This is a genomic window from Nocardioides turkmenicus (assembly GCF_011045035.1).
GTDB lineage: Bacteria > Actinomycetota > Actinomycetes > Propionibacteriales > Nocardioidaceae > Nocardioides > Nocardioides turkmenicus.
This window is the reverse complement of sequence record NZ_JAALAA010000015.1, coordinates 1-56,819: the sequence shown is the minus strand read 5'-3', so window position 1 is coordinate 56,819 and position 56,819 is coordinate 1. Positions and strand designations below refer to the sequence as shown.

The following is a 56,819-nucleotide window of genomic DNA, read 5'->3' as shown; positions in this document are numbered from 1 at the left end:
CGATCTCGAGCTCGGCGCTGAGGAAGAACTCCTCGGTCGGGTCGGTCGTCTCGGCGTGGTTGAGGGTGACGTTCGCGGTCACCTCGATGCTGTCGAAGCGGATCCGCTCCTCGGCGGCCGCCCGGCGGAACGCGCCCATGAAGCAGGCGGACCAGCCGGCGGCGAAGAGCTGCTCGGGGTTGGTGGCGCCGCCGGCGCCGCCGAGCTCCTTCGGGATGGCCAGGCCCAGGTCGATGAGGCCGTCGGTGGACGTGAGGTGGCCGCCGTTGCGGCCCTCGCCGGTCGCGGTCACGGTGCCGGTGTAGTTCGCCATGTCACTTCTCCTGGTGTGTCGATGGGGTGTTGCTCGGTGATGTGATGACCTTCGCCGGGGACACACGGGTCCGGCGCCAGGGATACCCACTGGTCGACTCCCTGGGCGACCCGGGAGAATGAAGAGGCTCCACTGGTGATGACCGACTTCGAGGTGTCGATTGAAGATGGGGATGCCCGCCCTCAGGGGGCGGCAGGCCGAGCAGGAGGCCTTGGATCGGCTGATCCGCGATGTTCGGGCAGGCAAGAGCCGCGTGCTCGTCCTGCGTGGTGAGGCCGGCAGCGGCAAGACCGCACTGCTCGACTACGTCGCCGACCGGGCCGGGGGCCGGGTGATCCGGGCCGCGGGCGTCGAGCCCGAGTCGGAGATCGCGTACGCGGGCCTGCAGCAGGTCTGCGCTCCTCTGCTGGACCACCTCGACCGGCTCGCCGACCCACAGCGCCAGGCGCTCTCGACCGCCTTCGGGCTCAGCGCGGGCGATCCCCCGGAGGCGCTGGTGCTCGGCCTCGCCGTGCTGGGGCTGCTGGCGGAGGCCGCGGCCGACCAGCCGCTGGTGTGCGTCGTGGACGACGCCCAGTGGCTCGACCGGATGTCGGAGGTGATCCTCACGTTCGTCGCCCGCAGGCTCGACGCCGAGTCGGTCGGGCTCGTCTTCGGCGTCCGCAGTCCCGATGACGAGCAGCTGCTGCCGGACCTCCCGGAGCTGCGGATCGAAGGCCTGTCCGATGCCGACGCCCGGCTGCTGCTCGAGTCCGTGCTGCCCGGTCCCGTCGACGCCCGGGTCCGTGACCAGATCGTCTCGGAGACCCGCGGCAACCCGCTCGCGCTCCTCGAGCTGCCCCGTGGGCTCACCCCCGCGGAGCTGGCGTTCGGGTTCGACGGCCAGAGCGCCAAGCCACTGGCAAGCCGCGTCGAGCAGGGGTTCCAGCGACGCATCGCCACGCTCCCCGACCAGACCCGTACGCTGCTGCTCGCCGCCGCGGTCGAGCCGGTCGGCGACGTCACCCTGCTGTGGCGGGCGGCCGAGCGACTCGGGCTCGACATGGACGCCGCCGCGCCGGCCGAGGACGCCGACCTGATCTCGATCGGGAGCCGGGTCCGGTTCCGCCACCCGCTGGTCCGCTCGGCCAGCCGCCGCTCGGCTGGACCCGCCGCCCTCCGAGCGGTGCACCACGCTCTCGCGCAGGTGACCGACCCGGCGCAGGATCCCGACCGCCGGGCCTGGCACCGCGCCCATGCCGCGATCGGCCCGGACGAGACCGTCGCCGCGGAGCTGGAGGAGTCCGCCGACCGGGCGCTGGCCCGCGGCGGCCGTTCTGCGGCGGCTGCGTTCCTCGAGCGGGCGGTTGAGCTCACCACCGACCCGGCGAGGCGAGCCGGGCGCGCCCTGGCCGCGGCCGAGGCCCGGTTCGCCGCCGGGGCGATCGCGGAGGCCGCGCAGCTTCTCGACACAGCCGAGATCGGACCGCTCGACCCGGCCCAGCTCGCCCAGGTGCAGCGTCTGCGCGCCCGACTGGCGTTCGCGCGCAACTCCGGACGATCCGTCGTGCCACCGCTGCTCGAAGCGGCCGGCCGGCTCGAGGAGCTCGACGAGGCGCTCTCCCGCGAGACCTACCTGGCCGCGATCGCCGCCGCGATCAACGCCGGAAGGCTAGGCGGCGACGACCTGCACCGCGCAGCGTCGGCGGGCCGCGACGCCCCTCGTGGCGAGGATGTGACCGGCCGCCTGCTGACCGGGCTGAGCACCTGGGTGCTCGACGGTCACGCCGCCTCCGTGGCCCTGCTCGCCGGCATCGTCGAGGAGATCGCGATCGAGGACGATCTCGACCTGGCGTGGCTGTCCAGTGCGGTGACCCACGAGGTCTGGGACGCCGAGGCCTACTTCGCGCGCTCCGCCGATCTGCTGGGACATGCCCGCACCAGCGGCCGCCTGTCGTTGCTGGGGGCCGCGCTGAGCTTCCGCGCCACCGCCCTCATCCACGCCGGACGCTTCGAGGAGGCCGCCGCGATCCTCGACGAGGCCGACGCCCTGGGTGCGATGGTCGGCACTCCACCCCATCCCGCGAGCGCGGTGATCCTGGCCGCCTACCGCGGACGCGAGGAGGAGGCGACGGCTGCCATCGATGCCGCCGTGGGCTACGCGCGAGCGTCCGGCGTCGGCTGGAACCTGGGGGTGGCTGCGTACAGCCGGGCGGTGCTGTGCAACGGACTCGGTCGCTACGGCGAGGCGCTCGCGGCGGCTCAGGAGGCCGTCGAGTTCGAGGACCTGGCGGTGCTGCAGTGGGCGCTCGCGGAGGTCGTCGAGGCGGCGGCACGCAGCGGCGCGGACGACGTCGCCTCGGCCGCGCGCGACCGGCTCGTCGCCCGCACCTCCGTCGTCGACTCGTCGTGGGCGCGCGGCACGGCGGCCTACGCCGAAGGGCTGACCGACACCTCCGGTGAGGCCGAGAAGCACTACCGCACGGCCATCGACGAGCTCACCTCGGCAGGCATGACCCTCCACGCCGCACGGGCCCAGCTCCTGCTGGGCGAGTGGCTGCGCCGGGAGAACCGTCGCTCGGAGGGGCGTCAGCAGCTCCAGGCAGCGCACGAGCTGTTCGCAAGCATCGGTGCCGAGGCGTTCGCCGGGCGTGCGGCCCGTGAGCTCGCGGCGACGGGTGGCGTCGCCCGGACACGTACGCGGGGCGCCGAGGTCGACCTCACCGCGCAGGAGGCCCAGATCGCGCGTCTGGCCGCCGCGGGTCAGACCAACCCGGAGATCGGAGCGGTGCTGTTCCTCAGCCCCCGCACGGTCGAGTGGCACCTGCGCAAGATCTTCACCAAGCTCGGCATCTCCTCGCGACGGGAGATGGCCGCGGCCCTGCGCGACCAGTGATCCGGCCACGGGCCAGGGTGCACCCCAGGGCATCACCCTGGCGCCGGCCGGGCCTAGGTTCCGGAAGTCTCCTCGTGTGCCCGAACCGAGCGGGCCCATGACGAGGAGAGACGATGAAGAGACTGCTGCTGGTGGTCGCCGGACTACCGCTGGCCGCCGCGCTGACGGCGGTGCACCCCGGCGCCGCCGCCGAGACGGCCCCGGCCGTGTCCGAGGCTGCCACGCCCCGGAGTGCCGACGCCTGCGAGAAACCCCGCCTGATGGCGCCGCCCGATGCGCGGATCGTGTCGGTCAGTGCCACCGCGAAGCCCGGCGGCACCTTGACCTATCCGCCCCAGCCCGGAGCGTCCGAGCCGCCTCCACCGGTCACCGACGTCCCGCCCTACTGCCAGGTGGACGTGACCCTCACCCACGGGTCGGCAGGTGACAAGGAGCTGATCCAGGTCTGGCTCCCGGCGACCGGCTGGAACGGCCGGTTCCAGGCGCTCGGGGGCAGCGGCTACCTCGGCGGCGACTTCGGCCCGAGCCTGCCCAACGCGGTCAAGGCCGGGTACGCCGTCGGCACCACCGACGCCGGCGCGACCCCGACCACCGGGTTCACCGCCGACTGGGCCCTCACCGACGACGGACGCGTCAACTGGACGGTGCTGAAGAACTTCGCCGAGCGCGGACCGCACGAGCTGGCCGTCCTCGGCAAGGCGATCACCAAGGACCACTACGGCCGGGCAGCGCACCACTCGTACTGGAACGGCTGCTCCGCCGGCGGACGCCAGGGCTACATGGAGGCCCAGCGGCACCCGGGCGACTTCGACGGGATCCTTGCCGCCGCGCCGGCGATCTCCTGGGACCGCTTCGCGGTCGGCGACCTGTGGCCGTACGTCGTGATGAACGAGGAGGACAACCACCTCTCTCTGTGCGAGCTCAACGCGTTCACCGCCGCTGCCAGGACGGCCTGCGACGGCGACGACGGCGTGACCGACGGGATCGTCGGCGACCCCATCGCCTGTGACTTCGACACCACCTCGCTGATCGGCGAGAAGGTCCTGTGCGACGGCGAGGAGCTGACCATCTCGGCTCGGGACGCGGCCGTGGTCGAGAAGATCTGGGACGGCCCGCGGGCGGCCGACGGGAAGCGGCTGTGGTTCGGCCTCACCCCCAGCGCCGACCTCGGCTACCTGGCCGGCCCGGCACCGTTCCCGGTGGCGTCGTCGTGGGTGCAGAACCTGCTCGTGAAGGACCCGTCCTTCGACGTCTCCACGATCACCTACGCCGACTACGAGGAGCTGTTCGCGCAGTCGGTCGACGAGTACCACCAGATCATCGGCAGCGACGACACCGACCTGTCGGGCCTACGTCGTGCCGGGGCCAAGCTGCTGACCTGGCACGGCGGCGACGACCAGCTCGTCCCGCTGGCGGACACGCTGAGCTACCACGCCAAGGTCGCGAAGCGCTTCGACGACATCGACGACTTCTACCGCGTCTTCGTCGCCCCCGGCGCCGCGCATTGCCAGTCCGGCGTCGGGCCCGCGCCGACCGACCCGCTGGGTGCCCTGGTCGACTGGGTCGAGAACGATCGCGCTCCGCGCACCCTGTGAACCCCGAACCCGCCTGCGGACGGAGCACGCTGCTCCGTCCGCAGGCGGTCGGCGTATGACCGTCAGCGGACATACTCGTCGAAGGTCCGCTGGCCGAGGAACGGGGCGACGTGCTGGGCGAGGATCCCGACCGGGACGGTCTCGCGCTTGAGGACCCCGTACTCCTCGGGCCAGCTGCCGTCGCGAGGCAGCTTGAAGGAGCCCATCAGCATGTCGATCAACGGCAGGTGGATGGCGTAGTTCCGGTCCCAGTAGTCGACGTGCCGGGCGTGGTGCCAGTGGTGGTAGCGCGGCAGCACGATCAGGTATTCGAGGAAGCCGAACCGGATGCCGAGGTTGGCGTGGGCGACGACGGCCTGGATGCCCACCAGGACCGCGTACGCGTTGACGACCGAGGTCGAGAAGCCGAGGAACAGCAGCGGCAGCAGCACGATGCTGCGAGTCAGCACGGTCTCGACGAAGTGCACCCGGGAGCCGGCCAGCCAGTCGAGCTCGGGGCTGGAGTGGTGCACCGCGTGGAAGCGCCACAGCACCATGATCCGGTGGTAGCAGCGGTGCAGCACCGCCTGGGCGAGATCGGCCAGGAAGACCGCCAGCAGGAAGGCCACCACGAACGGCAGGTCCAGGATCCACACCTGGACACCGGGCACCTTGACCGTCGAGACCACCAGCGACGTCGAGGTGGTGACCAGGATCAGGATCAGCTGGACGAGCACGTGGCTCATGAAGAAGTAGCAGGCGTCGGTGCGCCAGCCGGGCCGGAAGACCGGCACCGGGCGGCGGGCGAAGGCGTGCTCGAGCGGGATGAAGACCAGCGCGGAGAAGAACAGCGCGAGCACGAACCAGTCCAGGCCGAGCGAGAACGGCGTGTCCTTCACCGGCCCGTCGAACGGCACCTCGGTGCCGCCGAGCAGCACCGCCACCGTCGCCGTGCCGACACCGGTGAACGCCAGTCGCTTGTGCTGGTCGCGCAGCACCGCGACCGTGCCGGCGAAGAAGGCCGCCGCGAGACCGATCAGGAGGAGCGTACGCGCGAAGTCCTCGGTGTAGACCGCCCGGAGCTCGCGGCTGGTCAGCAGCTCCGGGAAGTGGAAGCAGAGCACCGTCGCCAGGCTCAGGACGCCCAGGAAGCACGAGGCGGCGGGCGCGAACAGGTGGTGGCGCAACAGGGTCGTGGACATGCCAGAAATTCTGGTCGTGGGCCCACCAGCCGCGCCTGAGCCGGCGTACTCAATTCGAGCCTTGTGACTGGCCGACCCTCAGCCGACGGGTACGGCCTCGATGCGGTCGATGCCTGCGTAGACGTTCATCGACGAGCCGCGCAGGAAGCCGACCAGGGTCAGACCGTTGTCGTCGGCGAGGTCGACGGCGAGGGAGGACGGGGCGGAGACCGCGGCGAGCAGCGGGATCCCGGCCATCACCGCCTTCTGCACCAGCTCGAAGGAGGCCCGGCCGCTCACCATCAGCATGCTGTTGCGCAGCGGCACCATGCCCTCGCGCAGCGCGTGGCCGATCACCTTGTCGACGGCGTTGTGACGGCCGACGTCCTCGCGAATGCAGAGCAGGTTGCCCTCGGCGTCGAACAGGCCCGCGGCGTGCAGGCCGCCGGTGCTGTCGAAGACGCGCTGCGCCTCCCGCAGGCGCTCCGGCAGGATCGTCAGCAGCTCGGGTGTGACCCGCAGGGTGTCGTCGGCGACGGACCAGGCCGAGGACGTACGCACCGCCTCGAGCGACGCCTTCCCGCACAGGCCGCACGAGGAGGTCGTGTAGAAGCTGCGCTCCAGGGAGGCGTCGGGCGGCGGGACGTGCGCGGCCAGGCCGACGTCGACCACGTTGTAGGTGTTGCCGCCGTCGGCGGTCGCGCCGGCGCAGTAGCGGACGCTCGCGACATCGTCGGCGGAGTGCACGACGCCCTCGCTGACCAGGAAGCCGACGGCCAGGTCGAAGTCGCCGCCCGGGGTGCGCATCGTGACCGTCAGCGGCCGGCCGTTGACCCGGATCTCCATCGGCTCCTCGGCGGCCAGCTTGTCCGGCCGTCGCGCGACGACGCCGTCGCGGATCCGCAGCACGGGCCGTCCGACTGTCACTCGTCCCATCTCAGCTCCTGTCGTGTGGGGGGTCGGGGTTGCTCATCGGGCCAGGGCTCTCGCCCGGACCCCGGCGTCGCTGCAGAAGCCTCGGCCGCTGCGTTTGAGACAGAGAAGTCCGACACAGCGGCCGTCCTCGATCACCGCCATCCGTCGGCGCCCGTTGGAGGTCATCCACCGCCAGATCGTCCAGAGGTCGGCGTACGGCGCGACCGTACGGCCCAGCAGCGTACCCATCGCCCGCGCCGGGCCGTCCTCACCCGCCTCGAGGTCGTCAGACTCGAGGTCGTCCGGCTCGATGACCGCGAGCAGCCGGTCGCCGTCGACGACGAGCGCCGCATGGACGTGGTCGTCGCGGAAGAAGTCGCGTACGTCGAGAACGGTGGCCGTCGACGGGAGGAGCTTCGGCCGCTGGACCATCGCGTCGGCCACGGTCGCCTCCCCCGGCGCACGCGCCAGCCGCCCGCCGCCGAACTCGACCGCGTCGCCGTGGGTGGTCGACTCGTCGATCTGAATAGGGGGCACCTGTCCTCTTCTCGCTCCGCCTGCAGGTCCTGTGCACACCACGGTACGCCGCTGCCATCGACCGCGGTGTCCATCTCAGCAGCCACCAGTTGAGCCGTCGACTCGGCACGGGATCGCCGGGCCACGTACGATCTGCCTACCTACGACTGGTGCCGGAGGTTCCGTGAACGAAATCCAGCTCAGCGACCTGAGTCTGGGACGCCATATCGCCCAGGGCTCGCAGGGCCGCATCATCGAGCTGGCCGACCATCCCGGGACGGTCGCGAAGCTCTACCGCACGCGAGAGCTGGGTCTCGTGGACGGTCGTGCCCTCGCGGAGCTGGTGCGCATTCGCGGCCTCATCGAGAGCGAGGGGCTCCAGGTGGACCACTTCGCCGCCTGGCCGCACACGGTCGTGCTCGACGGGCTGCGTACGGCGGGCTTCCTCATGCAGCGGATCCACGAGCCGTTCCTGGCCGGGTTCGGCCCGAACACCGCTCTGGCTGAGCTGGGCCTGCTGGTGGACGCGGGCGATGTGCGGAGTCCCGGTGTCTACGAGCGGGTGCTGCTGATGCGGGCGCTGGCCGCGGTGATGGACGCGCTCCACCGTCAGGGCCTCGTCCTCGGCGACCTCTCGCCGCGCAACATCGCCTGGTCGGTGTCGCCGGTGCCCCGGGTGATGCTGCTGGACTGCGACGGGATCCGGCCGGCCGGCGAGGACGGCGTGCTGCCGCCGGCCGACACCCGCGGCTGGGAGGACCCGAGCAACGTCGGCCGGCCGCCGACCGCCGACAGCGACCGGTTCAAGCTGGCGCTCACCATCGCCCGCGTCCTGACCGGTGACCGCAACGCCGCGCCCGGCCTCCGGCCCGACCTGACCTTCGCCGGCGAGGCCGGCATCCTGGTCGGCCCGCTCACCCGCCTGATGGACCAGGCCGCCGGCCCTCCCGGGCTCCGCCCCACCGCGTCGCAGTGGGCCACCGTCCTGGACGTACGCGGTCCCTGGGCCGGCGCCGCCCCGCCGATGCCTCCTCCCCCGATGCACGCGCCGATGCAGCCACCGGTTCCCCCGGCGATGCGCTCGCGCGGCCCCTCGGCCAGCGGCGAGATCCTGCGTCCCTTCCGTCGCCAGTCGCGCTGATCGGCTCGGCCTCAGCCGGCGGACCAGCCGGACCACCGAGTCACCTCGACGACGATGACCGGCCCGGCGGGCGGCTGCTCGCGGTAATCGGCGTACTTCGCCACCAGCGGGGCCAGGTCGTGGCTGTCGTGCACACGCGCGACACCGTCGGCGCGAGCCCACCACAGCTGCGACCAGTCGTCGTCATAGGCATCGACCAGCAACGACACCTGCGGGTTGGCCGTGATGTCGTCGAGCCGGCGCAGCCGGGTGGTCGACTTGGGCTTGTGGTCGACGGCGGTGAGGATCGCGTCGTCCGCGAGGGCGAAGACGATCGGCACGATCCGCGGCGCGCCGTCTGCCGACGCCGTCGCAAGCCGCGCCACCCGCGCCTCGGCGAACCGCTCCCGGGCCCACTGCTCGTCGTGTCGCACCGCTCGAGCCTAGGCCGTGTCTCCCAAAGACACGGCGGCGGCGAGCGGCGTTTCGGGCCGATCTGGCAAGGCGTCCGCCGCGAAGGCATCCTGGAGGCTGTCGAGTGGCGGCAACGCAGCCAGATCGGATGCGAAACGTCGCGTAGCGGGCGTGGATTTGGGAGAGACGGCCTAGTGGCTACGGTGTCCCGCATGGCTCTCGATCTCCTCCCCCGTGCTGCCGGCTGAGGCCGAGCGGCTGCTCACCGTCGACCTGGTCGAGTGGCTCGCCGACCTGGTCGATCCCGCGCTGCTGCGCCGGGAGTCGCCGAAGGCGCAGCTGCAAGGGCTGCGCAGCGCGGTCGTCCATCGGGTCGGGGTCAATGAGGCGTCCGCGCTGCTCCACTTCCGAGACGAGCTGGAGCACAACCCGCTGCCCCTGCGCGACCACGACGGCCTGCGGGTGGTCCTCGTCACCAGCCGGGGCGAGGACCTGGCCGTCGATGACGTCGAGTTCGCCGACTGGAGCCGCGACGACGACTGCCAGCGCTGCCGGACGGCGCTGGAGAGCTGGGTGCCGCCCGCCTTCGACCCGGCCGCCCGGATCACCGCGGTCGGCGGTCTCCACATCGCCTACGACCACGCCGACCGCGCCGGCATGGAGCCCAAGCAGATCCTGACCCGGCTCCGGCCTGCGGTCGCCGAGGCCAACGCCTCCCTCGGCTCCTGGGACGCGTCGACGGTCGGCGCCTACTGGTATCCCGGCACCGATACCTGGGCACACGTGATCCCGCTTGCCCTGGATCCGGAGGGCGAGCCGGTGGCGGGCGTGCTCACCCGCCACCCGGACGGCTATCACCTCGTCACGATCCTGACGCGGCGTACGGCCTTCTGGAACGTGGTCAGCGTCGGTCAGGTCCCGCCGGCCTGGCTGGACAACCCGGCAGATCAGTCCTCGGGGTCGTAGCCCAGGTTCGGCGACAGCCAGCGCTCGGCCTCGGCCATCGTCCAGCCCTTGCGCCGGGCGTAGTCGGCGACCTGGTCCTGGCCGAGGCGGCCCACGACGAAGTACTGCGAGTCGGGGTGGCCGTAGTAGATCCCGGAGACCGACGCGCCCGGCCACATCGCCATCGACTCGGTGAGCTCGATGCCGGTGTTCTTCTCGACGTCGAGCAGCGACCAGATGGTCTGCTTCTCGGTGTGGTCGGGACAGGCCGGGTAGCCCGGAGCGGGCCGGATGCCGGCGTACTTCTCCGCGATCAGGTCCTCGTTGGACAGCTGGCCGTCGCCCCGCTCGTCGGCGGCGTAACCCCAGAACTCGGTGCGTACGCGCTGGTGGAGTCGCTCCGCGAACGCCTCGGCGAGGCGGTCGGCCAAGGCCTCCAGCATGATCGCGGAGTAGTCGTCGAGGTCGTCCTTGAACGCCATGACCCGCTCCGGCAGGCCGATGCCGGCGGTCACCGCGAACGCGCCGACGTGGTCCGCGCCGGCGCCGACGGGAGCGACGTAGTCGGCCAGTGACTTGTTGGCGACACCCTCGCGGTGCTGACCCTGCTGCCGCAGCTGGAACAGCGTCGCCCGCTCCTCGGTGCGCGAGTCGTCGGTGTAGACGACCACGTCCTCACCGGTCGAGTTGGCCGGGAAGAGGCCGTAGACGCCGCGCGCCTCGAGCCACTTCTCCTCGATGATCTTGTCGAGCATCTCCTGCGCGTCGTCGAAGAGCTTGCGCGCCGCCTCCCCGGTGGCCGGGTTGTTGAGGATGTCGGGGAAGCGGCCCTTCATCTCCCAGGCGTTGAAGAACGGCTGCCAGTCGATGTAGTCGCGCAGCTCCGCGATCGAGTAGTCGAGGAGCGTGTGCACGCCCGGCTGCGACGGCGCCGCCGGCAGCGTCGAGAAGTCGACCTCCGGCTTCTTGGCCTTCGCCTGGACGTACGTCAGCGACGCCCGCTCGCTCCGCTCGGCATGCCGCGCGCGCAGCGAGTCGTAGTCCTCCTTGACCTCGGCCATCAGCTTCTCGCGCCGGCCGGCGTCGAGGAGGGCCGCGGCGGTCGGCACCGAGCGGGAGGCGTCCTTGACCCAGACGACGGGGCCGTCGTAGGCCTTGTCGATCTTCACCGCGGTGTGGGCCCGCGAGGTGGTGGCCCCGCCGATGAGGAGCGGCAGGTCGAGCCCGACGCGCTGCATCTCGGTGGCGAAACCGACCATCTCGTCGAGCGACGGCGTGATCAGGCCGGAGAGGCCGATGATGTCGGCATCGTGCTCCTTGGCGGCGTCGAGGATCTTCTGCGCCGGCACCATCACGCCGAGGTCGATCACCTCGTAGTTGTTGCACTGCAGCACCACGCCCACGATGTTCTTGCCGATGTCGTGGACGTCGCCCTTGACCGTGGCCATCACGATGGTGCCGTTCTTGGTCTCGGCATCACCGGGCTGCTTCTCGGCCTCGATGAACGGGATCAGGTAGGCGACCGCCTTCTTCATCACCCGGGCGCTCTTGACCACCTGCGGGAGGAACATCTTGCCGGCGCCGAACAGGTCGCCGACGACGTTCATGCCGTCCATGAGCGGCCCCTCGATGACCTCGATCGGACGGCCGCCACGAGCCGCGATCTCGGCGCGGAGCTCCTCCGTGTCGGCCTCGACGTAGGCGTCCAGGCCCTTGACCAGCGCGTGCGTGATCCGCTCGCCGACCGGCAGCTCGCGCCAGGCCTCGGCCTTCGCCTCCGCCTCGGGTGAGTCCTTGTTGTATTTCGAGGCGATCTCCAGCAGCCGCTCGGCGGCGTCAGGGCGCCGGTTGAGCACGACGTCCTCGATCCGGTCGCGCAGCTCGGGGTCGACCTCGGAGTAGGGCACCAGCGCGCCGGCGTTGACGATGCCCATGTCCAGGCCCGCCTCGATCGCGTGGTAGAGGAAGACCGCGTGGATCGCCTCGCGCACGGGGTTGTTGCCGCGGAAGGAGAAGCTCACGTTCGAGATGCCGCCGGAGACCTTGGCGCCCGGGAGGTTCTGCTTGATCCAGCGGACCGCCTCGATGAAGTCGACGCCGTAGGTCGCGTGCTCCTCGATCCCGGTCGCGACCGCGAACACGTTGGGGTCGAAGATGATGTCCTCGGGGTCGAATCCGACCTCGTCGACGAGGATCCGGTAGGCCCGCTCGCAGACCGCGATCCGGCGCTCGTAGGAGTCGGCCTGGCCGTCCTCGTCGAAGGCCATCACGACGGCGGCGGCGCCGTAGCGCTTGCACAGCTCGGCGTGCTCGACGAAGGCCTCGACGCCCTCCTTGAGGGAGATCGAGTTCACGATCGGCTTGCCCTGGACGAGCTTCAGGCCGGCTTCGATGACCTCCCACTTGGAGGAGTCGATCATGATCGGGACCCGGCTGATGTCGGGCTCGGAGGCGATCAGCGTCAAGAAGCGGGTCATCGCGGCGACGCCGTCGATCATGCCCTCGTCCATGTTGACGTCGATGACCTGGGCGCCGTTCTCGACCTGCTGCGCGGCCACCGACAGCGCGGTGTCGTAGTCGCCGGCCTTGATCAGGTTGCGGAACTTCGCCGAGCCGGTGATGTTGGTCCGCTCGCCCACGTTGACGAAGAGGCTCTCCTCGGTCACGGTGAACGGCTCCAGACCGGAGAGCCGCAGGGCGGGTTCGACCTCCGGCACGTCGCGGGGCGCGACTCCCTCGACCTGCTTGGCGATCTCGGCGATGTGGGCCGGGGTGGTGCCGCAGCAGCCGCCGACCAGGTTCACGAACCCGGCGGTGGCGAACTCGTGGACGTGGCCCGCGGTGTCGCTCGGACCCTCGTCGTACTCGCCGAAGGCGTTCGGCAGGCCGGCGTTCGGGTAGCAGGAGACGAACGCGTCCGCGACCCGGGAGAGCTCGGCGATGTAGGGGCGCATCTCCTGGGCGCCGAGCGCACAGTTGAGGCCGACGAGGAGCGGGTCGGCGTGGCGTACGGAATCCCAGAACGCCTCGGTGACCTGCCCGGACAGGGTGCGGCCGCTGGCGTCGGTGATCGTGCCGGAGATGACGACGGGCCAGCGGCGGCCGTACTCCTCGAAGACCTGCTGGACGCCGTAGATCGCGGCCTTGGCGTTGAGGGTGTCGAAGATGGTCTCGATGAAGATCAGGTCGGAGCCGCCCTCGAGGAGCGCGCGGGTCGCCTCGGCGTAGGCGTCGCGCAGCTGCTCGTAGGTGATGTTGCGGGCGCCGGGGTCGTTCACGTCGGGGCTGATCGAGGCCGTACGCGACGTCGGGCCGAGCGCGCCGGCGACGTAGCGCGGCTTCTCGGGGGTCGAGTAGGCGTCGGCGGCCGCGCGGGCGAGGCGGGCGGCCTCGAAGTTGAGCTCGTAGGCGAGGTCGACCATGTCGTAGTCGATCAGCGAGACCGCGTTGGCGTTGAACGTGTTGGTCTCGATGATGTCCGCGCCGGCCTCGAGGTATTCGCGGTGGATGCCCTCGATGATCTGCGGCTGCGTCAGGTTGAGCAGGTCGTTGTTGCCGATCAGGTCGGTGTGCCAGTCCTTGAACCGCTCGCCGCGATAGCCCGCCTCGTCGGGACGGTCGCGTTGGATCGCAGTGCCCATCGCACCGTCGAGCACCATGATCCGCTCCTTGAGGGTGGCGGTCAGGGTCTCGGTGACATCAGGGCGCAGACTCACTCTGGTTTCCTCTCCCGGCGGGGCAGGCTGGTGTGTGCTCGGACTTTGCCTGAAACACGCTACGGCGTAGGTGTGCGGGCAACGCCATCTCATTCCGAATCCTGACACCCGTGGTCCACCAGGTGGGAATTCATAAGGTGTACGCAGGGTGAACGACGTCGTCGGGCTGGTGCTCATGACTAGGGTGGAGACGTGATCGAGATCGAAGAGACCCGCGACCTGGTCGATCCTGTGGTGATCGCCGCGTTCGAGGGATGGAACGACGCGGCCGACGCCGCCTCCGGCACGGTTGACCACCTGATGGACGTCTGGCACGCGCGCGTCGTGGCCGAGATCGACCCCGAAGACTTCTACGACTACCAGGTCAACCGGCCGACCACCGGCGTCGACGAGAACGGGTTCCGTACGATCACCTGGCCCACCACCCAGATCGCCGTCTGCTCGCCGCCCGACCTCGACCGCGACATCATCCTGATCCGCGGCATCGAGCCCAACATGCGCTGGAAGCAGTTCGTCAGCGAGATCCTGGAGTGCGTCGACGACCTCGGCGGTCAGCTCGTGGTCACTCTCGGCGCGCTCCTCGCCGACGCGCCGCACACCCGCCCGATCCCGGTCTCCGGCACCGCCACCGAGCCCGATCTCGTCGACCGGCTCAAGCTCGACTCGCCCTCCTACGAGGGACCGACCGGCATCGTCGGCGTGATCCAGGAGGCCTGCGTCCAGAGCGACATCCCCGCGGTCTCCTACTGGGCCGCGGTCCCCCACTACGTCGCCGCCCCGCCCTGCCCCAAGGCCACCCTCGCGATCGTCAACAAGCTCGAGGACCTGCTGCAGTGCTCCATCCCCCTCGGCGACCTCCCCGAAGACTCCCGAGCCTGGGAGCGCGGCGTCAACGACCTCGCCGAGGAGGACGAGGACGTCTCCGACTACGTACGCTCCCTGGAGGAGGCCCGCGACACCGCCGACCTCCCCGAGGCCTCCGGCGACGCGATCGCCCGGGAGTTCGAGCGGTATCTCAAGCGGCGCTCGGACGACTCCTAGCCGCCGAAGCGTCGCCTACGTCGGCCGAGCCGTCACCACCGTGACGTCTCGGCCGACGTACCTGACGTCTCGGCTAGAGCTTGATGCCCAGCGCCGCGTCGACGAGCTCGGCGATGGTCTCGCCGGCGAGAGCGTCGGAGGTCTCGGCGAGACCGTCCTTACCGAGGGTGGCGGCGACCCAGGCGTCGACGGCCTCGACGGCGCGCGGGGCGTCCAGGTCGTCGGCCAGGGCGCCCAGCACCGTCTCGACCACCGGCGCCGCGGGGGCGCCGCGGCCGAGGGCGACGGCCTTGCGCCACTCGGCGATCTGGTCGACGGCGTCGAAGAGCTTGGCGTCGGTCCACTCCCAGTCGTCGCGGTAGTGGTGGCCCAGGAGCACCAGCCGGATAGCCATCGGGTCGATCTCGGAGTTGCGCAGGGCGGAGACGAAGACCAGGTTGCCGCGCGACTTGGACATCTTGTGGCCGTCGTAAGCCACCATCCCGCCGTGGGTGTAGATCTCGGCGAACTCCTTGCCCGCGGAGCGGGCGTGGGAGCCGGACATCTCGTGGTGCGGGAAGACCAGGTCGGAGCCGCCGGCCTGGACGGTGAACCCGGCCCCGAGGTGCTCGAGCGCGATGGCGGTGCACTCGATGTGCCAGCCGGGACGGCCCGGACCGTACGGCGAGGGCCAAGACGGCTCGCCGGGACGCTTGGCGCGCCACAGGAGCGGGTCGAGCGGGTCCTTCTTGCCGGCCCGCTCGGGGTCGCCGCCGCGCTCGCCGAAGAGCGCGAGCATCTCCTCGCGAGACATCCGCGACTCGTCACCGAAGGCGTCGTCGACGGCGACCGAGGCGTAGACGTCGTCGTCGACCTTGTAGATGGCGCCGGCCTCCTCGAGCTCGCCGATCAGCGAGAGCACCAGCGGGATCGACTCGACGGCGCCGATGTAGTGCTGCGGCGGGACGACCCGCAACGCCTCCATGTCCTGCCGGAACAGCTCGGTCTCCCGCTCGGCGAGCGCCTCCCACTCGATCCCGACCTTGTCGGCACGCTCGAGCAGCGGGTCGTCGACGTCGGTGACGTTCTGGGTGTAGCCGACCTCGTAGCCGGCGTTCAGCCACGCCCGGTGGAGCAGATCGAAGGCGACGTAGGTGTTGGCGTGGCCCATGTGGGTCGCGTCGTAGGGGGTGATGCCACAGACGTACAGCGAGCGGCGGCCCTGACCCTGCGTCGGGACCACCGCGTCCCGCTGATGGTCATAGAGCTGCACCTCGGGCCCTTTGACGGACAGTTCTGGGACATCGGGTGCAGACCATGCGCGCATGGGTGCAGCCTACTTGGCAGACCTCAGCTGTCTCAGAAAGGCGGCCACGGGATGACATGGCGGTCGTATCCCGGCCGCGGGAAGGCACCCTCGGAGAGCAGCCGCTCGCAGCGGAGACCGAGCGCCTCGACCTCCCCACCCGAGAGGTACGCAGCCAGCGCCCGCCCCAGCGGGCCCGACAGCCCCGCGTGGACCGTCCGGATACCGGAGATCTCCTCCTCGGAGAAGCCCAGCCCCTGCCATCCCCACAGCACCGTGCGGAGTTTCGGCTCGTCGTGGAAGGTCAGCCCGTGGTCGCAGCCGTAGCGGCGGCCACCGGCGACCGGCAGGACGTGACCGCCCTTGCGGTCGGCGTTGTTGGTGATCGCGTCGAAGACCGCCATCCGGCGCAGCTCGGGCGTGTCCTCGTGCACCAGGGAGACGACCCGGTCGTGCTCGTCGAAGCCGTCGGAGACCCTCAGGTAGCCGGAGGGGATCTCTCCCTCGGGCACGATCGTGACCGGCTCGACGCTCTCGTCGGCATGGACCCAGCGCTGGATCATGCCGGGGCCGTGCGGTCCGTCCCCGAGCCAGGTCTTCGGGACGACCGACCAGCCCAGCGCCTCGGAGACCAGGTAGGAGGCGACCTCGCGGTGGGCGAGGTTGCCGTCGGGGAAGTCCCACAGCGGCCGCTCCCCCGCGATCGGCTTGTAGACCACCTCGGTCTCGCCGAGCGTGGCCAGGAACGTCGCGTTGGAAGCCGTCGTCAGTCGCCCGACGAGCTCCATGGCGCCGTCGCATCGCGACGCACCGTGCTCGATCTCCGGGGCCGGGTCCACAGGATCAGACCGGGTCGCGCCGCTTGAACCCGTTCGCCCGGACGCACAGGTGGCCGTCGGGGTCGATCGGGTTGCCGCAGAACGGGCAGTTCGGACGCCCGGCGCCCAGCACTGCCTCGGCACGCTTGACGAAGGCACGGGCGTTGCGCGGGGCGATCCGCACCAGGAGCACCTCGTCGGGCTCCGGCTCGTCGAGCTCGATCGCGGCCACGGCGTCCTCGTCGACGAGCGCGCCGGTCTCGTCGACCTCGGCGATGATCTCGGTCTCGTTGATCGGGAAGACCTCGAGGACGACCTTGTCCTCGTCCGGGTCCCAGGCCAGCGTCATCGTGCCGGCGCGGAACTCCTCCTCGATCGGCTGCTCCAGCGGACCGTTGTCGTCGAGCTCGAAGGGAGCAACCGCCGGCACCACGGCCGGCGCCGACTTCATCACCTCGTCGAGGAGCTCGTCGAGCCGCTCGGCGAGCACGGTGACCTGCTGCTTCTCCAGAGCCACGGAGACGACCCGCGCTCCCTCACGTGCCTGGAGGAAGAACGTACGCGCTCCGGGCTCGCCGACGGTGCCGACGACGAATCGTTCGGGCGGGTCGAAGGCGTGCATCACAGGCATGCTCAAACCTTATCCAGCACCACCCAGTTCATTGCCAGTCAAACCGTCGCCCGGACCCGAGCCACCACCCACGACGGCGTCCTCGTTGCGGCGGCGCGACGACTTGCGTCCCCTCTTGGGCGGGGCCTTCGGAGCGAGCCAGGACAGGTCCCCCGCGTGCGTGTTCGTGGCCAGGACCGACGGACGCCCCTCGCCGTAGCGGACCACGGAGATCGAGGCCGGGTCGACGTGCAGCCGCTGGAAGAGGTCCAGGTGCATGCCGAGCGCGTCGGCCAGGATCGACTTGATCAGGTCGCCGTGGCTCACGCACAGCCAGACCGCCGCGTCGCCGTGCGCCGCGGTGACGGCGGCGTCGTGGCGGCGTACGGCCTCGACGCCCCGAGCCTGCATCGCGGCCATCGACTCGCCGCCGGGGAAGGTGACCGCGGAGGGCTGGGTCTGCACCGTCTTCCACAGCTTGCGGCGCGCCAGCGTGGAGATCTTCTCGCCCTGCCACTCGCCGTAGTCGCACTCGGACACGCCGTCCTCGACGACGACGGCCGGCAGCTCGGCGCGTCCCTCCAGGATCACCGACAGCGTCTGCTGACAGCGCTCCATCGGGCTGGTGACCGCAAGGGCCAGCGGGACCGGCGCGATCCGCTCGGCGGCCTTCGCGGCCTGCTCCAGGCCGCGCTCGTCCAGCCGCACCCCGGGAAGTCGTCCGGCCAGGGTGCCGGATGCGTTCGCCGTCGTACGGCCGTGTCTCACCAGGATCATCGTCGCCACGGTTGGCGACCCTACCGATCCCGCCGAAGCATGCTCTCAGTGCCGGGCCGCATGCCCTAACCTGACAACGTGATCGTCGACAGCGCCTTGTATCGCGCCGGTGAGCGCGACAGGACCGACTGCGCGCCCCACGACTACGCGAAGCTGCGCAGCGGCGTGCAGGACGAGGGCGACTTCGTCTGGCTCGGTCTCTACCAGCCCAGCCAGTACGAGCTCGACGAGGTCGCCCAGGCCTTCGACCTGCACCCGCTCGCCGTCGAGGACGCGCTCACCGCCCACCAGCGGCCGAAGCTGGAGCGCTACGAGGGCGGGATGTTCCTCGTCGTCAAGACGCTCTGGTACGTCGATGCCGAGGACGCCGTCGAGACCGGCGAGGTCGCCTTCTTCATCGGGTCCGACTACGTGATCACGGTCCGCCACGGCCGCGGCTCCCGGCTCGCCCCCGCCCGCGAGCTGCTCGAGGCCAACGACGAGCAGCTTCTCACCGAAGGTCCCTACTCTGCGGTCCACGCGGTCGTCGACTACATCGTCGACGGCTACGTCGACGTCGCCAGCGAGCTCACCAAGGACGTCGACGAGGTCGAGACCTCCGTCTTCTCCGACGAGCGCACCCACGACTCCGCCCGCATCTACCGGCTGCGTCGCGAGCTCGCCGAGGTACGCCGGGCCGTGATGCCGCTGCGCGAGCCAGTGCGCCGCTTCGCCAACGGCGAGGGTGGGATCGACCCCGACCTGCGTCCCTACTTCCGCGACGTCCTCGACCACCTCTCCTCCATCGTGGAGTCGATCGAGAACCTCGAGACCCTGCTCTCCTCGGCCTTCGAGGCCCATCTCGCCCAGCTCTCGCTGCAGCAGAACGACGACATGCGCAAGATCTCCGCGGGTGCGGCGATGATCGTGGTGCCGACCCTCATCGCCGGGATCTACGGGATGAACTTCACCTACATGCCCGAGCTCGACTGGAGGTTCGGCTACCCGTTCGCGCTCCTGCTGATGGGGAGCGTGATCGTCGGGATGTGGGTCTTCTTCCGCAAGTCCGGCTGGTTCTGACCGCGTCGTCAGCCTCTGCGCCACCACCTGCGCGGTCGTTGCTCCGCGGCCTCACGGGCGCACTCGCGCAGCTCGTAGGCAACGGCTCGATAGACGGTGGCCCACTGTTCCGCCGTGAGCCCGCCGACCTGAAGGTCACGACTTCTCGCGCTCGTGAAGACCTCTGCGTCCTCGGCGTACTTCTTCGCCTTCGCCTCGAGCCACGCAACGTGGCGGTCAGGGGTGCTCATCGCTGTCGGCGGACATCAGTGCAGGAAGGTGAACAGCGGCGAGTCGGGCTCGATCCGCTCGATGACCAGGTCGCTGGCGCCCATCCGCTCCAACAGCCCGTCGAGCCCGTCGGCGGAGTCGAGATCGATGCCGATCAGCGCGGGGCCGTGCTCGCGGTTGGACTTCTTGACGTACTCGAAGACCACGATGTCCTCACCGTCGGCGAGCACGTCGTCGAGGAACCCGCGCAGCGCGCCGGGGGCCTGTGGGAACGAGACCAGGAAGTAGTGGCGCAGGCCTTGGTGGATCAGCGCCCGCTCGAGCACGTCGGCGTAGCGGGAGACGTCGTTGTTGCCGCCGGAGAGGACGGCGCCGACGCGGGTGGCGCCGCGCAGGTCGATCTGCCCCAGGGCGGCCACCGCGAGCGCGCCGGCGGGCTCGGCGATGATCCCCTCGGTCTGGTAGAGCTCGAGCATCTCCACGCAGATCGCGCCGACCGGCACGGAGACGAGGTCGTCGACGTACTCCTTGACGATCGGGTACGTCACCTTCCCCGCGGTCGCCACCGCGGCGCCGTCCACGAACGTGTCGAGCGTGTCCAGGCGCACCGGCCCGCCGGCCTCGATCGCGGCGGCCATCGAGGCGGCGCCTTCGGGCTCGACGCCGATGATCCGGGTCTGCGGCCAGACCTCGCGTACCCAGGTCGCGACGCCCGAGGCGAGCCCGCCACCACCGACGGGCAGCAGCAGGACATCCAGCGGCGAGGAGACCTGAGAGGTCAGCTCGTAGCCGACGGTGCCCTGCCCCGCGATCGTGCGCGGGTCGTCGAAGGCGGAGACGTAGGTGGCGCCGAGACCGCGCCCGAGCTCGTAGGCGTAGGCGGAGGCCTCGTCGTAGGTCGAGCCGTGCAGCGTCAGGGTGACGTGGGCCCCGCCGAGCGCGGTGATCCGGTCGCGCTTCTGCTTGGGCGTGTTGGTCGGCACCACGATCTGCCCGGGCACGCCCAGCCGGGCGCACGAGATCGCCACGCCCTGGGCATGGTTGCCGGCAGAGGCACACACGACACCGCGCTCGAGCTCCTCGGGCGTCAGCGAGCTCATCAGGTTGTAGGCGCCGCGGACCTTGTAGGACCGCCCTAGCTGCAGGTCCTCGCGCTTGAGCAGGACCTCCGCGGCGTACCTCTCCGAGAGTCTGACCGACCGTTCGACCGCCGTGCGCGTGGCGATCGTGCGCGCGGCGGCTTCCTCGATCGCAGCGGGAGTTACGGCAGGCTTCTTGCCAGACTCAGACACATGCCTGAGTTTGTCACGATCACCACTCGGTGAGCACACCCACGCCGAGGAGCACCAGGACCGCGAGACCGAGGACGACCCGGTAGATCACGAACGGGGTGTAGGTGTTGTGGGAGAGGTACTTCAGCAGCCACGCGATCACGGCGTAGCCGAGCACGAACGAGACGATCGTGGCGACGATGGTCGGGCCCCAGCCGTAGAGGTTGGCGCCGTGGGCGATCTCGCCCATCTCGAACAGGCCCGCCCCGAAGACCGCCGGCAGCGCGAGGAGGAACGCGTAGCGGGTCACGGTGGCCCGCTCGTAGCCGAGCGCGCGGCCCATCGAGATCGTCGCTCCCGAGCGCGAGACGCCGGGGATCAGCGCACAGGCCTGGGCACAGCCCATCAGGATCGCGTCGCGCCAGGACAGGTCGTCGAACCGCCTCCGGTTGGCCCCGATCCGGTCGGCGAGGCCGAGGACGATGCCCATGACGACGAGCATGGTGCCGACGACGTACAGGCTGCGCAGGTCGTGCTCGATGATGTCCTTCAGCACGACCCCGGCCACCCCGATCGGGATCGAGCCGACGATGATGAACCAGCCCATCCGGGCGTCGGTGTGGCTGCGCAGCTCGGCGTTGAAGAGGCTCCGGAACCAGGTCACGATGATGTCGCGGATGTTGCGCCACATGTAGAAGACCACGGCCAGCTCGGTGCCGATCTGGATCACGGCCGTGAACGCCGCGCCGGGGTCTCCCCAGCCGAGCAGCTCGGGGAAGATGCGCAGGTGCGCGCTGGATGAGATGGGCAGGAACTCGGTGAGTGCCTGAAGGATGCCCAGTGCGATCGCCTGCAGATAATCCACGGGCGCAAACTCTAAAGGGCACGTACGCAGCCCCCGACCGCTGCCTCCCCGGCGGAGTGTCCGCCGTCACTGCCAGCGTGTCCGGCCGAGGCCTCGCGGCGGGCCCGGATAGATTGTCCCCATGCAGAGCCGACTCCTCGGAGCCACTGGGCTGCGAGTCTCGTCTCTCGCCCTGGGCACCATGACCTGGGGCAGCGTGACCGATGAGCACGAGGCCCGTGAGCAGCTGGCCGGCTTCACCGAGGCCGGCGGCACGCTCGTCGACACCGCTGCCGGCTACGGCGACGGGGCCTCCGAGAAGCTGCTCGGCTCGCTCCTCGCCGAGGGGGTCGTCGCCCGCGAGGACATCGTGCTGGCGACCAAGGGCGGGATCACCTGGCGCGGCGGCAACCGCGGCGTCGACACCTCCCGCGGCGGGCTGCTCACCGGGCTCGATGCCTCGCTGAAGCGGCTCGGTGTCGACCACGTCGACCTGTGGCAGGTGCACGTCTGGTCCCCCGAGGTGCCGATCGAGGAGACCCTCTCCGCGCTCGACATGGCGCTGAGCAGCGGGCGGGCCTCCTACGTCGGCGTCTCCAACTACACCGGGTGGCAGACCGCCCAGGCGGCGACCTGGCAGCGGTCCGTCCCGGGGCGGGCGACCCTGGCCTCGACGCAGGTGGAGTATTCCCTGCTCGCCCGCGACGTCGAGTACGAGGTGCTCCCGGCCGCCGAGGCGATGGGCATGGGTCTGCTGGCCTGGTCGCCGCTGGCCGGTGGCGTGCTCACCGGGAAGTACCGCACCGGCATCCCCTCGAACTCCCGCGGCGCCGACCCGACCTTCTCGGCTCGGGTGGACGCCTACGACGACGAACGCTCGCGCGGCATCGTCACCGCGGTCGCCAAGGCCGCCGAGGGCCTGGAGTGGACGCCGCTGCAGGTCTCGCTGGCCTGGGTCCGCGACCGTCCGGGCGTCACCGCGCCGATCATGGGGGCGCGTACGGCCGCCCAGCTCAAGGAGGCCCTCGAGGTCGCCGAGCTCACTCTGCCGCCCGAGATCGCGCTCGCGCTGGACGACGTCTCCGCGGTCTGACCGCTCAGGAGTCGGCCGTCCAGGCGTGGCACAACCACCACGCCGACACGGCGCCGAACGTACGGTGCGGGTCGATCCCGGTCACCGTCGCGAACCGCTGCACCCGGTTGCGGACGGTGTTCTCGTGGACGTAGAGGGCGCGGGCCACCGCGGCGGTGTCGCGGTCCGCCTCGAGCCAGGCGCGTACGGTCCGGGCCACCGCCTCGGCCGCGGACCCGAGCTCGCGGCGCGCCTCCCGATGCCGCAGGGTGAGGGCCTCGGCGAGGTCCGGTCGGGAGATCAGCGCGGCGATCGGCGCGACGTCACCGATGTGCACCGCGCCGGACAGGCCGGTCGCGTCGGCGGCCGGGACGACGGCCACCGCGAGCCGGTGCGCGACGCCGAGCTCCTCCGCGGCGACCGGTCCGGCGATCCCGACGACCGGGCTGGTCCCGCCCGGACGGAGCACCGGCGGACCGGGCACGACCGCGACCACGGCGTCGCCAACGGTCGCGGCGAGGCCGGGTCCGTTGCCGTCGGCCAGCCGCTGGACCGCGGCCGCGGACGCGGTGTCGCCGGATCGGGTGACCAGCACCCAGAGCCCGGCACCGGCGGCGAAGCCCCGCTCGGCGGCGGTGAGCGCGGCCGCGGAGCCGCCCTCGAGGAGCCGCCGCACCGCCTCCGCGTCGCGGTCCCAGACATCTCGGGTTCGAGGCGCCTCCCGGTGCGCTCGGATCAGCCGGGTGCGCACGGCGTCGGCCCAGTCGTCGTACAGCTCCCGGGCGTCCAGCAGGCTGTCGGCGGCGATCCCGGCCTCCTCGGCCAGCTCCCGGGTGCGGGCCCAGATGGCGCGCTCCGAGATCCGCACCGACCCGAGCACCACGTCGATCGGGATGCCCTGGCGCGACCGGTTGACGGCGAGCTGCTCGACGACGATCAGCTCCGCCTCGGTGGGCGCTCGCCGACCGGCCACCGCGCGCCCGGCCGCGGTGAGGAGCACCCGGGTGTGGCCGGTGATGTCCGAGACCGGCAGGGTGGCCGACTCCTCGACGTGGCTGCGGACCGCGGCGACGACGGCGGGGAGCAGGTCGTCGTCGGCCAGCACCCGTTCGATGAGGTCGACGACCGCCTCCCAGTCGCGCTGTCTGGTCGTCATGCGCCGATCATCGCCTGGATTGTGGCCCACCACAATCCAGGTCCTCAGATCGATGACCAGGGCCAGGGATCTCCGCGTCATCACACCCTAGGGTTGTGGCGACCACCACACGAGGCGTCTCGCCGCCAGGTCCGACCAGGAGAACGCACGCATGAGGGAGTCCGCCCGCGTCGCCGTCATCGGCGCCGGCGCAGCCGGCCTGGCCACGACGAAAGCGCTGCTCGACGTCGGGGCCGAGGTCGTGACGTACGAGAAGGGTGACCGCCCGGGCGGGCTGTGGAACCAGCACAACCGCAGCGGCCTCTCTGCCGCCTACGACTCGCTCCACCTCAACACCAGCAAGAGCCGCACCGAGTTCACCGACCACCCGATGTCGACGAGCTGGGTGGACTACCCGTCGGCGGAGCTGGTGGCCGTCTATCTCGCCGACTACGCCGACACCTTCGGGGTCACCGAGCGGATCCGCTTCGGCGCCACCGTCGTCGCCGTCGATCGCGAGGAATCCGGCCCGCACCGCGGCACCTGGACGGTGACCTGCGAGGACGGCACGACGGACCGGTACGACGCGGTGGTCGTCGCCAACGGGCACAACTGGGACCCGCGCTGGCCCTCGCCGGGCTACCCGGGCAGGTTCTCCGGCGTGCAGATGCACGCCCACGACTACCGCGACCCGGACGTCTTCCGCGACCGTCGCGTGCTCGTCGTCGGGATGGGCAACTCGGCGATGGACATCGCGGTCGACGCCTCCTACGTCGCCGCTTCACCGGTGCTGCTCTCGGCCCGTCACGGCGTCCACATCGTCCCGAAGTACCTGTTCGGCCGCCCCGCCGACGCCACCGGCGGCGCCATCGCGGGTCTCCCCTGGCGGATGCGTCAGCGGCTGGCGGAGACGATGCTGCGCCTCGCGGTGGGCCGACCCGAGGACTATGGCCTGCCGGCGCCGGCGGGCGGGTTGTTCCAGAACCATCCGACGATCAGCGACACGATCCTGCACCGCCTCACCCACGGCGAGGTCGTCGCCCGCACCGGGATCGAGCGCCTCGCCGGCGACCACGTCGTCTTCGCCGACGGCCGCACGGACAAGGTCGACACGATCGTGTGGGCGACCGGCTACCGGGTGACCATCCCCTTCCTCTCCGAGCGCTGGCTGGGCCCGGACCCGGAGAAGATGCAGCTGCACCACCGCGTCTTCCATCTCGACGACCCGAGCCTGGCCTTCGTCGGCCTGATGCAGTCGACCGGTGCCGCGCTGCCGGTCGTCGAGGCCCAGGCCAAGCTCGTCGCGGCACATCTCAGCGGGACGTACGCCCTCCCGGCAGAGGCCGAGCGGCGCCGCATCGCCGACCGAGCGCTGCGCGAGGCCCGGGCCCGCTGGGGCGAGAAGCGGCCGGCGATGCGCATCGACTTCGACGCGTACGTCGCCTCGGTCCCGCGCGAGCTGAAGACCGGCCGAAAGCGCCTCGATGCCGGCGCTTCCCCATTCGTGTCGCGGCTGGTCCCCCCGCAGCCGCGGCCCGCAACATCCACCGCAACCACCGATGAGGTCACCGCATGAGCAGCCTGCGCGACGCCACCGGTCTCCGTGTCCTGATCACGGGTGCCTCTGGCACCTTCGGCCGAGCCCTGGCCCGGGAGCTGACCGGCCGCGGGGCGCGGGTGGTGGGGCTCGACGTGGCGCCCCGTGACGACGACCCTGTGCCCGTGATCGCCTGCGATCTCACCGATGACGACGCGGTCCCCGCCGCCGTCGCGACCGCGATGGGACGCCTCGGCGGCCTCGACCTGCTGATCAACAACGCCGGCGTCGGCGGCCCGGCACCCGCCGAGCTGGCCCCCGGGGCTGAGGTACGCCGCCAGCTCGACATCAACCTGCTCGGCACCTGGCGGGTCAGTGCCGCATGCGTACCGGCCCTGGTCGCCTCACGCGGCCGGGTGGTGATGGTGGCGTCGCGGATGGCCGTCATGCAGCTGCCCTTCGCCGCGGCGTACGGCGCCTCCAAGCGCGCCATGGTCGCCTATGCCGACGCGCTGCGCCTCGAGCTCGGCACGCACGTCGGCGTCACCTGCGTCTACCCCTCGGCCGTGCGCAGCCCGATCCACGACTCCACCGCGGCGGCGGGTCTCTCGCTGGAGGGGATGAGCTCCTACGAGCCGCTCGAAGGCGTCGTCGACACGGTGCTCCGCGCAGCCTTGTCCCGGCGGACCCGGCGCGACCTGCCGACCACCCGTCGGGGAGCGGTGGAGCTCTTCCTCGCCCGCCACCTGCCCGCGCTCACCGACCGCATCGTGGCCCGCACCTTCGCCGCCCGGATCCGGTCCGGCGCGTTCGGCACGGCCGAGCTCGCCGCTCCGGCGGTCGAGCGCCACGCCGGGGCCGGCGCGTGACCACGACCGAGCAGGAGACGGCGAGAGCGGGCAACCTGCCGCTGGTCCAGTACGCCACCGGCTCGCTCGGGATGGGCGCGTGGGTGACCGTCCCCGGACTGCTCCTGCTCTACTTCCTGACGAACACACTCGGCGTCACGCCGCTCGTCGCGGGGCTGGCGCTGCTGGTGCCGAAGGTCATCGACGCGGTCATCCACCCGGTCTTCGGGACACTCTCGGACCGGGAGGCCCGGGGCCGCGGCCACCGTCGCGGCATGATGCGCTGGGGCCTGCTGCTCGGGCTCGCCATGGTCGCGATGTTCACCGTCCCCGGCGGCCTGCACGGCACTCCGGCGGCCCTGTGGGTCGCTGGCTTCTACATCATCGGGAACCTCTGCTTCGCGGCCTTCCAGGTCCCCTACCTGACCACGTCCTCGGACCTGCATGTCGGCTACCACGAGCGCACCCGTGTCTTCATGGTGCGGATGGTGCTGCTCACCGTCGGCCTGCTCGCCGCGGGCGTCGTGGCTCCGATCCTGGTCGCCGACGAGCAGCGGGACAGCTACACCCGGATGGCGCTGGTCTTCGCCGTCGTGATGGCGGCCACGGCCCTGGTCGCGCTTCGCGGCGTACGCCGGCTCAACGCCACCTGCGGGTTCCGCGAGCCTGCGGCGCACTCCCAGTCCGTCCTCGCTGACCTGCGGTTGGCGTGGGCAGACCGCGACTTCCGGCTGCTGGTGATCTCCTATCTGTTCACCGGCGCGACCACCCATCTGGTGCTGGCCGCGGTCCCGTTCTACGCCGAGCACGTGCTCGGCCGGTCCGGCCTGACCGCCGTCCTGATGGGGGCCTTCCTGGGCCCGGCGATGGTCACCTCGCCGCTGTGGCTGCGGCTCTCCCGGCGGATCGGCAAGCAGCGGGGCCTGCTGCTGGCCCAGGCGCTGTTCGTCCTCGGCACCGTTACCCTGGTCGTGGGCGACCGGATCCCCACCGCGCTGACCGTCGTGGTCGTCGTCCTGCTCGGTACGTCCTTCGCCGGCCTGCAGCTGCTGGCCTTCTCGATGGTGCCCGATGCCGTGGCCGCCGCGGAGCGGCGTCGCGAGTCCCGGGCGGGTGCCTACACCGGGGTGTGGACCGCCACCGAGGCGGTCGGCACCGCGGTCGGGCCCTACGTCTACTCCGCCGTCCTGGCGGTCGGCGGGTTCGCGGCGGCGGTGGACGGCGAGAGCGTGCCGCAGACCGCGGGCGCGGTCGATGCGGTGCTGGTCGGGTTCACCGTCGTACCTGCGGTCCTGATGTCGATCGCCTGGCTCGTCCAGCGACGCTGCGCGCTCGACCGGGCCGCGTAAATCGACGCGCGGGAACACCTGGTTGGGCACACTGGTTCTCCAGGCAGTCGAGAGAAGGAGACGTGCATGGCCCGAGCCGAACGCCGCCCACCCCGCCCGGGAGTGATGTGGGAGTACGACAAGGTGACCTTCTCGCGCGAGTTCTCCCGCAACATCGTGGCCAAGCTCCTGGTCGAGCGCGCCGAGCACGGCGGCTGGGAGCTCGACCGGGTGCGGATCACCGCCGACGGCACCCGCCGGGTGACGCTGCGCCGCAAGATCATCCGGCAGCGGCTGACCGTCTGAGCGCGTCTCCGCGCCCCTCTCGCCGAGAGACATTAAGGTCCTTGGCGTGATTCATCTCGTACGTCACGGCGAAGCCGCCGGCGAGGACGCGGCCGATCCCGGCCTCTCCGAGCACGGCCGCAACCAGGTCCAGGCCCTCGCCAACCGGCTGGCGTTCCGCCCGGTCCGTCAGGTGCTGCACGGTCCGAGCCGGCGTACGTCCGAGACCGCGCACATCCTCACCGAGAACCTCGGCGCCGGCGCGGCGGTCTCCGACCTGCTCGCCGACCGGACCCCGGTGCCGTCGCCGGAGCGGCGTGGCGACTATCCGACCCATCGCTGGGAGTGGTTCGAGGACGTACCCGAGGCCGAGCAGGACATCAACGGAGCCGAGCTCACCGACGCCTGGCACAAGCTCTGGTTCGACCACCACGACCAGGAGATCGTGCTGGTCACGCACGCGGTCGTGATCGCCTGGTTCGTCCGTCAGGTGCTCAATGCCCCGCCCGCGACCTGGATGCGGATCGGCCCGATCGGCAACGCGACCCTGACCAGCATCGGGCCGAACATCGCCGGTGAGCCCGTGGTCGAGACCTTCAACGCCGAGGTCGTCCTGCCGATCTGAGCCAAGCGGCGCCCACAAGGCGCCAACAACACGGACATGAGCCTGCGACACGGCACCGGAGCCTTGACCGCGCTGGCAGGATCCGCCCGTGACCTCGGCACTCGACACCCTGACCCCCACCCAGCGCGACCTTCTCGACCAGTGGCTCCCCGGAGCCGAGCTGGTCTCCGACCGGAGCGAGCTGCATCGCGCCGGAACCACCGCGCTCGTGCTCGCCTCCGGCGAGGACCGCTTCCTGGTGAAGACCACGACAGAAGGCGTACGCCACATCGACCGCGAGCTCGCCGCCTTCCGCAGCTGGCTGGCCCCGTGGAGCGAGGCCGGACGCGCGCCGTCGCTCGTCGAGGCCGACCGCAATGCCCGGATCATCGTGATGACCCATCTCGACGGCGAGCCGGCGACCACCTCGGCCGCCGTCCACGACCCCGAGATCTACCGCCAGGCCGGCGAGCTGCTGGCGACCTTCCACGGCCAGGCGAGCGTGGAGGACGAGGACTACGAGGCCGAGCTCAACGAACGCGCCGCGGGGTGGCTCGACGACGCCGGGCTGGACGCCGAACTCACCGAGCGGCTCCGCGAGGACCTCGACGGCTGGGAGGCTCCGGTCACGGTCCTGCGGCCGAGCCACGGTGACTGGCAGCCGTCGAGCTGGGTGCTCGACGGCGGCACGCTGCGCGTGGTCGACACCGGCCGGTTCGGCTTCCGTCCCGCGCTCTACGACCTCGGCCGGCTGTCCTCGCACGACTTCACCCGCAACGACGCCTTCGAGAAGGCGTTCCTCGACGGCTACGGGTCCGACCCGCGCGAGCCGGAGGCCTGGCACCGGCTCCGGGTGCGCGACGCGCTCTCCGTCGCCCGGTGGGCGCACCGCACCGGGCACGCCGAGGTCTCCGCGCTCAGCGCCGAGACGCTCGTCGGGCTGCTGGAGAAATGACCCTGACGGCGTGAGCCGGTCCTGACGCGTCGGCGTCAGGACCGGCTCACCGACGGTCTCGCTACGGCGTCAGGTTCGGCACCGCGTTGAACACCTGCAGCTCCGAGATCCGTACGAAGTCGGCGAACGCGCTGTTCTCGCCACAGTCGGTCGCAGCGTTGGGGTCGTTGTCCTGCTCACCGGCGTAGAGCGGATTGCCGGTGCACTGGCTGTCGACCACCTCGATGCGTACGTGCGTGGCCTTCGTCGGCGGGATCGCGAACGACCGCATGTTCAGCTTCGGCGAGGTCGGCCGGAACCTCCCGGCCGGGAACGCGTCCGCCGGGCTGCGGTAGGCCTCCTGGAACCCCTCCCCCGACGCACAGTCCGAGACGGTGTCGTCGCAGGTCAGGATGGCGAAGGACCGCAGCGCACTGAACCGGTTCTGGGTGCCGTCGTCGACATCGCCGGTGATCGCCGGACGCAGCAGCGCCGAGACGTTGACCTGCTTGACCGTCTGCGGGTCGGTGCCGGCCAGGTCCACGGTGACCTGCTTGCCCCGGACGCCGTCACGCGAGGCCCAGTTGGTGCCCTCGGTCTCGTCGATCAGCTTGTCGAGGTTGATCCCGTCGCCCCTGGCGCTCGCGCCAGCCGCGGAGGCGGCCAGGTTCCGCGGCATGTTCAGCTTGAGCTCGCTGCTCGACCCCGCCGGGAACGCCTTGGTGAACCGGTGGGCTCCCGCGCCCGCGCCGACCGCGACGAAGCGGAACGACGTGCCGGGCACGATCGAGAAGGTGTCGCCGAGCTCGGTGGCCGGATCGGTGTCGGCGACCGGCGTCGAGCGGGCCTCGTAGTCACCGACGTAGAGCTTGACCGGGCCGGTCACGGTGCCGACCGGGCGGAGACGTACGGTCGCATTCTTGGCGTAGGCGGAGGCGAAGGACGGCACCGGGTCGGTGTCGGCGCCGGAGGTCGACGTCGCATCCCGTCCGAGGCCGGACTCGGCGAACGCGTTCCAGAGGATGTCCTGGTTCCTGCCACCGAAGCGGACCAGGTCGGCCGCCAGCATGTTGTCGCGCATGTCGACGAAGCTCGGCTGACTGGTCGCCTGCAGCAGGAACGAGTCGAACATCAGCTGCACCCAGCGGCGCCCACCCGGGCACTCGGTGGCGTCGACCTCGCCGGCTGCGCACTGCTCGTTGAGCGCCTTCGAGCCCTCGCCGTAACGCTTGACGAAGGCCTTGCGCACCCGGAGCTGGGTCGCCGACCAGATCTCGCCGTCGGCGTGCACCTGCGGTCCGACCAGGTCGTAGCCGACGTCGGAGTAGTTGAGCGGGCTCCTGTCGAAGGCGTAGGACCGGATGCCGTTCTCCTCGTTGCCGGTCACGTACGCACCGGTCACCCACGGCGAGACGCCCGGCGCGCGATAGCCGGACTCGAAGAGATACTCGCCGGCGATCAGGTCGCCCCACGACTCACCCATCGCTCCGCCCTGCGGACCGCCGACACCAGCGTCCGGCCCGGCGATCATCCGGTTGGTGATCGCGTGGGTGTACTCGTGGCCGATGACGGTCATGTCGTAGTCGCCGTCGACGCACGGCGGGTACGCACCGCCCGCGATCGGCTGCCACAGATACATGTTGGTCGTCGGCGGGACGCCGTCGCGACCGGTGCCCTGGTTGGCGTTGTTGCGGCTGCCGGAGATGGCGCCCGACTGCGCGCGCCCGATCTCGGGGTCGCCCGCGCCGGTGGCACCGCTCAGGTTGACCCGCTGCATGTTCCACGCGTCCTCGGTGAAGCCGAGGTGGTAGGAGAAGTCGTGCATCCGGTTGTGCATCGCGAACAGGTTGCTGACCGCCGCGTCAGCGTCGTTGCGCTGCTCGCTCTCGAACACCGCCGGGTCGCACTTCGACTTCGCCCACTGGTCGGTGAACGCGTAGTGGTAGTTGCGGTCGGTCGCCGGCGCCGGACGCTTGTCGCTGCTCGCGTCGGTCCAGCGGATCACGTTGTCGGCCGAGTTCCCGGCCGTGGTGTTGGTGGTCTCGCCGGTGAGCAGGTCGAGGTCCCAGGGGTTGCCGCCGGCGGCCTCGCTCACGGCCCGCGCGCAACCGTCGATCGGCGTGGCGCACCACTGCACCCGGGTGTCCTGGCCGTCGGCCGGCGGGGTCGCCGGGAAGACCGACCAGGTCGGGTTGTCGGAGTCGTGGTCGACGTCGTCGGTGCGGATCAGCACCTCACCGCTGCGCGCGTCGACGAAGGAGGTGTAGGCCTCCGGCTCGGCACCCTCGGTCGAGGAGAAGACGACCTCGTACGCAGCGCGGGGCCCGTCCACGGTCGGGACCGCGACCTCGCGGACCGCCGGCTCGCCGGCCTCGCCCGCAGCCATGCTCACGTCGGCGAGCGCCTTGGCGACGGCCTCGCTCTTCGAGAGCGTCGCCGCGGCCGGCGCCGAGGTGTCTCGCGCGAGCGAGGAGGTGACCCGGACGACCTTGTCGTCGTGGAGCAGCACCGAGACCAGGCCGTCGTGGCCTGCGGGCAGATCACCGAACCGCTGCCGCAGCGTGACCACGGTGCCCTCGCCGATGCGCTTGACCAGCACCTTCTCCAGCGACTCGACCTCGGCGGCGGAGAGCCCGAAGAGGTCGTCGTTGTCGGCCAGATAGTCCCGCGCGCGCTCGGTCGGACTGCCGCTCAGGCCGCTGGCCAGGGCCTTCGCCGGCCCGACCGACGCAGGCGTCCCGAGCGCGTTCCAGCGTACGTCTGTGGGGGCTGCTGCCGCCGCCGAGCGCTGGCGGGCGGTCGGCTTGGCGGTCCCGTGGCGCCGGTCGGCGTCGTGATGCTCGGTGACGAGCGGGTCGCTGGGTTGGGCGTGGCGCGGCGCGTTGGCGAGGCCCGGCCCGGCCGCGGTTGCGGTGGTCGCGGTGAACCCGAGAGCGGAGGCAGCAGCCAGTGTGGTGACACCGGCGACGGCGATCCGTCCGTAGGCCCTCCGATGAATACGTGGGGAATCCATCGTCACTCCTGATGTGTAGGGTGGCGAGCGGTTGCTCGCAGCCGCCCAGACCTATCAGGAACTGAGCTCGGAGGAGGGGCGTTCGGCGAGAAAGTTTGCCGTCTCAGACCTCATCCAAGAAGCGGTCCATGACGCGCGCCCCGAACTGGAGCGCGTCCACCGGCACCCGCTCGTCCACGCCGTGGAAGAGCGCGGTGAAGTCGAGCTCCTCGGGGAGCCGCAGCGGCGCGAAGCCGTACGTCCTCATCCCGAGCCGCTTGAAGTGCTTGGCGTCGGTGCCGGCCGACATCAGGTAGGGCGCGACGAGGGCGTCGGGGTCCTCGGCGATCAGCGAGCGCTCCATGGCGGCGACCAGCGCGCCGTCGTAGGGGGTCTCCCACGGCATCTGGTTCTGGTCGAACTCGATGTCGATCCCCTCGCCGCACAGCTTCTGCAGCGTCTCGAAGAAGTCGTCCTCGAAGCCCGGAAGGAAGCGGCCGTCGACGTGGGCGGTGGCCTCGGTGGGGATCACGTTGACCTTGTAGCCGGCGCTGGTCATGGTCGGGTTGGTGACGTTGCGCAGGGTGGCTCCGATCATCCGGGCCGCCGGACCGAACTCCTCGACGAGCCGCTCGGCGTTCTCCGGGGTCGGCTCCTCCCCCGCGATCTCACCGACCGTGGCGAGCAGCGTCTGCATGGTCGGCGTCAGCTGCACCGGCCACTCGTGGGCGCCGATGCGGGCGATCGCGCCCGAGAGCCGGGTGATCGGGTTGTCGCGGTTGATCATCGAGCCGTGCCCGGCGGTGCCGCGGGCGGTCAGCTTCATCCAGGCCATGCCCTTCTCAGCCGCCTCGATCAGGTAGAGCCGCCGCCCCTTCACGGTCGTCGAGAAGCCGCCGACCTCACCGACCGCCTCGGTGCAGTGGGCGAGCAGGTCGGGGTGGTCCTCGACGAGCACGTGAGCACCCTTCATCCCGCCGGCCTCCTCGTCGGCGGTGAAGGCGAGCGTGATCGGGCGCTCAGGGATCCGGCCGGTGCGCTGGCGCTCGCGGACGACCGCGAGCAGCATCGCGTCGAAGTCCTTCATGTCGACGGCTCCGCGGCCCCAGACGTACCCGTCTTCGATCTCACCGGAGAACGGGTCGACCTGCCAGTCCTCGGCCGCGGCCGGGACGACGTCGAGGTGACCGTGCAGGAGGAGCCCGTCACCGGTCGAGCCGCCCCACTGCGCGACGACGGAGGCGCGGCCGTGCTCGGACTCGTAGATCTCGGAGGAGATCCCGACCTCGTCGAGCTGCGCCGCGACGTACTCGGCCGCCTTCCGCTCCCCCGGTCCGGGGTCGTTGCCGTAGTTGCTGGTGTCGATGCGGATCAGGTCACGGCAGAGGTCGACGACCTCGGTCTCGGCGCTGGTCATACCGCCACCGTATCGACCGGTGATGACAAACAGCCGCCTGACGTCCACCTATGCGACGGCAAAGGATTTCGTCGTGGTCGGATGCGTGGGTTTCCATGGGCGCATGCAGAAGCGTGCCCTCCTCTCCGCTCACCGCGCGGCCGCGCGCCAGTCGGGGCACCGCGACAACTCCTGGGAGTCGCTTCTGGAGGCCGTCCGGATGGAGGTCGACTACGTCGAGTTCGACGTCCACCGCACCCGCGACGGCGAGTTCGTCCTCCACCACGACGCCCACATCCGCGACCGCATCGGCCGGCGGGTGAGGATCGCGGACAGGACGTACGCGGCGCTGGCCCGGCTCGCGCCGTTCCGCCTGGTGCGATACCGCGAGGCCCTCGAGCTGCTCGCCACCCATGGGAAGCATGCCCACATCGACCTCAAGTTCGCCTCCCCGTCGAACCACCTGGGTCTCCCCCACGAGGTCGACGCGGCCGAGATCGCGCTCGAGGTCATGAAGGAGAGCTTCATCGTGACCACGATGGTCGACGAGTCCGTACGCGTCCTGCGCGACTGGGCCGACCTGCGCTCCCCCTCGACCCTCGTCGGCCTGTCGCTCGGTGGCGTCGACTGGCGCCACCACCCGCTCAAGCTCGTCCACCTCAAGCTCTCGGAGTTCTTCCCCGAGGGCCGCATCCGCCGCTGCCGCTCCAACCTGGTGGTCGTCGAGCAGCGCCTCGCCGACGTCTGGCTGCTGCGCTGGGCCCACCGCCGCAACATCAAGGTCCTCGTCTGGACCGTCGACAACCCCGGCCGGCTGCGGCGTTTCGTGTACGACAAGCGCGTCTGGATGGTCACCAGCAACCACCCCGCGCGAGCGCTGCTCCCGGCCTGACCTGGGGCGCAGTCCGTAGGGCCACCCCGATTCGGCACCAGAGCCCCCTCCTGATAATGTTCTTCCTGTTGCGCGCGGGTGGCGGAATAGGCAGACGCGCTAGCTTGAGGTGCTAGTCCACGTATTAGTGGGTGGGGGTTCAAGTCCCCCCTCGCGCACAGAGAGAAACCCCAGGGAGACCTGGGGTTTCTCGCATTTCATCCCGCGACCGGTCATCCCGGGTCGACCATCCATCACGAGCAGCAGCGACGTCGTCGTCAGGCTTTGTTCTCCGCGAGGAGCAGGGTGCCGCCGAGCCCGATCATCATGCCGCCGCCGGTGCCGCGGACGGCGGCCAGACGGCGCGGCGAGCGCTCGAACCAGGCGCGCGCCGAGCCCGCGGCGAGCGCCCACACGGCGTCGCAGGCGAAGGCGATCGCTGTGAAGACCAGCCCGAGCACCATCATCTGCAGCGGCACGGCGCCGGCGTGGAAGTCGACGAACTGTGGCAGCGCGGCGACGAAGAACACGATCGTCTTGGGGTTGGTCGCGCCGACGATGAAGCCCTGTCTCAGCACCGTCGCGGACGACACCTCACGCGGGGCGATCGCGGTGGCGTCGCTCAGTCCGTCCCGCCGGTGGCGGATCGCCTGCAGGCCCAGCCAGGCCAGGTAGGCCGCCCCGAGGACCTTGACCACCGTGAACAGCGCGACGGACTCGGCCACGAGCGAGCCCACGCCCAACGCCACGGCGGTGATCGGGATCAGACCGCCCAGCTCGTTGCCGAGCACGCTCCACAGGCCGCCCCGGCGTCCCAGGGACAGCGACCGACCGATGACGAACAGCACGCTCGGCCCGGGGATGGCGATCAGGATCAGCGAGGCGAGCGTGAAGGCGAGGAGCGCTTCGACTGTGGGCACGGACCGAACGTAATCCTTGTCGGCCTGCTGGGCCAGGGATTTGCCTTCGGTACGCCCCCGAGGCGCTCTACGCCGAACCGCGTACGTCGGCGCCTCCTCGCGGCGGATTCACGAGGCGCTGCGGCCGACGAGACTCGGCCCCATGAGTTTCCGTCACCTCGTCATCGTCAGCCTGCTCGTGGCAGCCGCAGCGATCCCGCTGCAGATATCCGGAGGGGCGGAGTACCCCACCGTCCCACCCGGCGCGATCATCCTCGCGGTGATCGCCCTGGTCGTCCTCGCCGTACGCCGCTGGTGGGTCCTCATCGCGCCGGTCGTGGTGACGGCCGCACTCTTCGTCGGCGCGGTCCTCACGCCGAACGTCGGCGACAACCTCGAGGCCGGGGGCTTCGCCCGGGCGGGCGGCACGGTGATCCAGCTCGTCGCGATGGGCGTCGCCCTGGTCGCCGCGGTGCTCGGTCTGGTCGCAGAGCGGCGTCACCTCAGCCACAGGCCGCCCGCGTCGCGGCGATGAGGGCTCCCAGCAGCGGTCGGTCGTCCCCACGACGCCAGGCAAGCACCAGCTCCGCCGGCCTACTCCGGTCACCGGGATCGCAACGAGGTCGTCGTGACGGAACAGCGGTACGTTCCCGGCAGCCACCAGGCAGATACCGAGGCCCGCGAGGAGAGCCTCACGCGTCTCGTCGGTGGACGCGATCTCGGCACCGATCACCGGCGCGCGGCCGCCACGGGCCTCGACGGCGAGCCAGTGGTCGCGGGCCGCGCCCGCGTCGGCGGGCAGGGCGAGGAACGGCTCTTCGAGGAGGGTGTCGAAGGCGATCTGGCTCTCCCCCGCACATGGGTGCGACCTCGGCATCAGCACGATCCGTGGCTCCGTGGCCACCATTATCCACGCGAACCGATCCGCGCGCAGCGGCAGCCAGACGAACGCGGCGTCGACCCCGTCCTCACCGGTCTCGCCGCCGATACCCGCCACCGGGTCCTTCCAGCTCACCTGCCGGAGCCGGAGGCCGGCGCTCGGGGCGATCTCGGCAAGACGAGCGCGTACGGCGGGGAGCAGGTCACGCCCCAGCCCCGTGCTCATCCCGATGGTGAGGGTGGACTCCGCGGCGTCGGCGGCAGCCGCCACCGCGGCCTCGCCCCGCGCCCACTGCGCCAGCAGCTCACGAGCGACCGGGAGCAGCGCCGTGCCGGCCGCGGTGAGCCGGACCGTACGCGGGTCGCGGTCGAAGAGCCGCACCCGCAGCTGCGACTCCAGTGACCTGATCTGCTTGGACAGCGCCGGTTGGCTGACGTAGAGAGACTCCGCCGCGCGACCGAAGTGGAGCTGCTCGGCGACGGCCACGAAGTAGCGCAGCGCCCGCAGATGGACATCCATGCCACTTGGTTATCACAACAGGTCTTGGACACGGCGCCCGCCGACCGCGACCGTGGAACCACCCACCGAGGAGGAACCAAAGGATGAACACCGCTCGTCAGACCCGAGTCTGGCTGATCACCGGCGCCACCAGCGGATTCGGCCGCGCCCTGACCGAGGCTGCCGTCGACGCCGGCGACGTCGTCGTAGCCGCCGCTCGGCGTCCGGAAGCGCTCGACGACCTGGTCGCGACGCACCCCGACCGGCTCGCACCCATCGCGCTCGACGTCACCGATCCCGCCGCGGTCACGAGCTCGGTCGAGCAGGTGCTGAGCCGCTTCGGGCGGATCGACGTACTGGTCAACAACGCCGGACGTACGCAGATCGGTGCCGTGGAGGAGACGACCGATGCCGAGCTCCGCGACCTGTTCGAGCTGCACTTCTTCGCTCCCGCTGCGCTGACTCGAGCGGTGCTCCCCCACATGCGCGAACGCGGCAGCGGCGCGATCGTGATGCTCTCCAGCATGGGCGGCCAGATGTCGTTCGCCGGCTTCTCCGCCTACTCCGCGACCAAGTTCGCCGTCGAGGGCTTCGCCGAGGCCCTCGCCGACGAGGTCCGCGGGTTCGGGCTCGACGTCCTCATCGTCGAGCCCGGCGCGTTCCGCACCAACCTGTTCGGGAAGGGCGCAGCACACTTCAGCAACCCACTCCCCGCGTACGAAGCCACCGTCGGCTCCACGCGCCGGATGGTCGAGTCCGGCGACGGCCAGCAGCCCGGCGACCCCGCGCGGGCCGCCGCCGCGATCCTCGCTGCCCTGGACGCGGACAGTACGCCCCTGCGACTCCCGCTCGGCGGCGACGCGGTCGACGCCATCCGCGGCCACCTCGCCCAGGTCGGCGCCGAGATCGACACATGGGAGCCAGTGGCCCGTGCGACCACGTTCGACCTCTCCGAGGCCGGCGCGCCCGAGGCCTGACCCGCCCTCCTCGGGAGCAACCAGCGCCTGCCCTCAGGTGCTGACGTGAAGCCCGAAGCCGGTTCGTCCCTCTGGCTCCAGTCCGTCCCTGAGCCAGAGGGAGGGGATCTCGTGGTCGCCGAAGTTCTGCTTGCGGAACGGGATCGGTTCGGTCGGCTCTAGGACGAGGAGACGCTGCTTCCACGCCCTGGCGATCGCCGGGTAGTCCGCGTCGGTCTACCGGTCCACGCGGCGCGGAGCGGTTGCTTCGCGTCGTGCTTTGATTCAGCAAAACATGTTGGTTAACCGCTTGACCAGTGAGACAGGTCACACCTACGATTCCTGCGTAACCGGTTAACCAACAGATGAGGTGCCATGAGTCAGCAGGGGTTCTACCGACCACAGGGGGCATGGGTGGGCGATGTCATCCCGTGGCAAGAGGATGGGTCCTTCCACCTCTTCTACCTGCACGAGACTCGACTGACCCCGGCCGCGGGCATGCCGTGGCACCGAGTGGTGACGGACGATCTGGTCGGGTTTCACGAGCGCGGCGAAGCCATCGCATCGAGCGGCCCCTCAGCCGACGACTTCAATATCTACACCGGCAGCATCGTGCTCGGCCCTGATGGCGCCCACCACGCCTTCTACACCGGCCAGAACCCCGCCAACACCGGCAGGGATGGCCGGCCGCTGCAGCTCGTCATGCACGCCACGAGCCACGACGGCATGCAGACCTGGCAGCGCCATCCGGTCGATACGTTCGGCGCCACGGACGGCTACGAGACCGGCGACTGGCGCGACCCCTTCGTCTACTGGGACGAGGAGGCACAGCTGTGGCGGATGCTCATCACCGCTCGCCACGCGACGGGGCCGGCGCGACGACGTGGCGTGATCGCGCAGTGTCTCTCGCGGGACCTGGCGCACTGGGAGCCGGCCGAAGCCTTCTGGGACCCGCAGCGGTACGTAGCGATGGAGTGCCCCGAGGTCTTCCAGTGGGGCGAGTGGTGGTATCTCGTCTTCTCGGAGTTCAGCGACGCGTTCACCACCCGCTACCGGATGTCGCGCAGCCAGCACGGCCCGTGGGTCGTCCCCGAGCACGACACCCTCGACGGGCGTGCGTTCTACGCCGCCAAGTCGGCAAGCCGCGACGGTCGCCGCTACTTCTTCGGCTGGATCGCCTCACGAGAGGGTGCCAGCGACGATGGTGCATGGCAGTGGGCAGGCACGATGTCGGTCCTCGAGGCCACCCAGCGCACGGACGGAACTCTTGCGTTCCACCCGACCTCTGCGCTCCGCGAGACGTTCGACGCCGAGATCCATGGTGCCGGGATCGGTGCGGGGACCGTCCTGAACGTCCCTGACGGCTACGCGGTCGAGATGACCCCCGTCGAGGCCCCCAGCACGTTCCGGGCGGTTGTCAGGTTCGACATTGCCGACGGCACGACCGAGTGCGGTCTGCTGCTGCGCGCGAGTGCCGACGGGGACGAGTCGTACGTGCTCCGTCTCGAACCGAGGCGTGGCCGTCTCGTCCTCGACCGCTGGCCGCGTCGGAGCACGGGCACCGAGCAGTGGCAGATCTCCGGCGACGTACCGTTCGCGATCGAACTGGAACGTCCCTGCCGGATCGAACCCGGGATGCACGAGCTGGAGGTCATCGTCGACGGCGATCTCTGCGTGGCCACGCTCGATGACGCGACAGTGCTGAGCACCCGGATCTACGACCGACCCAAGGGTCATCTGGGCTTCTTCGTCGGCGAGGGCACGGTCACGGTCGACGCCTTCTCCGTGTTCGCCCGTGCCGAGCGCAGCCCTGAGCCCACCGTCTCGACCCACGATCTGATCGCTGCCGCGAGCTGATCCTCTTCTCCCCTCGGCCCCGGGCCGACTCGCCCCTTCCGACCAAGTCAACGGAGACAACGATGCCCATCACGATCCCCAAGACGGCCCTAGGTGCCGCCCTGACCGCCGCCGCACTCGCGCTCACCAGTTGCTCGGGCACAGCTGGCAGCGCCGACCCGACCGACATCGATCCCGAGGGCAAGATCGAGGCTCGCGAGATCTCCTGGCTGCTCTCGCGCCCAGCCGATGGCGGGGTGATCACGGCGATGGAGCAGATCGCCGAGGAGTACGCCAAGGACCACCCGGGGTTCTCCCTCAACCTGATCACGACCCCCGACCGTCCCTCCTACATCCAGAAGTACGAGACGCTCGCCGCGGCGAACAAGCTGCCCGAGCTGTTCGACACCGATGCGACACCGTTCGCCCAGAAGCTCGCCGATCAGGGCCGCATGCTCGACGTCGACCTGCTCCTGAAGGACCTCGGCCTCGCCGACGACTATCGCGAGGCAGCGCTGAACTACCAGCGCTTCGACGACGGCGAGCTCTACATGGTGCCGTTCGAGTTCCAGCTCGAGTTCTTCTGGTACAATTCCGCGCTCCTCGAACGCGCGAACGTCGAGATCCCCAAGACGCTCGGCGACTTCCCCCAGCTGTGCAAGGACCTGCGAGCCGCAGGTGTCACTCCGATCGCCCTCGACGGGCAGGACCAGTGGCCGCTGGAACGCTACCTGGCCTACTACCCCTTCCGGATGGCTGGCCCGGAGTACGTCCAGGACCTCAAGAACGGCGAGGCGAAGTTCGCCGATCCCGCCGGCCGAGCCGCAGCCGAGTGGCTCTACGAGCTGGGCCGGGCCGGATGCTTCCAGGAGGACTTCTCCTCGACCGGCTACGCAGACGCGCAGGGCCTTTTCACCTCGGGGAAGGCCGCGATCTACAACATCGGCACCTGGGAGCTCGCGAATCTGGCAACGGACGCCCTCGACCCGGCAGTGCGCGAATCGGTCGACTACTTCACTCTGCCGACGGTCGACGGTGCAGTCACCGACGACAACGCGTACGTCACTCCCTCGGGCATCGGCATGGCGGTCAACGCTCAGACCTATGACCCGCTGGTGCGTGACTTCCTCGCCTACGCGCTCGAGCGCTACCCGGAGGTGTACGCGGCGACCGGGGCACTCTCTCCCACCACGAACGTCGAGACCTCGATCCCCGACAACGCGACCGAGCTCTACGCCAAGGCCGTGAAGCAGGCCGACGAGGTCGGCGCGGACAGTGCGATGCCCTGGGACACCCAGCTCGACCCGGCCACGAACACACGACTGCAGCAGGAGCTGACGCTGCTCGTCCAGGGAGACATCGAGCCGGACGAGTTCATCGAGACGATGGACGCAGCGCTGGCGGAGAACAGCGATGGCTGAGCTCGCACAGACCGGGCTCGGCGCGGGCCGCGTGGGTCAGCGCCGACGCCGGAGCCCGGCGCCGTCGATGCTTCCGCGCCGCTCCGGACTGTCGGTCGCGATCTTCCTGGTCCCGCCGCTGCTGCTGTACGGCGTCGCGGTGCTGCTGCCGATCGTGCAGTCGCTGTTCCTCAGCCTGTTCAGCTGGGACGGCATCACGGACATGACGTTCGTCGGCCTCGACAACTACGCCAAGATGTTCGCCCGCGACGACGTCTTCTGGACGGCCTTCGGCAACGCGCTCGGATACCTGGCGATCTGCCTCGTGCTGCAGCTCGGCGGCGCCCTCGCCGTCGCAGCTCTGCTGACCGCGCTCCCCCGGGCCCGGGAGCTGGTGAAGACGCTCTACCTGCTCCCCGCCATCATCTCGACCGTCGCGATCGCGTTCCTCTTCCAGCGGATCTACTCCCTCGACCCGGTCGGCCCCCTCAACCAGCTGCTCGCCTGGGTCGGCCTCGACGGCGCCCAGACCGCCTGGCTCTCGAACGTGGACACGGTCCTCGCGGCCGTCTCCGTACCCGAGGGCTGGCGTTTCACCGGCCTCTACATGCTCATCGTGTACGCAGCACTGATCGCTGTGCCCCGCGAGCTCGAGGAGGCGGCGCGACTCGACGGCGCCTCCTGGTGGCAGACGTTCTGGCGTATCAGGTTCCCCTACATCCGGCCGGTGTGGATCACGACCACGGTCATGGCGACCACCTTCGCGCTGCGCGGCTTCGACATCCCCTACCTGCTGACCAACGGCGGCCCTGGTCAGTCCTCCGAGCTGCTCACGACCTACATGTACAAGACCGCCTTCGTACACACCGACTACGGCTACGCCAGCGCGATCTCCGTCTTCATCGTCGTCGAGTGTCTGGTCGCGGTCGGCCTCATCTACCTGCTGCTTCGCCGAAGGGACGACTCGTGACCACCCCCGTGCTCACCCGACCGCCGGAGACGACCGTGCCGAACCCGCCCAAGCACCACGCTCCGGCTCGACCTCCACGACTCCGAGCGCAACGCGCCCTGCTCACGATCACGATCGCGCTCATCGTCATCGTGCAGGTCTATCCCCTGCTGTGGCTCTTCCTGACCAGTTTTCGCACCGCCGCCGACTTCACCAGTGGCAGCCCGTTCGCACTGCCTTCCGACTACACCCTCGACAACTACTCGCGAGCCTTCGCGACCGGCAACCTGTGGCTGAACATCCTCAACAGCTTCATCGTCACCGCCGGCGCGAGCCTGCTGATCGTCGTCGCGGGGATGATGGCCGCGTACGCCCTGCAGGTGCTCGGGTTCCGGTTCAGCGGGGCCGTACGATCGTTGTTCCTGCTCGGCATCGTCGTCCCGGTGCAGATCGCGCTCGTTCCGCTGTTCATCGACTACTCCCAGATCGGGCTCCTCGACACCCATCTGTCGATGATCATCCCGCTGGCCGCGTTCTCGCTCCCGATGGCCGTCTACCTGTTCTCGTCGTTCTACGAGTACATCCCCCGCGAGCTCTACGAGGCCGCGTCGCTCGACGGTGCCGGGCCGTACCGGATCTTCGCGCAGATCACCTTCCCGCTTTCCACGAACACGATCATTACGGTCGTCCTCGTGAACAGCATCTTCATCTGGAACGACTTCATCTTCGCGAACACCTTCGTGCTCTCCGACGGGCTCAAGACGATCCCGCTCGGTCTGCAGAACTACATCGGCGCCATGGGCAACACCGACTGGACAGCCACGTTCGCAGCCGTCTGCGTGACCGTGACGCCGCTGCTGCTGGTCTTCCTCGTCCTGAACAAGGCGATGATTCAGGGCCTCGAGAGCGGAGCGACCAAGGGATGAACCGCCCAGAACCCGACAAGCCCGAATCCGACAAGCTCGGCTCGAGCGTCACGATGAGGGACGTCGCCAAGGCCGCTGGCGTATCGGTCGCGACCGTCTCCCACGTCGTCAACAACAAGCCCGGGGCACGTATCGGCGATGACGCCAGGCGCAGAGTGCAGGAGGCCGTCGCGGCACTCGGCTACCGGCCCAACGCCCTGGCCAAGACCTTGTCACGTGGAGGCTCACGATTCATCGGCCTGGTCGCGGACGCGATCGCGACCACCCCGTTCGCCGGCCAGATCATCCATGGGGCACAGGACGAGGCCTGGGCGCACGGCTACGTGCTGCTCGTCGCCAACACCGACGGCAACGAAGCAGCCGAGAACGAGGCCATCGCGATGATGCTCGAGCACCAGGTGCAGGGCATCCTCTACTCGACCTGGTACCACCGCGAGATCGTCGTTCCCGAGCTGCTGCACCAGACCGACACGGTGCTCGTCGACTGCTTCGCCGAGAACAGCGGGCTACCTGCCGTCGTGCCGGACGAGGAGCAGGGCGGCCGGACGGCGACCGAGGCGCTGCTGGCCGCAGGTCACCGCCGGATCGCCTTCATCAACACGACGTCGCCGTCACCAGCCCAGAGCGGTCGCCTCGCCGGATACCGCAGCGCGCTCGAGACAGCCGGGATCGACTTCGATGAATCACTCGTGTTCCCGGCCGAACCCGCCCAGGAGGGCGGGTACGCCACCGCACCCCGAATCGTCGAGTCGAAAGCGACCGCGGTGTTCTGCCACAACGACCGCGTCGCGATGGGCCTCTACGACGGACTGCGCGAGCACGGGCTGAGCATTCCCGGTGACGTCGCCGTCATGGGATTCGACAACCAGGACGTCATCGCCGCCCACCTGCGCCCGCCGCTGTCGACGGTCGCGCTTCCGCACTATGACCTCGGCGCCGCCGGCGTCCGGGTGCTCCTCGGCCTCAAGACGGCGTCCACCCACGAGCAGCTGATGCGGGTCACCTGCCCGTCCGTCCCACGACAGTCGATCTGAGGAGAGCGATGCCCGACTCCCTGGTCGTACCCAGGCCGACCTTCCACTTCACCCCCCGACGCAACTGGATGAACGACCCCAACGGACTCGTCTACGACCACGGCCGCTGGCACCTCTACTACCAGGTGCACTTCTACGCCTCGGACGATCTCCGCTCGTGGGAGCACGCGAGTGTCTCGAACCTCGTCCCACTCGGCCGGGGGCCTATCGGCGTGACCGTTGGTACCGAGCGCCCCGGAGCGATCGCGTACACCGCTGTCGACGTCGAGGGCGAAGAGTCGGCTCCCGATGCTTCCTCGATCCCGCTTCACGCTCTGCACGACCTGCCCGCAACCGCACCGTGACAACAGCCGACGTGCCCGACGCATCGGGCCGAACCGAAGGAGTCATCATGCCTCACCCGATCTCACGACGTCGTCTGCTCCAAGGCGCCGGCGTCAGCTCGCTCGCGTTCTTCGCCGTGCACGGCTCACCACTCACCGCACACGCCGCACGGACGTCGCTTCGCGCGGTCTACCACATGACGCCGCCTACGGGATGGCTCTGCGACCCGCAGCGTCCTGTCGTCACCCGCGGCGCCTATCAGCTCTACTACCTGCACTCGACGCAGAACAACGGCCCCGGCGGATGGGACCACGCGACAACGACAGACGGTGTCGCCTTCACCCACCACGGCACCGTGATGCCCCTTCAGCCCGACTTCCCGGTCTGGTCGGGGTCGGCCGTGGTCGACACGGCGAACACAGCAGGCTACGGCGCCGGAGCCGTCATCGCGCTCGCGACGCAGCCCACCGACGGTATCCGCAAGTACCAGGAGCAGTATCTCTACTGGTCGACCGACGGCGGCTTCACCTTCACCCGTCGGCCCGATCCGGTGATCGTCAACACCGATGGGCGCACCGCGAGCACGCCCGCCGAGATCGAGAACGCCGAATGGTTCCGTGACCCGAAGATCCACTGGGACACAGCCCGGGGCGAGTGGGTGTGCGTGATCGGACGGGCACGGTACGCAGCCTTCTACACCTCCTCCAACCTGATCGACTGGCACCTGAAGCGCAACTTCGACTACCCGAACCACGCCCTCGGTGGCATCGAGTGCCCCGACCTGTTCGAGATGACTGCGAACGACGGCACCCGCCACTGGGTGCTCGGCGCGAGCATGGATGCCTACAGCATCGGGCTGCCGATGACGTACGCCTACTGGATGGGCACCTGGAACGGCGATGAGTTCATCGCCTACGACCTGACCCCTCAGTGGCTCGACTGGGGCTGGGACTGGTACGCCGCCGTCACCTGGCCCGCCGTGGACGCTCCGGAGACCAAGCGCCTCGCCATCGCCTGGATGAACAACTGGAAGTACGCCGCACGCGACGTACCGACGGACGCCACCGACGGCTACAACGGACAGAACTCGATCGTGCGCGAGCTGCGCCTCGAGCGGCAGCCGGGCGGGTGGTACTCCCTGCTCAGCAGCCCGGTGAGCACACTCTCGGACTACGTGTCAGCCACCACGACCCTGGGAGACCGCACGGTCGACGGCAGCCTGGTGCTCCCGTGGAACGGACGGGCCTACGAGCTCGAGCTCGACATCTCCTGGGACACCGCCACCAACGTCGGTGTCTCGGTGGGACGCTCAGCCGACGGCACACGACACACCAACATCGGCAAGTACGGAGCCGAGATCTACGTCGACCGGGCCCCCTCCGACCTAACCGGATACTCACTCGCGCCCTACACCCGGGCAGCGGCCCCGATCGACGCCAGCGCGCGATCCGTACACCTGCGGATCTTCGTCGACACCCAGAGCGTCGAGGTGTTCGTCAACGCCGGCCACACCGTGCTCTCCCAGCAGGTGCACTTCACCGACGGCGACACCGGCATCTCGCTCTACACCGACGGCGGGCCGGCGAGCTTCACCGGGATCACCATCCGCCAGCTCCGGAGCATCGGCTGACGCGGACGAGCGGGGACCAGCTAACTCGGTAGCCGTACCGACACCACCAGGCCCCCGCCGTCCCGTGGCTGCGCCGTGACCGAGCCCTCGTGGGCCCGCGCGATCGCCTCGACGATCGAGAGGCCGAGGCCCACGCCACGGTCGACCGCGATGCGGTCGTGGTCGAGGCGGCGGAACGGCTGGAACAGCTCCGCGACCTGGTACGTCGCGACTTCCGGTCCTGTGTTGGTCACGACGATCTCGGCGTGCCCGTCGGCGGCCAGGCAGCGTGCCTCGACCCACCCGCCGTGCACGTTGTGCCGGATGCCGTTCTCCACCAGGTTGGCGACCAGCCGCTCGAGCAGGATGGCGTCACCGGAGGTGGGTGTCTCGATGACGACCCGGCGGATCTCGACACCCGCCACGTCGGCCTCGGCCGCGCTGAGGTCCGCGACGTGCTCGACGATGTCGGCGAGGTCGACGGGCTGGCGGTCGATCGGCTCGTTCTCGGCGCCGGCGAGGTCCAGCAGGCCGGAGATGAGTGCCTCGTGGCGGGCGTTGAGAGCGAGCAGATCGCGGCCGAGCGTACGCAGATCCTCCGAGGCTCCCGGCCGGTGCATCGCCAGCTCCACCATCGCACGGCCGACCGTGAGCGGCGTACGCAGCTCGTGGGAGGCGTTGGCGACGAACCGGCGCTGGCCGGCGAAGGACCGGTCCAGGCGGCCGACCATGGCGTCGAACGCGTCGGCCAGCTCCTTGACCTCGTCGTCGGGCCCCTCGAGCTCGATCCGCTCGCGCAGGCCCATGTCGGCGGCGGGCGCCGCGGAGATCCGGTGAGCGGTGGCCGTGACGGTATGGAGCGGGGCCAGCACCCGCCCCGAGATGAACCACCCCAGAACGCCGGCGACGACGAGTACGACCGCCAGGGCGATCGCGCCCTGGATCAGCAGCGACTCCGCGGCCGCGCTCTGCAGCGCCTCACGCTGGGCGAGCATCCACTCCCGTGCCTGCGGCCCGGTGAGGACGTCGCCGTTCTGGGTCTCCACGTAGCTGGAGTCGAGCAGACGCTGGAGCGGGTCTCCGTCGTCAGGCGATGTCAGCCGGGTGCCCTTCACGATCACCGAGCTTCCGGAGCCGAGCTGGTTGACGAAGAGGCCGTACGTCACCGCCAGCAGCAGCCCGCCCGCGAGCACGAAGAGACCGGAGTAGGTGAGCGTGAGCCGGGCTCGCAGGCTCAGCCGGTTGGGCAGGATCCTCATCGGAGGCGGTACCCCACGCCGGTCACCGTCTCCACCAACGGCGGATCCCCGAGCTTGCGGCGCAGCTTGTGCAGGGTGACCCGCACGGCGTTGGTGAACGGGTCGGCGTACTCGTCCCACACCTTCTCAAGCAGGTGCTCGGCGGAGACCGTCGCGCCGTCGGCCATCATCAGCTCGGCGAGGACCCCGAACTCCTTGCGTGCGAGCGGGATGTAGCGGCCGCTGCGAAACACCTCCCGGCGGCTGGGATCGAGCGTCAGATCGCCGTGGCGCAGGACCGGCGGCACCGCCTGACGCGAGCGCCGCCCGAGGGCCAGCACCCGGGCGGCGAGCTCGGGGAACGCGAACGGCTTCGTCAGGTAGTCGTCGGCGCCCAGGGCGAGCCCGGAGACCCGCTGGGTGACGTCGGCCGCGGCGGTCAGCATCAGGACCCTGGCACCGGAGTCGGACCCCACGATCTGGTGACAGACCTGGTCGCCGTGGACGACCGGAAGGTCGCGGTCGAGGACGACCACGTCGTACTCGTTGACGCCGACCCGCTTCAACGCCTCGCCGCCGTCGAGCGCGACGTCGACAGCGTGGCTCTGCTGGCGAAGCCACTCGGCGACGGACTCCGCCAGCTGTGGCTCGTCCTCGACCACCAGCACCCGCATCGCCTCACTCCTTCTGACTCATGACCGAACTCATGACCGGTCCCTCCGGACGGGTCAGCCTGCCGCGTACGGCATTTCCTCGACGTTAACCCGTGCCAGATCACCTGGAAACGCATCCACGAGTTGGCTGGGCCCGCCGGCCCGGACGCCACCCGCCGGGCCGGCGCCATCGACCATGAACTCGAGGAGAAACCATGCTCACCCGAACATTCGCCGCCGCGCTGCTCGCGCTCGGCCTGACCCTGACCGCCTGCGGTGGTGACGACACCGGCGGGATCGCGTCTGCGGGCGGGGACGGCACCGCCGACTCCGATGCCAGCGCGGCCGCCGGTGAGGACGGCGGCGGCGACCGCGAGCAGATGCTGAAGTTCACCAAGTGCCTGCGCGAGCACGGACTCGACGTGGAGGATCCGCCGCCGGGCGAGGGGCTCCGGCTCCAGTTCGGCGGTAGCGGCGGCCAGCAGGTCGACCGCGAGACGGTGCAGGCCGCGATGGAGGCGTGCCAGGAGTACGCCCCGCAGGGCCAGATGGGCGCCGACAACCCCGAGATGCGCGAGGCGATGCTGGAGATGGCCGAGTGCATGCGGGAGAACGGCGTCGAGGACTTCCCCGACCCCGACCCCGGCCAGATGGGGATGCAGATCACCCCGGAGATCGGCGAGGACCCGCAGTTCGAGGCGGCCCAGGAGGCCTGCCGCGACATCATGGAGAGCGCTCGCTCCCAGGCGCAGGAGGGGCAGGACTCGTGACCGAGATCGACGACGTACCTGTCCGCGTCGAACCGGCCGGGAGCGCTGAGCCCGGAAAGACCACCGAGCCACCGGCACGCCCGCGCCGCGCCGCCAAGATCGCCGGGGTCGGCCTCGCCGCCCTCGCCGTCGCCGGGACGGCTGCCGCGGCCTACGCCTACGCCGACCGCGCCGGCACCTCCGACACCCCCGACACGCTCCCACCCGCGAAGGCCGAGGTCACCCGAGGCACCCTCACGGACGAGGTCACCGAGGGCGGCACGCTCGGCTACGGCGCCCTCGTCCCGATCGCCTCCCGCAAGCCCGGCACCGTCACGGCGCTCCCCGAGGAAGGCGAGGTCGTACGCCGCGGCGAACCCCTCTTCGAGGTCGACGCCACCCCGGTGCCCCTCGTCTACGGCACCGTCCCGGCGTGGCGCGACCTCGCCTCCGGCGCCGAGGGCACAGACGTGAAGCAGCTGGAGAAGAACCTCTGGGAGCTGGGCTATCGCGGCTTCGACATCGACCATGACTACACCGACGCGACCGCGGCCGCGGTCGCGGAGTGGCAGGAGGACCTCGGGGTCGAGGAGACCGGGACCGTCCGGACGAACGATGTCGTCGTCCAGCCCACCGCGGTGCGGATCGGCAGTCTCACCGCCAGCCTGGGCGACCAGGCCGGGAACGGCGGTCCGGTGCTGTCGGTGACCGACACGGTGCCGTCGGTGACCGTCACCCTCGACCCCGCCGACCGGCGGATGGCCGAGGTCGGCGCCGCCGTCGAGGTGACCCTTCCCGACGGCACCGCAGCAGCAGGAAAGATCACCGACGCCACGACCAAGGTGTCCGAGGACTCGGGCTCCGGAGGCGACGGCGAGGCCACCACCACGCTCGAGGTGGTGGCGGTGCTGACCGAGAAGAAGGGCCGCGAGGCCGCGGCGGCCTACGACGCCGCCGCCGTCGACGTCACCTTCACCGCAGGCGAGCGCAAGGACGTGCTCACCGTCCCGGTCGCCGCGCTCGTCGCCCTCGCGGAGGGCGGGTTCGGCGTCGAGGTCGTCGATGGCAGCACCACCGAGTACGTCCCGGTCGAGACCGGCCTCTTCTCCGGCGGACGGGTCGAGATCTCCGGCGAGGGCGTCACCGAGGGGACCGTCGTAGGGGTGCCGGGTGAGTGAGCCGATGATCGAGCTGACCGACGTGCACAAGACGTACGCCGGCGGCGTGCGCGCCCTGGACGGTGCCGGCATCCGGATCGATGCCGGTGAGCTGGTCGGCATCGTCGGCCCGTCCGGCTCGGGCAAGTCGACGCTGCTGCACATCCTCGGCACGCTGGACCGGCCCACCTCCGGCCAGGTGCGGATCGCCGGGCACGATGTCGGCGCGCTCGACGATGCCCAGCTCTCGGCGCTGCGGGCGAGCCGGATCGGCTTCGTCTTCCAGCAGTTCCACCTCGCCCCGGGGACGACCGCGCTCGACAACGTCGCCGACGGCCTGCTCTACAGCGGCCGGCGACGTACCGAACGCCGCGAGCTGGCCTCGAAGGCGCTGACCAGGGTCGGGCTCGGTCACCGGCTGAAGCACCGGACGCACGAGCTCTCCGGTGGCGAGAAGCAGCGGGTCGCGATCGCCCGGGCGGTCGCCGGTGGGCCTGCGCTCCTGCTCGCCGACGAACCGACCGGCGCCCTGGACTCGGTGTCCGGCGCCGGTGTGATGGAGCTGCTCGGCGACCTCCACCGCGACGGCACGACCGTCGTGATCATCACCCACGACAGCGACATCGCCCGGTCGCTGCCCCGGCAGGTCAGCATCCGTGACGGCCGGATCGTCTCGGACAGCTCCACCCTGGTGGGTGGTCGTCGATGAGTACGTTGGCACCCAGGCGGCTCAGCACCGGCGACCGTCTGCGGGTGGGCGCCGCAGGGCTGCACACCCGCCCGATGCGTGTCTTCCTCTCTTCCCTGGGGATCGCGATCGGCATCGCAGCGATGATCGCGGTCGTGGGCATCTCCTCGTCCTCGCGGGCCGAGCTCGACGCCCAGCTCGACGCGCTCGGCACCAACCTGCTCAGCGCGCAGAACGGCACCACGATGATGGGCGAGCAGGCGGTGCTGCCCCTGTCGGCGGAGTCGATGGTCGGCCGGATCGGCCCGGTCACGGACGTCTCCGCCATCGGGATCGTGCCGGACGCCAAGGTCTACCGATCCGACAAGACCCCGGCTGCCGAGACCAAGGGGATCGCCGCGTACGCAGCCCGGACCGACCTCCTCGAGACCACCGCCACCCAGCTCGCCCACGGCACCTGGCTGAACAACTCGACCGCGCAGTATCCGGCGGTGGTGCTGGGCGCGGCGGCCGCGGAGCGGCTGGGGGTGAGCTCGCCGAGCCCGGAGATCGAGATCCTCATCGGCGGACGCTGGTTCACCGTCGTCGGGATCCTGGAACCCTCACCGCTGGTGCCGGAGATCGACACCGCCGCCCTGATCGGCTGGCCCGTCGCCCAGGAGGTGTTGGGTTTCGACGGGCACGCCACCACCCTCTACGCCCGGGCGCTGCCCGAGCAGGTGGAGTCGGTGCAAGCGGTGCTCGGTGCCACCGCCAACCCGGAGGCCCCCGGCGAGGTCGACGTCGCCCAGCCCTCCGACGCGCTCGAGGCACAGCAGGCGGCCGACCAGGCCTTCACCGCCCTGCTCCTCGGCATCGGCGCGGTCGCGCTGGTCGTCGGCGGGGTCGGCGTCGCCAACACCATGGTGATCTCGGTGCTGGAGCGACGTGCCGAGATCGGGCTGCGTCGCTCCCTGGGCGCGACCCGAGGCCAGATCCGCTCCCAGTTCCTGACCGAGTCGCTGATGCTCTCCCTGCTCGGCGGGCTCGCGGGGGTGGCCATCGGCGGGGCCGTCACCGTGATCTATGCCCTGACGCAGGACTGGGCACCGGTGGTCCCGCCCTGGGCCCTGGGCGGTGGGCTCGGCGCCACCCTGCTGGTGGGCTGTGTGGCCGGCCTCTACCCCGCCGCCCGGGCCGCGCGGCTCTCCCCCACCGAGGCGCTCGCGACGCCATGACGGCTCCGACCGCCCCGACAGCTCACACGTTCCCGTTCGGCCTGAACGGCGCAACGGCGTGATGCTTGCGGGGCGGTCATCGGAGCCACCGTCTTCGGCTGGGCTTCACCGGCTGGGCACCGCGGACGTTTCGCGGGTGTCGGCCACCGGCCGCGGAGTGGCACGCAGCGCGACGGCGGTCAGGAGCAGACCGAGTGCGGCGAAGGTGGCTCCACCGAGACCACCCCAACGCAGCAGCCCGGCGGCGACGCCGACACCACCCAGGGCCGACCCGATCGCGTTGGCGAGATTGAACGCTCCCACGTTCACGGCCAGTGACAGGGTCGGCGCAGCCCCCGCGTGACGCATGACCAGCGATTGCAGCGGTGCGATCGTGGCAGTGGAGACAAGACCGAGGAGGAGGACGAGGACGACCATCGGCACGGTGTACGGGGCTGCGACGGGAACCGCCGCCAAGGTCGCGATCAGGGCGAGGAAGATGCCGGCGAGCGTCCGGCCCAGGGACAGGTCTGCCAGTCGCCCGGCAACCAGATTCCCGACGAACCCGCCCGCACCGTAGACCAGCAGGAGAACCGGGATCATGGCGGCGGCCATTCCGGTCACCTCCGCCAGCAGAGGGACGAGATAGGTGAAGACGATGCTCACGCCCGCGAACCCGATCACCGTGGTCGCGACCGCCAGCAGGATCGGTCCACGCAGAAGCGTACGGATCTCATCGCCCACACCGGTCGCGGGAGCCGGGGTTCGGGGCATCGCCCAAGCCAGGAGCACGATCCCGACGACCGCCAAAACCGTGACCATCGCGAACGGGATCCGCCAGCTGGTGTTCCCACCGAGCAGAGCCCCCAGCGGCACGCCGAGCACGGTCGCAACAGTCAGCCCAGAACCGACGATCGCGATGGCCTGGCCCTGCTTCGCCGGTCCCAGCACCGCGCTCGATGTGGTCAACCCGATGGCGAACAACGTCGCCTGACTGCTCGCCGAGACCACCCGTCCGACGATCACCCACGCGTACGTCGGGGCAAGTGCGGTCACGACGGTGCCGATGATGAACAGCAGACCCAGGGACAGTGCCAGGCCCTTGCGCGGCAACCGGGCGGTGAGGACGGTGACGACCGGTCCCCCGACAGCGACACCGAGGGCGTAGGCGGTCACCGTCTGGCCGGCCGTGGCGGTCGAGATCGAGAAGTCGGCGGCGAGCTGGGGCAGCACGCCCGCCACAAGGTACTCGGCAGTGCCGGTGCAGAAGACCAGGACGACGAAGCCGGCCAGGACGACGGCTGACCGGCTGCGCGAAGCGACGGCAGATGAAGGATGAGAAGTCACCTTGCTAGGCTCAACCTTCACATCGAGGTGAAGGCAAGCCGACGAAAGGAGACGCCGCTCACATGCGTATCTCCGAGGTGAGTGACCGCACGGGCATCCCGGCCCGTCTGCTGCGCTACTACGAGGAGCAGGATCTGCTCGTGCCCGCGCGGAGCTCGTCCGGCTACCGCGACTACTCCCCTACCGACGTCGAGGTGGCACGGCGCATCCGTCAGCTGCTCGACGCCGGCCTGAGCACCGCGACCATCCGCACCGTGCTGCCGTGCCTGACCGAACGCGCGGGCCACCTCGCCCCGATCTGCGCCCAAACCATCGAAGACCTCAAGCACGAGCAGGCGCGCATCGAAGCCTCGATCGCAGCGCTCGTGGCCTCGAGGGACGCGATCAGCGCAGTCGTCGAGGCAGGAGTCACGAGCGCCTCATAGGTCGACACCAGGGCGTCGAGTCGCCCTAGATGACGAACCTGCTGTTCGCCACAGCGTCGGTCACCGCCTCGAGCGTGTCATCGGGTGAGTGGCGGCTGGTGTCGATCACGTGGCGCTCCAGCTCACCCAGGTTCGCGAACTGGTCCCAGAGCTGCAGCACCGGCCCCTCCTCGACCAGCGCGTCCGGTCCGCTCCTCCCCTGCGCCCGGCGCAATGTCTCCTCGCGATCCGGGCGCAGCACCAGGTAGTGGACGGACAGCCCGGGGTGCTCCTCGAGACCGGTGCGGTAGTGGTCCAGCATCCATGGCCCCACGATCCCGTCGACGACCACCGTGAACCCACCCTCGGCGTACCCGTAGGCAGCGTCGGCGATCACCCGGACCACGGTCTGGTTCTGCTCGTCGGACTCGGGGAGATACGGCGGGATCATGCCCGACACGATGAAGTGCCAGAAGTCGTCGGTGTGCAGGTGCACAGCCTTGTCAAACCCTTCGGCCAGGACTCGGGCGGTGGTCGACTTGCCCGCACCCGGCGGACCGGTCAGGACGATGACGCTGCCTCGCATGCTCTGCAGGCTAGCCCTTGCCGACGCGGGCGAGGGAGTCGAGCATCTTGCCGAGAGCCTCCGGCCCGCCGACGTGGGCGAGGTGGCCCTGCCCAGGAAGACGATGGACGCCGGCCCGCGGGATCCTCGCTCGGACCTGCTCGAACGATGTTCCGTACGGGGCGACGCCGATGTTGTCCTCGCCGACGATGAGGTCGACCAGGCCGGCGTGCGAGCCGAACGCCTCCGGCACCTCTGCCTGGGAGAGAGCACGGAGCTCGGCATGCACGGGTTCGCTGAGCCGGCACAACATGTCCCACGCACCACGGTCGGACCGCAGAGCCTCGACGTACTCCGCCGAGAACCCCGAGATCTTCCGGTTGACGATCTCGACGCTGCGGTCCCGGTCGCCGGCCTCGTCCGCCTCCCGCAGCGCCGGCAGCGCGTCAGCACCGAACCCGGGCGCGACCGGCTCGTACGCGATGACGTGGTCCACCGGCCGCTCGGAGGCGAGCAGAAGGGCGACGAGGCCGCCATAGCTCCAGCCGAAGAGGACGCTCGGTTCGCCGAGCTCCTCGATCACCGCCTTCAGATCCTCAACCTCGGTCCGGATCGAGTAGTCGGCGCCGAGCGGGCCCGACGGGGCGCGGCCTCGCCGGTTGACGATCGCGACCGACGGCCACGCGGTCGTCGCCCGGGCCACGTGCCGCCATCCCCAGGCATCGCTCATGACTCCGGGAAAGACCAGCAGCCCGGGGCTGCCGGCGTCGCCGTACACGTCGACCGTGATCGAGGCGCCGTCGCCGGTGGTGATCGATTTCTGAAACGTACGCTCCATAACTCCTATTATGAAACGGACGCTCTACAATTCAAGCCATGACCTCTCGCCCCGTCGGACGCCCGCGGGCGTTCGACCGCGACGACGCCCTGCTGGCGGCTGCACGCCTCTTCTGGAGCCGGGGCTACTCCGGCACGACCACGCGAGCGCTCAGCTCGGCGCTCGGCATGTCCACGTCGAGCATGTATGCCGCGTTCGGCAGCAAGGCCGGCCTGTTCGAGGAGGCCGTCCGCACCTACGCTGAGCGATACCGGACCATCTACATCGAGGCGTGTGCCGAGCCCGAGCTCGGCGACGTCCTCGGTCAGCTCCTCCGTCGATCCGTGGAGGAGTTCACCCAGCCGAGCGCACATCATCCGGGGTGCCTGATCAGCAGCGCGGCGATGACGGACACCCCCGACACCATCGACATCCGCGCGTACGCGAGCGAGCTGCACGCCTCCAACGAGCGGCTGCTCCGGGAGCGCATCGAGCAGGAACGCGACGAGAGTCGGCTACGGATCGACATCGCGCCGTCGACGCTCGCTGCGCTCGTGCAGACGCTGTGGCACGGGCTGTCGACGCAGTCCAACCAGGGAGTGGGTCGCGACAGGCTGCTCGAGATCGTCGAAGCCGCTCTCGCGACGCTCCTCGTTCACGAGCGGCTGGGTGGTTGACGGGCCGGACTCGCCCGCGCCCAGGCCTACTCGGTCGAGTCCAGCGTGTCCTCGGGCACCACAGGCCCGCGGTCCGCCGTGCCGGGGTGGGCGAGCTGCTCGGGGCGGAGCAGGTGGGCGAGCCGCTCGGGTGAGACCAGGCCACGCTCGAGGATCAGCTCGGCGACCCCTCGACCGCTGCGCAGCGCCTCGCGGGCGATCTCGGTCGCGGCGACGTACCCGATCTCGGGGTTGAGCGCGGTGACGAGCCCGATGGAGTGCTCGACCTGGGCGCGGGTCAGGTCGCCGTTGACGGTGATGCCGCGTACGCAGCGCTCCGCGAGCACGCGGCATGCGGCCGCCAGGTGGGTGATGCTGCCGACCAGCGAGTGCAGGATCACCGGCTCGAACGCGTTGAGCTGGAGCTGGCCCGCCTCGGCGGCCATGGTGACCGTGACGTCGTTGCCGATGACCTCGAACGCGACCTGGTTGACGACCTCCGGGATGACCGGGTTGACCTTGCCCGGCATGATCGAGGACCCCGCCTGCATCGGCGGCAGGTTGATCTCGCCGAGCCCGGCTCGTGGCCCGGAGGAGAGCAGCCGCAGGTCGTTGCAGGTCTTGGACACCTTGACCGCGACCCGCTTGAGCACGCCGGAGAGGTGGACGAAGGCCCCGCAGTCCTGGGTCGCCTCGATCAGGTCCGGTGCGGTGACCAGCGGCAGGCCGGTGATCTCTTCCAGGCGACGCCGGGCGATCTCGGCGTAGCCGGCCGGGGCGTTGAGCCCGGTGCCGATCGCGGTCGCGCCCAGGTTGATCTCGTGCAGGAGCGTGACGGCCTCCTGCAGCCGGAGCCGGTCCTCCCCCAGCATCACCGCGTAGGTGCGGAACTCCTGGCCGACCGTCATCGGCACGGCATCCTGGAGCTGCGTACGTCCCATCTTGAGGATCCCGCTGAACTCCTCGGCCTTCGCGGCGAAGGCCTCCTCGAGGACGCGCATGGCGTCGGCCAGCGCGCCGACCGCGACGATGGTCGCGATGTTGACGGCGGTGGGATAGGCGTCGTTGGTCGACTGGCTGAGGTTGACGTGCTCGTTCGGGTGGAGCTCGCCGTAGCTGCCCTTGTCATGACCGAGCAGCTCGAGGGCTCGGTTGGCGATGACCTCGTTGGCGTTCATGTTGGTCGAGGTGCCGGCGCCACCCTGGATCACGTCGACCACGAACTGGTCGTGCAGCTCACCGGCGCGGATCTCCTGGCACGCGGCCACGATGGCCCCGGCACGCTCCTGGTCGAGGAGGCCGAGCTCGAGGTTGGCGAGCGCGGCTGCCTCCTTGACCGCGGCAAGCGCGTTCACCAGGTGCGGATAGGTGCCGATCGTGGTGCCGGTGATGGGGAAGTTGGCGCGGGCGCGCGCGGTGTGGACGCCCCAGTACGCCTCCGCGGGGACGTCGAGATCGCCGAGCAGGTCGTGCTCGCGGCGGGTCGGTGAGGTCATGGCTTCTCCGTCGGGTCGGTACGGGTCGTGGCGAGCGCTGTCTCTTATACACAGCT

At 70.3% G+C, this 56,819-nt stretch carries 52 protein-coding genes and 1 tRNA gene (1 of these 53 running past the window's edge); 29 read left to right on the top strand and 24 right to left on the bottom strand.

Translation table 11 applies throughout. The features are described from left to right. Positions 1 to 313, bottom strand: partial view of an Ohr family peroxiredoxin gene (locus G5C66_RS17580; RefSeq protein ID WP_165112259.1) — the 5' portion only. It extends 122 nt beyond the left edge of the window; only the first 313 of its 435 coding nucleotides appear in the window; it begins with the start codon at positions 311 to 313; its stop codon lies off the left edge, out of view. Positions 314 to 485: 172 nt separating this feature from the next. Here G5C66_RS17580 and G5C66_RS17575 point away from each other — a divergent pair, with 172 nt between their 5' ends. Further along, on the top strand, positions 486 to 3,188 hold the full coding sequence (locus G5C66_RS17575; protein WP_165112258.1) for an ATP-binding protein: 2,703 nt from the start codon (positions 486 to 488) through the stop codon (positions 3,186 to 3,188). Between the two features lie 113 nt (positions 3,189 to 3,301). After that, the gene (locus G5C66_RS17570) at positions 3,302 to 4,783 is read left to right on the top strand and encodes a tannase/feruloyl esterase family alpha/beta hydrolase (protein WP_165112257.1); all 1,482 of its coding nucleotides are present in this window, start codon (positions 3,302 to 3,304) and stop codon (positions 4,781 to 4,783) included. Between the two features lie 62 nt (positions 4,784 to 4,845). On the opposite strand, the gene G5C66_RS17565 is transcribed toward G5C66_RS17570, so the two are convergent. From G5C66_RS17565 to G5C66_RS17555, 3 genes are all read right to left on the bottom strand, one after another. Beyond that, entirely contained in the window at positions 4,846 to 5,964 is a 1,119-nt protein-coding gene (locus G5C66_RS17565; protein WP_165112256.1) for a sterol desaturase family protein, read from the bottom strand. Positions 5,965 to 6,042: 78 nt separating this feature from the next. Next, positions 6,043 to 6,879 carry a formate dehydrogenase accessory sulfurtransferase FdhD gene (gene fdhD, locus G5C66_RS17560; protein WP_165112255.1) on the bottom strand — a complete coding sequence of 279 codons (837 nt, stop codon included), beginning with the start codon at positions 6,877 to 6,879 and terminating at the stop codon, positions 6,043 to 6,045. 33 nt (positions 6,880 to 6,912) lie between these two features. Then, positions 6,913 to 7,395: a CBS domain-containing protein gene (locus tag G5C66_RS17555; RefSeq protein WP_165112254.1), complete on the bottom strand. Its 483-nt coding sequence runs from the start codon at positions 7,393 to 7,395 to the stop codon at positions 6,913 to 6,915. A gap of 163 nt (positions 7,396 to 7,558) precedes the next feature. Here G5C66_RS17555 and G5C66_RS17550 point away from each other — a divergent pair, with 163 nt between their 5' ends. Beyond that, on the top strand, positions 7,559 to 8,515 hold the full coding sequence (locus G5C66_RS17550) for a hypothetical protein (protein ID WP_165112253.1): 957 nt from the start codon (positions 7,559 to 7,561) through the stop codon (positions 8,513 to 8,515). A gap of 11 nt (positions 8,516 to 8,526) precedes the next feature. Here the strand turns inward: G5C66_RS17550 and G5C66_RS17545 are convergent, their stop codons facing one another. Next, the gene (locus G5C66_RS17545; protein WP_165112252.1) at positions 8,527 to 8,928 is read right to left on the bottom strand and encodes a TIGR03668 family PPOX class F420-dependent oxidoreductase; all 402 of its coding nucleotides are present in this window, start codon (positions 8,926 to 8,928) and stop codon (positions 8,527 to 8,529) included. 214 nt (positions 8,929 to 9,142) lie between these two features. Here G5C66_RS17545 and G5C66_RS17540 point away from each other — a divergent pair, with 214 nt between their 5' ends. Next, entirely contained in the window at positions 9,143 to 9,874 is a 732-nt protein-coding gene (locus G5C66_RS17540; RefSeq protein WP_165112251.1) for a hypothetical protein, read from the top strand. Here G5C66_RS17540 and metH read toward each other — a convergent pair. Continuing rightward, entirely contained in the window at positions 9,856 to 13,569 is a 3,714-nt protein-coding gene (gene metH / locus G5C66_RS17535) for a methionine synthase (RefSeq protein ID WP_165112250.1), read from the bottom strand. The two genes, G5C66_RS17540 and metH, sit on opposite strands and share 19 nt — an antisense overlap. A 192-nt stretch (positions 13,570 to 13,761) precedes the next feature. Here metH and G5C66_RS17530 point away from each other — a divergent pair, with 192 nt between their 5' ends. Next, positions 13,762 to 14,610 (top strand): PAC2 family protein, encoded by an 849-nt coding sequence (locus G5C66_RS17530; RefSeq protein ID WP_165112249.1) that lies wholly within the window; start codon positions 13,762 to 13,764, stop codon positions 14,608 to 14,610. Between the two features lie 73 nt (positions 14,611 to 14,683). Here G5C66_RS17530 and mshC read toward each other — a convergent pair whose 3' ends face one another. From mshC to G5C66_RS17510, 4 genes are read right to left on the bottom strand one after another with little or no spacing between them, the layout of a single operon-like run. Further along, on the bottom strand, positions 14,684 to 15,916 hold the full coding sequence (gene mshC, locus G5C66_RS17525) for a cysteine--1-D-myo-inosityl 2-amino-2-deoxy-alpha-D-glucopyranoside ligase (protein WP_165112248.1): 1,233 nt from the start codon (positions 15,914 to 15,916) through the stop codon (positions 14,684 to 14,686). Between the two features lie 32 nt (positions 15,917 to 15,948). Further along, entirely contained in the window at positions 15,949 to 16,734 is a 786-nt protein-coding gene (locus G5C66_RS17520; protein ID WP_338144214.1) for an SCO1664 family protein, read from the bottom strand. A gap of 4 nt (positions 16,735 to 16,738) precedes the next feature. Beyond that, complete coding sequence (locus G5C66_RS17515; protein ID WP_206444238.1) at positions 16,739 to 17,344, bottom strand: DUF3090 domain-containing protein; 606 nt, start codon at positions 17,342 to 17,344, stop codon at positions 16,739 to 16,741. Between the two features lie 9 nt (positions 17,345 to 17,353). Then, positions 17,354 to 18,100 carry a histidine phosphatase family protein gene (locus G5C66_RS17510; RefSeq protein WP_206444250.1) on the bottom strand — a complete coding sequence of 249 codons (747 nt, stop codon included), beginning with the start codon at positions 18,098 to 18,100 and terminating at the stop codon, positions 17,354 to 17,356. Positions 18,101 to 18,178: 78 nt separating this feature from the next. On the opposite strand from G5C66_RS17510, the gene corA reads away from it, so the two are divergent. Beyond that, a complete protein-coding gene (corA, locus tag G5C66_RS17505) occupies positions 18,179 to 19,159 on the top strand; it encodes a magnesium/cobalt transporter CorA (RefSeq protein ID WP_165112246.1) in 981 nt (326 codons plus the stop codon). A gap of 8 nt (positions 19,160 to 19,167) precedes the next feature. Here corA and G5C66_RS17500 read toward each other — a convergent pair whose 3' ends face one another. From G5C66_RS17500 to G5C66_RS17490, 3 genes are read right to left on the bottom strand one after another with little or no spacing between them, the layout of a single operon-like run. After that, on the bottom strand, positions 19,168 to 19,389 hold the full coding sequence (locus G5C66_RS17500) for a hypothetical protein (protein ID WP_165112245.1): 222 nt from the start codon (positions 19,387 to 19,389) through the stop codon (positions 19,168 to 19,170). Between the two features lie 15 nt (positions 19,390 to 19,404). Then, positions 19,405 to 20,661 carry a threonine ammonia-lyase IlvA gene (ilvA, locus tag G5C66_RS17495; protein ID WP_165112244.1) on the bottom strand — a complete coding sequence of 419 codons (1,257 nt, stop codon included), beginning with the start codon at positions 20,659 to 20,661 and terminating at the stop codon, positions 19,405 to 19,407. 19 nt (positions 20,662 to 20,680) lie between these two features. Next, positions 20,681 to 21,505: an undecaprenyl-diphosphate phosphatase gene (locus G5C66_RS17490; protein WP_165112243.1), complete on the bottom strand. Its 825-nt coding sequence runs from the start codon at positions 21,503 to 21,505 to the stop codon at positions 20,681 to 20,683. A gap of 121 nt (positions 21,506 to 21,626) precedes the next feature. On the opposite strand from G5C66_RS17490, the gene G5C66_RS17485 reads away from it, so the two are divergent. Continuing rightward, positions 21,627 to 22,577 (top strand): aldo/keto reductase, encoded by a 951-nt coding sequence (locus G5C66_RS17485; protein WP_165112242.1) that lies wholly within the window; start codon positions 21,627 to 21,629, stop codon positions 22,575 to 22,577. A 4-nt stretch (positions 22,578 to 22,581) separates the two neighbouring features. On the opposite strand, the gene G5C66_RS17480 is transcribed toward G5C66_RS17485, so the two are convergent. Further along, a complete protein-coding gene (locus G5C66_RS17480) occupies positions 22,582 to 23,712 on the bottom strand; it encodes a PucR family transcriptional regulator (RefSeq protein ID WP_165112241.1) in 1,131 nt (376 codons plus the stop codon). 151 nt (positions 23,713 to 23,863) lie between these two features. On the opposite strand from G5C66_RS17480, the gene G5C66_RS17475 reads away from it, so the two are divergent. From G5C66_RS17475 to G5C66_RS17450, 6 genes are all read left to right on the top strand, one after another. Then, a complete protein-coding gene (locus tag G5C66_RS17475) occupies positions 23,864 to 25,267 on the top strand; it encodes a flavin-containing monooxygenase (RefSeq protein ID WP_165112240.1) in 1,404 nt (467 codons plus the stop codon). After that, positions 25,264 to 26,097 (top strand): SDR family NAD(P)-dependent oxidoreductase, encoded by an 834-nt coding sequence (locus tag G5C66_RS17470; RefSeq protein ID WP_165112239.1) that lies wholly within the window; start codon positions 25,264 to 25,266, stop codon positions 26,095 to 26,097. The genes G5C66_RS17475 and G5C66_RS17470 overlap by 4 nt, the downstream gene beginning before the upstream one ends. Continuing rightward, positions 26,094 to 27,425: an MFS transporter gene (locus G5C66_RS17465; RefSeq protein WP_206444237.1), complete on the top strand. Its 1,332-nt coding sequence runs from the start codon at positions 26,094 to 26,096 to the stop codon at positions 27,423 to 27,425. Before G5C66_RS17470 ends, G5C66_RS17465 begins: the two co-directional genes overlap by 4 nt. Before the next feature lie 66 nt (positions 27,426 to 27,491). Next, positions 27,492 to 27,710: a DUF5703 family protein gene (locus G5C66_RS17460; protein WP_165112238.1), complete on the top strand. Its 219-nt coding sequence runs from the start codon at positions 27,492 to 27,494 to the stop codon at positions 27,708 to 27,710. 46 nt (positions 27,711 to 27,756) lie between these two features. Then, positions 27,757 to 28,314 carry a histidine phosphatase family protein gene (locus tag G5C66_RS17455; protein ID WP_165112237.1) on the top strand — a complete coding sequence of 186 codons (558 nt, stop codon included), beginning with the start codon at positions 27,757 to 27,759 and terminating at the stop codon, positions 28,312 to 28,314. 88 nt (positions 28,315 to 28,402) lie between these two features. Next, complete coding sequence (locus G5C66_RS17450) at positions 28,403 to 29,248, top strand: phosphotransferase family protein (protein WP_165112236.1); 846 nt, start codon at positions 28,403 to 28,405, stop codon at positions 29,246 to 29,248. Positions 29,249 to 29,309: 61 nt separating this feature from the next. Here G5C66_RS17450 and G5C66_RS17445 read toward each other — a convergent pair whose 3' ends face one another. Beyond that, on the bottom strand, positions 29,310 to 32,240 hold the full coding sequence (locus tag G5C66_RS17445; protein WP_165112235.1) for a M36 family metallopeptidase: 2,931 nt from the start codon (positions 32,238 to 32,240) through the stop codon (positions 29,310 to 29,312). Between the two features lie 103 nt (positions 32,241 to 32,343). Continuing rightward, on the bottom strand, positions 32,344 to 33,636 hold the full coding sequence (locus G5C66_RS17440) for a M20/M25/M40 family metallo-hydrolase (protein WP_165112234.1): 1,293 nt from the start codon (positions 33,634 to 33,636) through the stop codon (positions 32,344 to 32,346). A 103-nt stretch (positions 33,637 to 33,739) separates the two neighbouring features. Here G5C66_RS17440 and G5C66_RS17435 point away from each other — a divergent pair, with 103 nt between their 5' ends. Both G5C66_RS17435 and G5C66_RS17430 read left to right on the top strand, forming a co-directional pair. Then, on the top strand, positions 33,740 to 34,507 hold the full coding sequence (locus G5C66_RS17435) for a glycerophosphodiester phosphodiesterase (protein WP_165112233.1): 768 nt from the start codon (positions 33,740 to 33,742) through the stop codon (positions 34,505 to 34,507). A gap of 72 nt (positions 34,508 to 34,579) precedes the next feature. Then, positions 34,580 to 34,665, top strand: a tRNA-Leu gene (locus G5C66_RS17430). 99 nt (positions 34,666 to 34,764) lie between these two features. Here the strand turns inward: G5C66_RS17430 and G5C66_RS17425 are convergent. Next, the gene (locus G5C66_RS17425; protein WP_165112232.1) at positions 34,765 to 35,406 is read right to left on the bottom strand and encodes a LysE family transporter; all 642 of its coding nucleotides are present in this window, start codon (positions 35,404 to 35,406) and stop codon (positions 34,765 to 34,767) included. 67 nt (positions 35,407 to 35,473) lie between these two features. After that, complete coding sequence (locus G5C66_RS17415) at positions 35,474 to 36,784, bottom strand: LysR family transcriptional regulator (protein ID WP_206444236.1); 1,311 nt, start codon at positions 36,782 to 36,784, stop codon at positions 35,474 to 35,476. Positions 36,785 to 36,867: 83 nt separating this feature from the next. Between G5C66_RS17415 and G5C66_RS17410 the strand changes: the two genes are divergently transcribed. The 8 genes from G5C66_RS17410 (at position 36,868) to G5C66_RS17370 (ending at position 45,818) form a co-directional block, all read left to right on the top strand. Continuing rightward, positions 36,868 to 37,740 carry an oxidoreductase gene (locus G5C66_RS17410; RefSeq protein ID WP_165112230.1) on the top strand — a complete coding sequence of 291 codons (873 nt, stop codon included), beginning with the start codon at positions 36,868 to 36,870 and terminating at the stop codon, positions 37,738 to 37,740. 354 nt (positions 37,741 to 38,094) lie between these two features. Beyond that, a complete protein-coding gene (locus tag G5C66_RS17400) occupies positions 38,095 to 39,576 on the top strand; it encodes a glycoside hydrolase family 32 protein (protein ID WP_165112229.1) in 1,482 nt (493 codons plus the stop codon). 62 nt (positions 39,577 to 39,638) lie between these two features. Continuing rightward, entirely contained in the window at positions 39,639 to 40,976 is a 1,338-nt protein-coding gene (locus G5C66_RS17395) for an ABC transporter substrate-binding protein (protein WP_165112228.1), read from the top strand. Continuing rightward, the gene (locus tag G5C66_RS17390; RefSeq protein WP_206444235.1) at positions 40,969 to 41,925 is read left to right on the top strand and encodes a carbohydrate ABC transporter permease; all 957 of its coding nucleotides are present in this window, start codon (positions 40,969 to 40,971) and stop codon (positions 41,923 to 41,925) included. The genes G5C66_RS17395 and G5C66_RS17390 overlap by 8 nt, the downstream gene beginning before the upstream one ends. Beyond that, a complete protein-coding gene (locus G5C66_RS26905) occupies positions 41,922 to 42,830 on the top strand; it encodes an ABC transporter permease subunit (protein WP_206444234.1) in 909 nt (302 codons plus the stop codon). The genes G5C66_RS17390 and G5C66_RS26905 overlap by 4 nt, the downstream gene beginning before the upstream one ends. Beyond that, the gene (locus tag G5C66_RS17380; protein ID WP_165112227.1) at positions 42,827 to 43,864 is read left to right on the top strand and encodes a LacI family DNA-binding transcriptional regulator; all 1,038 of its coding nucleotides are present in this window, start codon (positions 42,827 to 42,829) and stop codon (positions 43,862 to 43,864) included. Before G5C66_RS26905 ends, G5C66_RS17380 begins: the two co-directional genes overlap by 4 nt. 8 nt (positions 43,865 to 43,872) lie before the next feature. Beyond that, positions 43,873 to 44,208, top strand: a complete 336-nt coding sequence (locus tag G5C66_RS17375; protein WP_165112226.1) for a glycoside hydrolase family protein — start codon at positions 43,873 to 43,875, stop codon at positions 44,206 to 44,208. A 47-nt stretch (positions 44,209 to 44,255) separates the two neighbouring features. Continuing rightward, positions 44,256 to 45,818: a glycoside hydrolase family 32 protein gene (locus G5C66_RS17370; RefSeq protein ID WP_165112225.1), complete on the top strand. Its 1,563-nt coding sequence runs from the start codon at positions 44,256 to 44,258 to the stop codon at positions 45,816 to 45,818. A gap of 20 nt (positions 45,819 to 45,838) precedes the next feature. Here G5C66_RS17370 and G5C66_RS17365 read toward each other — a convergent pair whose 3' ends face one another. Next, positions 45,839 to 47,056 carry a sensor histidine kinase gene (locus tag G5C66_RS17365; RefSeq protein ID WP_165112224.1) on the bottom strand — a complete coding sequence of 406 codons (1,218 nt, stop codon included), beginning with the start codon at positions 47,054 to 47,056 and terminating at the stop codon, positions 45,839 to 45,841. Next, positions 47,053 to 47,709, bottom strand: coding sequence for a response regulator transcription factor (locus G5C66_RS17360; protein ID WP_165112223.1), 657 nt, complete (start codon positions 47,707 to 47,709; stop codon positions 47,053 to 47,055). The genes G5C66_RS17365 and G5C66_RS17360 overlap by 4 nt, the downstream gene beginning before the upstream one ends. Before the next feature lie 194 nt (positions 47,710 to 47,903). Here G5C66_RS17360 and G5C66_RS17355 point away from each other — a divergent pair, with 194 nt between their 5' ends. Genes G5C66_RS17355 through G5C66_RS17340 form a run of 4 tightly spaced genes read left to right on the top strand, consistent with a single transcriptional unit; the run spans position 47,904 to position 51,499 of the window. Beyond that, positions 47,904 to 48,458 (top strand): hypothetical protein, encoded by a 555-nt coding sequence (locus G5C66_RS17355; protein ID WP_165112222.1) that lies wholly within the window; start codon positions 47,904 to 47,906, stop codon positions 48,456 to 48,458. Then, positions 48,455 to 49,615, top strand: coding sequence for a peptidoglycan-binding protein (locus G5C66_RS26560; RefSeq protein ID WP_165112221.1), 1,161 nt, complete (start codon positions 48,455 to 48,457; stop codon positions 49,613 to 49,615). The genes G5C66_RS17355 and G5C66_RS26560 overlap by 4 nt, the downstream gene beginning before the upstream one ends. Before the next feature lie 4 nt (positions 49,616 to 49,619). Then, positions 49,620 to 50,303, top strand: coding sequence for an ABC transporter ATP-binding protein (locus G5C66_RS17345; protein ID WP_165112324.1), 684 nt, complete (start codon positions 49,620 to 49,622; stop codon positions 50,301 to 50,303). Continuing rightward, on the top strand, positions 50,300 to 51,499 hold the full coding sequence (locus G5C66_RS17340) for an ABC transporter permease (RefSeq protein ID WP_165112220.1): 1,200 nt from the start codon (positions 50,300 to 50,302) through the stop codon (positions 51,497 to 51,499). Before G5C66_RS17345 ends, G5C66_RS17340 begins: the two co-directional genes overlap by 4 nt. Before the next feature lie 105 nt (positions 51,500 to 51,604). Here the strand turns inward: G5C66_RS17340 and G5C66_RS17335 are convergent, their stop codons facing one another. Further along, entirely contained in the window at positions 51,605 to 52,825 is a 1,221-nt protein-coding gene (locus tag G5C66_RS17335) for an MFS transporter (RefSeq protein ID WP_338144213.1), read from the bottom strand. A gap of 62 nt (positions 52,826 to 52,887) precedes the next feature. On the opposite strand from G5C66_RS17335, the gene G5C66_RS17330 reads away from it, so the two are divergent. After that, the gene (locus tag G5C66_RS17330; RefSeq protein ID WP_165112219.1) at positions 52,888 to 53,250 is read left to right on the top strand and encodes a MerR family transcriptional regulator; all 363 of its coding nucleotides are present in this window, start codon (positions 52,888 to 52,890) and stop codon (positions 53,248 to 53,250) included. A gap of 25 nt (positions 53,251 to 53,275) precedes the next feature. Here the strand turns inward: G5C66_RS17330 and G5C66_RS17325 are convergent, their stop codons facing one another. Together G5C66_RS17325 and G5C66_RS17320 are read right to left on the bottom strand one after the other, a co-directional pair. Beyond that, positions 53,276 to 53,815 carry an AAA family ATPase gene (locus G5C66_RS17325; RefSeq protein ID WP_165112218.1) on the bottom strand — a complete coding sequence of 180 codons (540 nt, stop codon included), beginning with the start codon at positions 53,813 to 53,815 and terminating at the stop codon, positions 53,276 to 53,278. Positions 53,816 to 53,825: 10 nt separating this feature from the next. After that, the gene (locus G5C66_RS17320) at positions 53,826 to 54,632 is read right to left on the bottom strand and encodes an alpha/beta fold hydrolase (RefSeq protein ID WP_165112217.1); all 807 of its coding nucleotides are present in this window, start codon (positions 54,630 to 54,632) and stop codon (positions 53,826 to 53,828) included. A 38-nt stretch (positions 54,633 to 54,670) separates the two neighbouring features. Here G5C66_RS17320 and G5C66_RS17315 point away from each other — a divergent pair, with 38 nt between their 5' ends. After that, on the top strand, positions 54,671 to 55,288 hold the full coding sequence (locus G5C66_RS17315; RefSeq protein ID WP_165112216.1) for a TetR/AcrR family transcriptional regulator: 618 nt from the start codon (positions 54,671 to 54,673) through the stop codon (positions 55,286 to 55,288). A gap of 26 nt (positions 55,289 to 55,314) precedes the next feature. Here G5C66_RS17315 and aspA read toward each other — a convergent pair whose 3' ends face one another. Next, positions 55,315 to 56,763 (bottom strand): aspartate ammonia-lyase, encoded by a 1,449-nt coding sequence (gene aspA, locus G5C66_RS17310; protein ID WP_165112215.1) that lies wholly within the window; start codon positions 56,761 to 56,763, stop codon positions 55,315 to 55,317. Between the last annotated feature and the right edge of the window lie 56 nt (positions 56,764 to 56,819).

Bases quoted from the DNA above. Each gene is read 5' to 3' on its own strand.
- G5C66_RS17575 (WP_165112258.1), top strand. From the start codon at position 486: ATGCCCGCCCTCAGGGGGCGGCAGGCCGAGCAGGAGGCCTTGGATCGG.
- G5C66_RS17570 (WP_165112257.1), top strand. From the start codon at position 3,302: ATGAAGAGACTGCTGCTGGTGGTCGCCGGACTACCGCTGGCCGCCGCG.
- G5C66_RS17565 (WP_165112256.1), bottom strand. From the start codon at position 5,964: ATGTCCACGACCCTGTTGCGCCACCACCTGTTCGCGCCCGCCGCCTCG.
- fdhD (WP_165112255.1), bottom strand. From the start codon at position 6,879: ATGGGACGAGTGACAGTCGGACGGCCCGTGCTGCGGATCCGCGACGGC.
- mshC (WP_165112248.1), bottom strand. From the start codon at position 15,916: ATGCGCGCATGGTCTGCACCCGATGTCCCAGAACTGTCCGTCAAAGGG.
- G5C66_RS17515 (WP_206444238.1), bottom strand. From the start codon at position 17,344: ATGCCTGTGATGCACGCCTTCGACCCGCCCGAACGATTCGTCGTCGGC.
- G5C66_RS17510 (WP_206444250.1), bottom strand. From the start codon at position 18,100: ATGATCCTGGTGAGACACGGCCGTACGACGGCGAACGCATCCGGCACC.
- G5C66_RS17500 (WP_165112245.1), bottom strand. From the start codon at position 19,389: ATGAGCACCCCTGACCGCCACGTTGCGTGGCTCGAGGCGAAGGCGAAG.
- G5C66_RS17485 (WP_165112242.1), top strand. From the start codon at position 21,627: ATGCAGAGCCGACTCCTCGGAGCCACTGGGCTGCGAGTCTCGTCTCTC.
- G5C66_RS17480 (WP_165112241.1), bottom strand. From the start codon at position 23,712: ATGACGACCAGACAGCGCGACTGGGAGGCGGTCGTCGACCTCATCGAA.
- G5C66_RS17475 (WP_165112240.1), top strand. From the start codon at position 23,864: ATGAGGGAGTCCGCCCGCGTCGCCGTCATCGGCGCCGGCGCAGCCGGC.
- G5C66_RS17470 (WP_165112239.1), top strand. From the start codon at position 25,264: ATGAGCAGCCTGCGCGACGCCACCGGTCTCCGTGTCCTGATCACGGGT.
- G5C66_RS17460 (WP_165112238.1), top strand. From the start codon at position 27,492: ATGGCCCGAGCCGAACGCCGCCCACCCCGCCCGGGAGTGATGTGGGAG.
- G5C66_RS17445 (WP_165112235.1), bottom strand. From the start codon at position 32,240: ATGGATTCCCCACGTATTCATCGGAGGGCCTACGGACGGATCGCCGTC.
- G5C66_RS17440 (WP_165112234.1), bottom strand. From the start codon at position 33,636: ATGACCAGCGCCGAGACCGAGGTCGTCGACCTCTGCCGTGACCTGATC.
- G5C66_RS17435 (WP_165112233.1), top strand. From the start codon at position 33,740: ATGCAGAAGCGTGCCCTCCTCTCCGCTCACCGCGCGGCCGCGCGCCAG.
- G5C66_RS17415 (WP_206444236.1), bottom strand. From the start codon at position 36,784: ATGGATGTCCATCTGCGGGCGCTGCGCTACTTCGTGGCCGTCGCCGAG.
- G5C66_RS17410 (WP_165112230.1), top strand. From the start codon at position 36,868: ATGAACACCGCTCGTCAGACCCGAGTCTGGCTGATCACCGGCGCCACC.
- G5C66_RS17400 (WP_165112229.1), top strand. From the start codon at position 38,095: ATGAGTCAGCAGGGGTTCTACCGACCACAGGGGGCATGGGTGGGCGAT.
- G5C66_RS17395 (WP_165112228.1), top strand. From the start codon at position 39,639: ATGCCCATCACGATCCCCAAGACGGCCCTAGGTGCCGCCCTGACCGCC.
- G5C66_RS17390 (WP_206444235.1), top strand. From the start codon at position 40,969: ATGGCTGAGCTCGCACAGACCGGGCTCGGCGCGGGCCGCGTGGGTCAG.
- G5C66_RS17380 (WP_165112227.1), top strand. From the start codon at position 42,827: ATGAACCGCCCAGAACCCGACAAGCCCGAATCCGACAAGCTCGGCTCG.
- G5C66_RS17375 (WP_165112226.1), top strand. From the start codon at position 43,873: ATGCCCGACTCCCTGGTCGTACCCAGGCCGACCTTCCACTTCACCCCC.
- G5C66_RS17370 (WP_165112225.1), top strand. From the start codon at position 44,256: ATGCCTCACCCGATCTCACGACGTCGTCTGCTCCAAGGCGCCGGCGTC.
- G5C66_RS17365 (WP_165112224.1), bottom strand. From the start codon at position 47,056: ATGAGGATCCTGCCCAACCGGCTGAGCCTGCGAGCCCGGCTCACGCTC.
- G5C66_RS17360 (WP_165112223.1), bottom strand. From the start codon at position 47,709: ATGCGGGTGCTGGTGGTCGAGGACGAGCCACAGCTGGCGGAGTCCGTC.
- G5C66_RS17355 (WP_165112222.1), top strand. From the start codon at position 47,904: ATGCTCACCCGAACATTCGCCGCCGCGCTGCTCGCGCTCGGCCTGACC.
- G5C66_RS17345 (WP_165112324.1), top strand. From the start codon at position 49,620: ATGATCGAGCTGACCGACGTGCACAAGACGTACGCCGGCGGCGTGCGC.
- G5C66_RS17340 (WP_165112220.1), top strand. From the start codon at position 50,300: ATGAGTACGTTGGCACCCAGGCGGCTCAGCACCGGCGACCGTCTGCGG.
- G5C66_RS17330 (WP_165112219.1), top strand. From the start codon at position 52,888: ATGCGTATCTCCGAGGTGAGTGACCGCACGGGCATCCCGGCCCGTCTG.
- G5C66_RS17325 (WP_165112218.1), bottom strand. From the start codon at position 53,815: ATGCGAGGCAGCGTCATCGTCCTGACCGGTCCGCCGGGTGCGGGCAAG.
- G5C66_RS17320 (WP_165112217.1), bottom strand. From the start codon at position 54,632: ATGGAGCGTACGTTTCAGAAATCGATCACCACCGGCGACGGCGCCTCG.
- G5C66_RS17315 (WP_165112216.1), top strand. From the start codon at position 54,671: ATGACCTCTCGCCCCGTCGGACGCCCGCGGGCGTTCGACCGCGACGAC.
- aspA (WP_165112215.1), bottom strand. From the start codon at position 56,763: ATGACCTCACCGACCCGCCGCGAGCACGACCTGCTCGGCGATCTCGAC.